The sequence below is a fragment of the Flavobacterium sp. genome, assembly GCF_043779715.1.
GTDB lineage: Bacteria > Bacteroidota > Bacteroidia > Flavobacteriales > Flavobacteriaceae > Flavobacterium.
In genome coordinates this window covers 1-57,671 of the sequence record NZ_JAYWDT010000240.1, presented here as the reverse complement: position 1 = coordinate 57,671, position 57,671 = coordinate 1, and the positions used below count along the sequence as shown (strand labels likewise).

Sequence of the window (57,671 nt, the reverse complement as noted above, 5' to 3'; positions counted from 1 at the left end):
CACGAATTAAATATTGCTCCGCCAATCGAAACACTATCGAATACTCCACAGAGGTTCCGGTATTGTTATTTTGTTTGTATTTATTAGCATGATACCAAGTGTTTGAACCATCGGTTACAGTCGCAATCCAATGACTTTTCCTAAGGTCATCATTGGCAAACGAATTATACAATTCTTCACGCAATCCAACAAACGATGGTGGTCCAGTCTGAAACACAAATACAGAACCTTCATCGGTATTATTACCTTCCAACTTTGGCGAAAATTGCCAAATTGTAGCGGTACAATCCTTCAAAAATATCTTATCAATATCGGTTTCCCAAACATACTCTGCATTATTCAAAACAGCAGAGGCAGCATTCGAAGCTTCAGCCCAATTGCCATTATACAAATACACTCTTGCTAATAATGCCGATGCAGTCGAACGATTAGGACGAACACGGTCAAGTGCAAAATAAGCTTCTGGCAATAAAGCAATCGCTTGTTGTAAATCGGCAATAATGTTGTTGTAAACTTCTGCCGCTGGCATTCTAGTCACCAAGCGGTTTACTTCATAATCAGTAGTAGTGATATACGGAACATCGCCATACAAATTCACTAAATAAAAATGAACCAAAGCCCTAACAAAAGTTGCCTCACCAATAAACTGATTTTTATCGGCAGTCGAAAGTCCAATAGAATTCTGGCAACCATAAATCACTGCATTAGCACAATAAATCTGTTGGTAACTTTCATTCCATAGTTGCGATGCTATCGATGTAGTCGCTAGCATCGTATTGTTAAAAATAAACGAAATGTTATCATCGGTATTTCCATAATAAGTCAGTTCATCAGCATACAAACCCAAACTTACACCAGAACCATTAGCGTTTCCTGCTATCAATCCTGTATCGCGTAGTTTAGAATAAATATCAATCATAGCCGCATTGGCTGTAGTTCTATCTTCAAAAACAGTTATGCCAGTCAGTTGCGAATTAGGCGTTTCAACATCCACAAAGCTATCACAACCCATCAAACTTAGTAACACAAATAAACTAAGTACTGTTATTTTAAAATTTTTCATAGTCATATAAATTAAGATTATAAAGTCAGTTTTACACCAGCCGAATACACTTTCAACGGCGACAAATAATTACTAAACTTAAATTCGGGATCGCCGTTAGAATAATTGGTAAAAGTCAACAAGTTCTGACCTTGCAAATACAATTGACATCGAACACCTTTACTCATTTTCAAGGGTAAATCATACGTCAATGATATGTTTTTCAAGCGCACATACGAAGCATCTTCAATATTACCTGTACTAAGTGCATAGCGGAAATACGCATTAATGATATCGCCATTAACACCACTCGTGAGTGGCTGTTGTCCATCAGCATTGCTAACACTCGCCACCTGATTAACCGCCGTTCCGGGAACACCTGGTGTTGGTCCAAAAGTTTCTTGCTTCACAAACTGAAACAGAAAATCCAATTGCAAGTTTTTATATTTAAAATTGTTCTGCAAACCGCCAAAGAAATCCGGACTCAAATCGGCAACATGTGTTCTGTCGCCTATCGAAGTAATCACACCATCACCATTCACATCTTCAAACTCATAAACACCTGTAGTTGGGTTCATGCCTGTATAACTATAAACTTTTATGATGTTTATTGGTTGACCAACTATGTAGCGGCTCGCATTCGTAGAACTTTCTAATCCGGGATAAGAAACCAATTTGTTTCTACTAGCAGAAATATTAAAATTGGTTGTCCATTCAAAATCCTTACGCTGAAAATTCACAGTTCGTAGTGTAAACTCCAAGCCGCTATTTTCAACGGTAGCATCAAGATTGGCATTCAACGAACCAAACCCAGTCGTTCCAGGCAACGGAATACCAACCAACTGATTAGACGAACGATTAAAATAATACGCAGTAGTTAAAAACAACCTATCTTTCAAAAAGCCTGTTTCCAAAGCCACTTCAAATTTCCTATTCGTTTCCCATCCAAACTCGGGATTAAACAAACGTATCGGTTGCAAGCCAATCAATCCTTGATAGGTATTGCCCGATGAAGCATAAGTATCAAGAAACTGATAATCGCCAATCTGATCATTACCAGTCGTTCCATAACTCGTACGTAATTTTCCAAAACTCAACACCGAATTATCCTTCAAGAAATTCTCATTCGAAAAAATCCAAGCCGCACCAACAGCGCCAAAAGTGGCAAACTGCTTGCCTGGTCCAAAGCGGCTCGAACCATCACGGCGACCAGTAACATTAATAATATAACGTTCATTCCAATTATAATTGATTCGGGCAAAAAAGGCTTGATATTTATATACGGTTTCATCACTCAAGTCAATAGTTTTAATCGATGCCGAAGCCAAATTGTGAATCAAACTATTACTCGAAAATCCAAATCCATTCATAAACAATCGGTTGGTTTTTTGTTGTTGAAACGTACTTCCAACCAAAGCTTCTACTTTTCCTTTACCAAGTTTAGTGTTCCAATTTAATTGCGGTTCAACAATCCAAGTGCTTCTATCGGTTTGGCTGACACTCAATCCCGAAAAGGCACTTCCCAATCCAAAAGCCGGATTATACATGGTATGCGGTTGGGTTCTGCTTTCCGTACTCTTCAAATCCGAATAACCAAAGCTCGATTTCACTTGTAGATTCTTCAAAATTTGATACGACAAAACCGTATTCGCAGTCAAATCCTTAATCCTAGAATCAAACTCCGACAGCATAGTAGCCAACGGATTATCCCAAGTGCTGTTCTCCCAATTCAAATTACCATCGGCATTATAAAGTGCAGGTGCATTGGGTGCAAGTGTTCGCGATACCGCAGTCAAATCTGTAGCAGGTTGATTATTCTTTTGGGCAGTATAATTAGCAGAAAACACCAACTTAAATTTGTCATCGTCCGAAGCATGATTCATGTTAAAATGAGCAGCACCTTTATTATACTTAAAATCACCAGGAAAAACAGTCGTTTCCGTTCTATAATTCCCACTCAATAAATACTGTGTTTTGGCACTTCCACCAGAAACCGAAACTTGCAAATTGTTAACTTCAGCAGTACCACCTATAAATTTCTTTTGCCAATCCGTATAGCGGTTAGCATCCCAAGTGCCATTTACATCATAAGCAAAATCGGGATAAACACTAATACCATCATTCGCAAATGCCTGTTGGCGCATCGCTAAATACTGTTGCGTATTCATCAATTTTGGAGTTCTTGTAATACTTCCAACACTCGTAGAACCATTAACGGTAAAAGTAGTTTTACCTGCCTTTCCTTTTTTGGTAGTAATCAATACCACACCATTAGCACCACGCGAACCATAAATCGCCGTAGCATCAGCATCCTTGAGCACTTCAATACTCTCAATATCCGATGGATTAATAGAATTCAACGGACTAGTCAAACTCGGTGCAGTGCCCGATGTAGCAATAGAACCAATCGTTTCCGAAGAATACGGCACACCATCAATAATATAAAGCGGTTGGTTACCATCAGCTCGCAAACTATTCGTGCCTCTAATTTTAATAGCAAAAGCACCACCCGGACTTCCGCTATCCTGCACTATATCCACACCAGCCATTCGTCCTTGCATAGCCGCAAGTACATTGGTTACAGGTTGCTTTTCTATATCCTTATTAGATATTTTAGAAATACTTCCAGTACGTTCTTTATCTTTTACAGTATAATACCCAGCATTCACAACCACTTCTTTTAAAGTTGTGGCATCTTCTTTCATGGTTATATTCAACGCATTCCCATTGAAGTTTGCCATTGTTATTGTCATTGATATTGAAGAATATCCAATAAAACTGAAAACAAGCACATCGCCTTCAGCAGCAGCTATTGTAAACTGTCCATTCTCGTTTGTTATAGTGCTAATTGGCTTACCTTTAATAGAAACGGTAACATCAGTCAATACACCATTGGCATCACGTACATTTCCTGTAATATTTTGTTGCTTGCTCTGAACTTGCTTGCTCTGAACTTGATTCAGGATCAGAGTCTTTTTGTCTTTTGTCATCCCGAGCGCAGTCGAGGGGCTTACTTTAAGACTTTCGACTTTCGACTTTACGACTGCACCAGAAAATTGAAAACAAAGACAGCACATCATAATAATGCATCGGTCCTTGTACAATGAAAATTTATTCATAATTTTGGTTGAGTTAAATGAAACATTAGTTTTGTTTGTCCAGTCCTCTATACTAGTTTTCCCGACGAGATAGAGGGCTTTTTTTGTGAATTTAGTTTAGTCTGTTATTCCATAGGCAATTGATTAATTTGTTTACCACCGTCACTTCGAGTGATTTTCTGTGCATAAAACGCTAGTTTTAGGGACAGAAAATTGACCCGAGGCGATTAGCCGAACTGAGCGTAGCTAATTGAGAACTACAAAGAAACAATTCGCAAAACCAATAAAAACAGAAACAGTGCTAAGAATCAGGAAGAGAAAACCTTAAGGTAAAAAAAAGGTATGGAACTCATCTTACTGCACTGGAGGTACTGGTATACCTGGAAACAATAAGTGAGCCCACACCCTAGAGCGTGAGCATCTTACTTATCATCTCGTTTCTTTAAAATTACCAGTTTTCCAGTGCGAGATTCTAAGCGAATGCTTCAATATTGTATTTGAAGAATCGCAAATTTAATTAATTCGGTGCTAATATAATAAAATATTTTAAAAACAGGATTATAGTCCTTAGTTTTTTAATCTTTTTTGAAGTCATTTTGTAACTATGCACGAATCACTTGATGACATAGAAAGATACTTAATAAAAAGAGTAAAAGAATTGAGAGAAAAGAAAGGTCTTAGCCAAGTTTCTCTGTCTTTAGCTTTAGGAAAAAGTACTACTTTCATATCTGATATTGAAGCTCCATCAAAAAAAGCAAAGTACAATGTCAAACATTTAAATGATATTGCAAAAATATTTGAATGTTCTCCTAAAGACTTCTGGCCAGAAAAGCCATTATAAAGAAATATTTGAAAGATGCCTGGGCATCTTTTTTTGTGCAATAAATTCATATTTGTAGTATTCAATTCCGGAATCACACACTATACTTCTTGCTTTAACAATACAAAATGCTGAGGTTTGCAACCAAATCAAGTAAATCAAATCTTGATTTTTTTAAACAGTATGGTATGGTACGAAATAGTAGGTCTTGTTATAATAGTAATAGTTGGTGCATTCCTAAGAGGTAAAATCTATGAGAATAAAAAGAACTTCTTTAAAAATGATTAGTTGGAAGGATAGAAAAAAGTAAAGAAAATAATTTATATTTGACATTTCACACTTCTTAATTACAGAAAATAAATTAGCTGCTAAAAATATAAAAATTAGTTATATATGGATAATAGAGTTTTTTATGGAGAGTATTCTCTAGAACATTGGATTGATTTAATTTTAAAACAAAACATTATTCTTCCAGATTATCAACGATATTTTGTTTGGAACGAAAGAAAAGTAGAAACCTTAATCAATACTTTCAAGAAAAAGCAATTTGTTCCTCCAGTAACAATTGGAGCTTTTAAAATTGGAAATGCTAACCAAAATTTACTTCTTGACGGACAGCAAAGGTTAACTAGCATATTACTGGCGTACTTAGGGCTATATCCCGATAAAACAATCTATAAATTGACTCAAGAAAGATTCGCCAGTGAAATAGATGAGGAAGATGAAGAGGACGATTCGCTTGACAATATCTTCGAATGGAAATTTAACTTATTGACTGAGAAAGGAAAAAATAGAGAACAAATACTCAGTAGAATAACCGAGGGCAATTATAAAAATATAAATTTAAACATTGACGAGGAGTTTCTAAAAACGACATTTCTCGGTTTTTCATATTTAGTTCCCGATATTGCAAACAGCGATCAAATCCAACAGAAATATTATTCATCAGTTTTTCGTAATATAAATGTTCAGGGACAAGTTCTCCTGCCGCAAGAAAGCCGAGCATCATTATACTTTCTAGATAAAAATTTAGGCGATTTTTTTGACCCAAAATTTGTCCGGTTTATTATTAGTAGAAGCGGTAGTGCTGAATCCAAGGCAGACTTTGTTCGATATCTTTCTTTATTATCACAGTATATAAAAGATGGCAACACGAATAAAGTGGCAAGAGGTTACAAACCTAAAATGGAAACTTATTATGAAGAATACATATATTCTGTAGTAGGCGAGAATGATTCATCATTATTTGTTGATTTTTCAACTATTTTTAATGACCGAAATTATAGTGAACGTTTTGAACATCTAAAGGAGAGTATTACTTCCTTGGAAACACCTACACAATACACATCTATTATCGATTTAGATTTGTATTTGTTTGGATTAATATATACTATCGTTTTTCAAAACAAGGTATTAGATATTACCAAAAAAGATCTTCTAAAAGAAAAACTTGACGAAAAAATAAGATTATTCAAAGCAGATCCATCACACACTAGAGCTCCAAACGCACTAAAGTATTTGAAGTCCCGCATTGATTCTTCAATTGATATTTATAAAACTTTTCTAAATGCATAATCACAGTCAATTCATTTTATCGCCAATTTCCGATATATTAAAAGATGTTGTTTCTGCTAGTGCTGGAATCGGCAGTGGTATTGAAACATTCCCAATGTGCGACTATGTTATGCAATCTGTTTTTCTAAAAATGACTGGTTCGCAAGAACAAAAAATGAAATGTATCTGCTGGGAAATGGCTACTAATGATTTCGAATATAGATATCATTTTACCAAAATGCCATTGGGCGAATGTTCGACTTTCAAAGACAAACAAACAATTTATAAAGATTTAATTAAGCAAATAAAAAAATACAATTCAAGCTTTAATGTCTTAACTGAAATCAATAAAGCGGAAATCTTATCCACTACAACTTCAGAACTGACAAATAGGTTTTTAAATACAAATTTGTCAATTTGGGCACAAAAGAGTTTTAACGAATACAGCACGATTTGGAACAGTATTTTAATTTCATCTTTCGCAAATGACGATAACACATTATTTGCAGCAGGAACTACTGACAATTCTTTGAAAAGAATATACGAAGAACATTTATACAAACGCAGGAATAAAATAGCACACAATACCCAATCATATCAGCAAAATTTGCCAACCTTAAAAACACTGCTTGGAGAAAATATTAAGTATGAGAATTATTTTGTTTATTTCGGAGTATTAATACTAATCGACAAAATCTTTGTGGAACTATATAAAAAATACTTAATAGTACTAGAAGATAATTAACTATAAAAAAAAGTTTATTTGGTGTTTATTCATTTAAGTAAACTATTTATGCTTTAAAAAATTATAATAACTATAAGCACCACCAAAGCGAAGTTTTTTTAATTCATCGGGAAAGGTAGCGTTATCGTTAGGTTTTTCAACTTTTCGCAGCTCTCTTCGAATTCTATTAATTTGAAGGTTTCTCCTTTTATCCAAATGTCTTATCTGTTTCTTACTTATTCTATTCTTTTCAAGTTTTTTAAATCCATTTGTCCAACAAAATCCCTGCTCTAATGGCTTTCTGTGATTATGGATGGTTACTCTTCCTACTGACATCGAAATTAATCGCTGTTGCATTCTAAAAACAATTTGGTCTTTGGATAATCTAGCATACTCATCTTCCACTTCCATGTGTCTGTGAAGTTTTCCTAGTGCCTTTATGACCTTTTGGGTTTCAAATATTTGTTTTTTAGTTTCCTTTTTCAAGGTAGACTTCCTTACTCTTATCCGCTTATGATAGTCAACTTGATACCCAACAAACGATACCCAAGGAACATTATTTTCATTAGAGTTTTTGTCTCCCCAAAAAAAAGGTTCTTTTGACTTTGATTCCCAAAAATCATGACTTGTCAAACGATTTTTATAATTTACAAATTTCTCCGGAGCATGAAATAAGAGATAATTATCATCAATACCCTTCATATATATTTTTAATGCTTCCAAACATTTTTTTTCATCAGGATGCATTAAAACCATATCGTCACAATATCGAATATAAAAAATTGAACTATCATATTGCTTAACGCTAACATCTACATCATGTAAAATTAGATTTGCTATAAAACAAGAGATAGCATTACCCTGTGGTACTCCAATTTTGTGTGTTTCTGTATAATTAGAGCCAAACTTTGCATTTAATTGGCTCTCAACCCACTTAAACTTTCCAAATGGTAAGTTTTTAGATTCAAACCAAGCTGCATCTAAACTTAAAATGCTTTGTTGAAAATTGAATGATTCGAGAAATAAATTAAAAATTTTTCTCGCTCGTATGTCAAATATAAACCCAGATTTTTTTTCAACCACCGTTGTATGCTTATCCAAAACCTTAAGTATATGATTGTGCTGTACTGTATCAAAAAATTTCTGAATATCACACTCTGACACCCACAAATCAGGATGTTGATTCTTGTAAACTAAAATTTCTTGTATACAATCATGATGGTCAGGAACCCTATCATCAGTATTTTTTGGTCTAAAGGCAAAAGAACAATTTAGTTTGGCAAAAAGGGGCTCAAAATAATTTACTAAATACCTTGAAGTTAAAGAACATATTATTTTGTCTTTGTATTCATATAAAGCAATAGGTCTGTATATTATATTATGGTGTTATGCTTTACCCCTTCTATAATCTCATGCTTTATTTCCTTTTTAATCCCCAGAATATCTGGTTTACTAAATATAAATGAAGATATTTCGATATTGTCAATATCATCTTTTATTTCATTCACAAAATCGATAAGTTGTTTATACCACTCAGCAGGAATACCTCCTCTTGTATCAACTTCCCTTTTTGCTGTTTCATATGATTTATAAAGACGCTTTCTATTAATACTTAAAGTATCTACATAGGTTTTCCTTTCAATTTCATTTAATTTTTTCCAATCTCTTCTTGAAGGAAATAACTTTTGTAGAAACTTGAAATTCTCTTGCTCATCGGTTATCAAAACTTTATTAGTAGATTTATGCAAACTAACATTTCTAATCATGTGTTTCGCATGTCGCTTATTAGCCTCATTTGCCCTATATTTACAGAGCAACTTAATAATATTTTCCTCTGTGAAATAAGAATTTAAATCTGTCATTAATTTGCAAATAAAAAGCGTAGCCGGAAATTAAATAATAGATGAATAAAGACTGTCTACCGATGAACTCAATACACAATCGAGCCAGAAAATAAAATAATCAGGACCCTTATGACCCGCGGATTTTTCGGTTGATTTCTCTTCCTAGGCCAAATAGCCCTCCTGTTTAAAATGATGTTATACATAACACCCTTAGCTACGCATTAAACAAATATAACTATTTTTGCATACTGTATGAAAAAACTTTCGGAAATCAGAATTACTCAGTTTCAAAATATGACTGCCAAACAAGGCGTTAGTATATTATTGTTTGATGAATTGAAAAATATTAAAACTGGTAAGTATAAAGATTTGATATTAAAATGCAGAGCGGCTCTAGCTGCTAATAATAAGGAATTGTATGTTGTGCTCAAAAGTAAATTACCAGCTGTAACTTTTTGTGCAGAATTCGCGAATGTTAGAAAAGCTTCAGAGTTAACAATATATAACAATCTTATGATTTTAGATATTGACAATTTATCTAGTAACGAACTAATAGATATCAAAACAATACTTTCTAATGATAAATATATTTTATCATTTTGGGATTCTCCTTCTGGCAACGGGCTAAAAGGGTTGATAAAAATTAATAGTAATTACGAAAAACATAAAGCTATTTTTAACTCCTTGAAAAATTACTTTATTGATAACTATGAAATCGAACTTGATGTTAGCGGTAAAGATATCTCAAGACTTTGCTTTTCCTCATGGGATGAAAACATATTCTTTAATTCTAATGCTGAAGTATATGTTGATTTTTTAGAAGAAAATAAAAAAAAGAGTTCAAAAAAATCAGAAGGTCTAATCAAAAGTATTTCCCTCTTAAAAAGTGCTTATGCCACTGAAGGTCTCAATAAAGTCGAAGATAGAAATACGATTAGACAAATTATAAAATATCTAACTAAAAGAAATTTATCAATAACAGAAACACATGATGATTGGCTTAAAGTTTCTTTTGCTATCGCATCAGCTTTTAGTTATGATGTAGGTGAGAAATATTTCTTATCACTTTGTCGCTTAGATCAAGTGAAACATAATGAAGAAAAATCAATTAACCTTTTAAAGTCTAGTTACAATAATCGAAAATTAGATATTGATAATGCAATTACTTTTGCAACAATAATATTTTTTGCAAAAAATAAAGGGTTTAAAATTTAATCTAAATTTTGACTTAACAGAAGTTATTTAGAAATTGCGTCAGATTATTTATCATTTTAAAACAGTTAAAATATGATAGGGCTAATTAATGGTTGTATTGGCAATAAACAACAATTGAGAAGACTTATGATTTGCAATCAGCACTTCTTTTGAAGTAAAAGAAAAAAACCTACCTTTCGAAACTTTTAATAATCAAAAAATGAAACGATATATTTTTCTCACAATAATAGTATTCACAGCTTTCCAATCTACAACTTCCTTTGCCTGGGGTAAAAAAGGACATTCATTAGTTGCAGAAGTAGCATTTAATTATTTAGATCCAGCTACAAGAAAAGTATTGTTAGAATATCTTGATGGAATGACCATTCAGGATGCCGCAAATTGGATGGATGATATTAAAAGCGACAAGGCTTACGATTATCTTAGAAAATTACATTACATAAATGCAGAGAGAGGTCAGAAAATAACCGCAAACAACGAAGAGAATATTATTGGTGCGTTAACTAAAACAATAGAAGAACTAAAAAATCACAAAACACTTTCTAAAGAAGAAGTAAAAACAAAACTATGCATTCTGTTTCATTTAGTAGGCGATTTACACCAACCATTACACGTAGGTTATGGAGAGGATAAAGGTGGAAACAACTACCAGATAAACTTTTATGGGCGGGGAACTAACCTCCACTCATTCTACGATTCTGGAATTATAGAGTATAAAACTTTGTCATTACCACAATGCCTAAAAGCAAAAACCTATTCAAAAGAAGAAGTAGCGCAGATTGAGAAAATCGATGTGATAGAATGGGCAAACCAATCGAGAAGTTATTTACCAATAATTTACAAAACTTACGGAGCCAAAATAAATGACTCATATGTTGATGCAAACTTTATAATTATTCAGGAACAGATCCAGAAAGCCGGCATAAGATTATCAAGCGTATTAAAAGATATTTTTAAATAATTTTGAAGTTTTGTTTTGGACGTGACTTCATACTTTGTAATTTAAAAATTCAATTTTAAACTGCCTTTTGAAATTGTTTGTTAACTCCAGTAGAGCTAATTCTAAAATTAACCATTTCCATGCTAGCATTATAATGACGTGCAATTTCAGCATTTGTCATTTTAGTCTTTTTAGCCCATAAAAGACATGGGCGTGATAATTGCATTGTCGCACCTAAATAAATTGCTTCATCCTCTTGATTTCTATCAAAATCACGCATCCCAAGGGGTAAAACAATTCCTTCTGGACGTGCTTTAATCTCGTGTTCACAAATAATATGCGCAATCTCATGCATAATATTGCTTTGCTGTCGAGCAGCTGTATGAAAATTGTTATGGATGATAATTCGATTGCCTGCCTTAGTGAGCATTGTTAAAGCACTCCAACCATACTCCTCACAAACTTTACCTTCTAATTTTTGCAATTCAAATTCGTCTGTTATAAACTCAGTAGCATTATAAACAGGAATACTCAAATATTTAGCAACCTTAAAGGCGCAAAGTGGTGCACAAGCATGCACTCCAAGTTTCTGACGATAATCGAGCGCTATGCGTTCGGCTTTGGATTTAAATCCGCGAATTAGGGTAGTTTTCGTTGCCAATAGATATACGCTTATTTAGTTTCATAAGCCATGTCAATCATCTTGATAAGCATATTGACGGTATCTTTACTTAATTCTTTTTCTGCTCTGAGATGAGCTACTACATGATCTTTGTTAGAAATAATTTTATTTTGGATTTCGCCAATAATAAAGGTGTCGGTTGTAACCTTGAGCCAACTACAGATACTTATAAAGGTGTCTACGTCTGGAATTTTCCCTTGCTCAATCCTTGATAATGTAGCTGCACTTACATTTCCAATTTCTTCAGCAATAGTTCGTAAACCTTTACCTTCTCTTTTACTTTTTAACATTCCTGCTAAAAGGTCTGTGTTAAGTGTTGATTGCATGTTGATAAGTTTTATGTATTAAACACTGTTTCATTAGTGCAACAATCAAAATTAATATTTATCTTTGTTGCAACAAAACAATTGTTTATCTTATATATGCAACAAAAGTATAACTAAATTATTAATAAAAATCATCATGAGCAAGAAAAATCAACATGTTGTTCCTAAAGGGGACAATTGGGAAGTAAAAGGAGCTGGTAATAGTAAAGCTACTAAAGTAGTTTCAACTCAGACTGAAGCAATAAAAATTGCAAGGAACATTGCAATCAATCAGAAATCCGAAATGTTTATTCATAGACCGAATGGGCAAATAAGAGAAAGGAATACATATGGAAAAGATAATTTTCCACCTAAAGGATAGACAAAATGAATGTAAAAGGAAAAATAAGTTTCATTATTGGTTTGACAGGACTGATATTTTGTAGTGTCTTCCTAACAGGTGAGGCACAAAGTACCGTTTTTAAGATTGCTTTAGGGCTTTTAATAGCAAGTATTATTGATTTTATAGTATTTCTTTATGATAATAAAAAACATTGGAAATTGCTTGTAACAAAAATATGGAAATCAAATGCTCCTGTAAGGGTAACTGTGGCATATCTTTTCAGAATAGAACATAACGGAAAATACATGCTGATAAAAAGGCATAAAGAAGATTTTATTGGATTTCAGCCTGTAGGTGGTGCTTACAAATATTTTAAAGAAGAGAACAGAGAAAATTTCGATAAACTTGGCATAATTCCATGCAATGAGGTTCCAAGAGATAGTGCTACAGAAAATGACTTGAGAATTAAAATAAATAAACGAAAGAATCTGATTGATTTTTTTAAATGGTTTAATAGTAGGAAAAATAGAGAAATTGACCCTTGGCGAGAATTTTTTGAGGAATTAATAGAACCTGGTTATTTACCTGCGGAACATTTTAAACATATAAAGTATGCTTTCCTATTTGACCATCAGGAAGGTATTCTTAGAAACGAGGATTATCCAATTGATCAATTCAGACATGCAGACATTTTTGAATTACGAATAGAAACTGATGCTCAAAGACAAGCGATAAAAGCTTTGGCTAATAATGATAATATAGCATTTGTTACTGCTGAAGAAATTAAAAAAGGAGCAACTGCTTCTGGAGTTAGAATATTACCACATACATTTAAAATATTACCAAGATGATACAATTTCAAGACAAAAATATCCAATTAGACGACCTACTTGATAGGATGGCTGAATCATTGCAATTGGATAAAACACGTTATGACTTAATGATTCAGCATTATGAAGCTATAAAAAAATGGATTGAAGCAGATGAACTGTTTTTCAAACCTTTTAAGTATGAATTATATCCACATGGCTCGGTTAGAATTCGAACTACTGTAAAACCAATCGGTAAAGATGAATTCGATTTAGATATTGCACTGCATCTTAAGGCTCAATGGAATAATCATACTCCAGAAAAAATCTATGCCGAACTAAAAAGAAGGTTGTCAGAACATTCTGTTTACAAGGAAAAAATGGAATTGAAAAACCGTTGTATTAGGTTAAATTATGCAGGAGATTTCCATATGGATATTTTACCAGGAATACAGGAAAACGAATGGGATGAAGATAAACTTCGTGTACCAGACCGTCAATTAGGATATTGGGTTAGTTCCAATCCAAGAGGTTATGCAAAATGGTTTCTCAACAAAGCAAACACTATAAAAGTAAGTTTGTTAGAAAAAGCACTTCGTGCCGAAAATTTACCTTCAAATGACTATGAAAACAAGAAGCCGCTACAAAGAGCAGTACAATTGATAAAGACGTATAGAGATATTTATTTTCAGAAAGATGACACCTATAAAACTTCAAGCATTGTTCTAACAACAATTGCTGGACAATACTATAATGGTGAAGATAGTATATTTTTAGCAGTAGAAAATATTGTCAATCAGATAAGAAGAAATACTTTCAATATTCCAGCTAGGATTAAAGTACTCAATCCAGTAAATGCCGAAGAAGATTTTACAGACAAATGGGAAAGTGAGCCAAAGTACTATGAAGCATTCAAAGCCTTTTGCGAACATCTTTATGTGCAATGGCAGGAACTTAAAAAAGAAAATGGAATTATAACTGAAGGTAGGATATTAAAAGACTTATTCGGTGATGATTTGTATATGAAGGCACAAATTTCGCAGACAGATGTGATTGATAAGGCAAGAAATAATAATCAATTAGGAATAGATAAAAAAACGGAAACATTAGGTGCATTGGGTGTGGCTTCAATAGCTCCCATAAAATCAAATACTTTTTTTGGAGATAATGAAGATTAAAAATTTGAACAGGGATAAAACGATAGTAGAGCAAGTAAATACTATCAAAGCAAAGTACTCTTCATGGAAAGTCAATTTTGACGCTTTGCAGCTTAAAGCTACTGGTATAATACAGCCAACAACTAGAAGTGAAAAGTATACTATTGAAATTAAGTTTCATCTTTTAAAACCTATTCAAGTTAGAGTAATTAATCCTATCTTAGTGGTAAATGAATCTGGTGAGAAAATACCTCACATGTATTCACAGGAAACATTGTGTCTTTATATGCCAAAGTATTCTGAATTTACTAGGAAAAATTATATTAGTACAACAATTATTCCGTGGACGTATTTATGGCTGTATTATTATGAACTATGGCATACAACTGGAAAATGGCTGGGCGGAGGCGAACATATAGAATAAAAGAGTAATTATGAGAAAACAAGATAAACACATTGTTACAGGAGTCATTGTGGCATTTGTATTAGCATCCATTTTGGATTATTATCAACAGAAAGAACGGTTAAAAAAACAGGGACAAAAGTTAACGTTGGATAATTATAACGGATTCCAAACAGTAAAAAAAGCAGCGATTTTAGGAATTGCAGGAGGTTTCATAGGAAATGAAATCTATAAATTCAATTTTCAGGAAGATGCTAAAAAACCATTTTCAAGTGATACTTTCCTTAAAAATATACTTGCAACGCAAAATGTAAATTCAAATCCAACGAAATTGCTGGAATTAAAATCAATTACTAAGGAAGTTAAAGCCACTTTATATGATGCGTTTGAGGACCAACTAGTCAATTATCCAGAGAGTGTAGGTTCTCTGACTAAAAAGACAGCGATTGCAGGCACTTTCGATTCTGATATTGTTTTACCGATAAAAAAAGAAAATCAGTTCGGAAATCTATCAAATTTATCAAATGAGATTCATAACAAAATCGAAGATTTATTTGGAGAAAAAGCGAAAGTAATAAAGCGAAGAAGAGTAACAAGTTTAATTTTTGAGGGAACTGATTGTAATCATAAACTAGATATCGCTTACGGTAAAGAAATTGATAATTATAAAATAGATCAAAAGTTAAACTTATATATTCGTCCAAACTATTTTTGGCAAAGTGGCAAGAGTTTTAAAACTAATGTTGCTATTCAAAAAAAACTACTAATTAATAAACCTAGAGTTAGGGATGTTATTAAAACATTAAAAGCATATAGGGATAGAAATAATTTAGACCTAAATAATATAGTAATTGAGCAGTTATGTCTTGAAGCATTATCTGTAAACAATTTTGGAAATGAATCTTCAATTAGTGAAAATTTGAAAAGGTGTATGGAGCATATTGCATTTAAATTTTCTAAAAATAGGATTTTAGACTATGCTAATTCCAATCATAATTTACTAAACAACATTGATTATTCTAGCAAGCAAAACATTTTGAGCGTTGTAGTCAATGATATTTCTAAAATCAAATCAAATCCACATTATACTAAAGAAATATTTCATCAATAATGAAACAAAAATTACTCTTTACTACTTTTATCTTTTTTCTACCAATACTTCAAAAATTAATTATCATCAATCCACTTGCAGGGATTCAATTTGATATTAAATTTTTCATAGCTAGTTTATTGGTTTTATTAGCTTTACTGATAATTACAGTAGTATATTTTTGTGTTGCTGTAATAAGTTGGATAAATTCCGGCTTCAAACTCCAAAAGCTGTTTCATTGTTTAATAAGCTTATTGGCTATTTTTTGCATTTATTATTCTATAAAATCAGTTGTCAAAAGCAAAACAATAAGACTTAAAAACACACTCCAAAATATTCCTAATCTACTTATCAGACGGAATACTGAGTTAGTTTAATTAACAAATAAATTGATAGCACGGTTGAAACAACCGTGCTATCGCGCATGCATTTTATTACTTTAAAAAAGTGTGGTAAAGTTAGTCTTTTTTTTCGAGAAAGTCAAGTCTATAAAATGAACTAAAGCAGTGTTTAACAAAGCTAAGTAAAATATTTTGTCAAGTATATTGCTTCGTTTACTTGACAAATAAAAAAAATAACATATCTTTGTAAAACAATTACGAAACATGACAATTTCAAGTAAAATAGAAAACAAAGTAAAAAAGCTGCCAATAGGCACTACATTCACCTATCAAACACTTGCTGTAAAATCAGAGGAATACGCTGCTACAGCTAAAACATTAGAGCGTTTAATAAAGAAAGGAATGTTAAAGCGCGCATCTACCGGAGTGTTTTACAAACCAAAACAAACTGTTTTTGGTGAATTAAAACCAAGAGAAGAAGAACTTTTAAAAAACTATCTATTCGAAAATGATAAAAGAATTGCATACATAACCGGACTAAGTTTATACAATCGACTGGGCTTAACAACACAAGTACCTAAAGTCATTAAAATTGCAAGCCGAGACAAACGAATTTTTGTTTCCATCGGAAATATAAAAGGAAAACCTGTAAAAAGTTACATCGATGTTTCTGATAAAAACTACTACATATTAGAAATTTTAGACGCACTAAAGGATTTTAAGCAAATTCCAGATATGAATAAAAGATCAGCAGTGCTACTTTTAGCAAACGAAATGAAAAAATGGAGTGAAAAAGATAAAAATCTGCTGGTAAAATACGCCTTAAAATACCCACCAAGAGTTCGTGCAATTTTAGGAGCAATAATTGAATATTTTGAAATAGCCAACGAAATAAAGCCTTTAAAAGAAAGTCTAAACCCACTTTCGCAATATGAATATAAAATTACCGAAGATATTTTACCGAATGCCAAAAACTGGAACATAGTATGACACTACACGAAAATAAAGAGCTATATAACGATGCAATTCTTGCAACAGCACAGCAAAAAGGAATTAAGGAAATTTATGTCGAAAAAGATTACTGGGTTACACTGGCATTACACCGAATTTTTACTTCGGATATTGGAAAGGAAGCTGTCTTTAAAGGCGGAACAGCATTATCAAAATGCTACAACATAATCGAACGATTTTCAGAAGATATTGATATGGTCATTCTCAGAAATGAGGCAGAAACTGGAAATCAGTTAAAAACCAAAATCAAGAAAATTTCAAATGTAGTTGCCGAAATTTTACCAGAAATTGAGGTGGAAGGAATTACAAATAAAATGGGAATGATTCGAAAAACAGCACACAGCTACACCAAAACCTTTGAAGGTCAATTTGGTCAAGTTCGTGATATTATCATTGTAGAATCTACTTGGTTAGGAAGCTTCGAACCATATACTAATGCAACAGTCACTTCCTTTGTCTCAGAAATGATGAAAGAAAACAACCAAGAAGAATTGATAAACCAATACAATTTAAATCCATTCGAAGTCCTTGTATTAAGTCTGGAGCGCACACTTTGTGAAAAAATAATGAGCTTAATGCGTTTTTCATTTACCGAAGATCCAATTACCGACTTAAACAACAAAATCAGACACATTTACGACATACATAAATTGTTGGAGAAAGAAGAAATTAAGACTTTTTTCCTATCAAATGAGTTTGACAGTTTATTGCTAATTGTTGCAAATGACGATGTAATAAGTTTTAAGAATAATAACGGTTGGCTCGACAATCATCCGGCAATAGCTATGATTTATGCCAACATTGAAAACACTTGGAATCAATTACGCAATACCTACAATACAACATTCAAAGAATTAGTATATGGAGAACTACCAACCGAAAAACAAATCTTGGCAACTCTTAATACGGTAAAGGAAAGACTAGAGAAAGTCGACTGGAAAGTCGATAGAGAAACTTTCTCTTAAAAGATATTAACCAACTCTACTATAAATAAAATCTGTGAAAATCCGTTTAATCTGTGTTCCAAAACTCTGAGCAAAGCGAAGAAAATGTGTTATTCAATTCGGGAATCAAACCTGTTCAATTCGGGAATACAACACCAAACCACTTGCAACAATAACACTACTCCAATAGATTTGCTTTCTATCAAACTAAAACAGTAGCGTATGAAATTGTTTTCCGAACAACTAATGTCTGAACTAGACAAACAACTACAAGGCATTCATTCCGAAACAGACAATACAGTTCAATACGCAGAATTAGCAATCAAAACGCTTATTCCAATTTTTGAAAACCTGAAAACAAAATTCCTAAAGCATACGTTTACAAACAAATCAGAGGAAATTAGTTTCTTTCGCGATACCAAACCGCAATTTGCGGCCAAACTAATTTACTACAACGAAATCTACAATATAGAAACCAATAAGCCATTCGGTTCCAAAAAAGCAATCCGAAAATACTTCAATCTCGAACTAGTCAAACTGCAAACGTTTTATAATGAGAATAAAGACTTCTACAAATATTACAGAACGGATAATAAAAGTTTAGATCACAAATATTTTCTACGAGGAAAGCACGATTTAAGGCATACATTGGACAGCTTCTACTTTCAAGCAGATAATAGATTTTCAACATCACACGATTATAAAGTAGCTAAAATTCTAGCAAACGAAAAGATAAAAAGCTACATAGATAATGAGATTTTAAAACTAGAACAAAAAGAAGAAACCATTACTAATGTCATAAACCCCAAAACTCAAAAATGGACTGGATCAAAAGTGGGACTAATCGAATTAATTTATGCACTGCACACCGAAGGTGTTTTTAATCACGGCACATCCGAACTAAAAGAAGTAACCACTTTTTTTGAAACTACTTTCAATATCAATTTAGGACAATTCAACCGTGCCTTTCTAGAAATCCGTACTAGAAAATCAGAAAGAACAAAATTCCTAAACACCTTAAAAGAAAAACTAATACTGCGCATGGAAGATGCTGACGAAAATTAATATGGGCTGTCAAAAATTGACAACCCATATTCTGAAATTGCGAGCTCGCGAAAAACCTTTTTCTATTTTCTTCTTAATCATTCTGAGCAATCCCAGTCACAAGAGCCATAGTTGCCGCTTCAGCCGAACCATATTCAGCACCTTCAGTGGAAGCAATAATATTTCCAATAAGTACAGTCCAATCTGGATCAGTATTCTTTTTTGGTTTTTTATTAGCTCTGTAAGCTGAATGTCTAGCTACCGATGTTGTGGTGAAAATAATACGCTTATCAGTCTGATTTAATGAAGAGTTAAGCAATACGCCATTCTCGTACGCTACAATTTTATCATAAATAACATCACAATCAGTCTCATTATCAAGAAAGATAATAAACGAATTAATAAAGTTTGATAAACTCGATTTGGCTGATGTTGACATACTCGACGCGGAGATAACATCATTGACACAAGTTGTTGGATGTTCAAGTAAATTCAATACTATAGCACTTGAAACGTTATGATAGGATGAACCTTTAATCGAATTAAAACTTGAACTAGCATCAGCTATAGTTTGTACTTTGGTTATAATTTGAGGAACCGTGCCACCCAAATTTCCATTGGTGTAATACGTATCAAACAATTCATTGTAAAGCCATCCGACTTCGTCATAAGGATTGGCATCATTTCCTGGTAAAGTTGTAATAAGTTTAGCGGAATGAGAATTGGCATTTTCAGAATTCGTAGTTTCATTATCAGAGCTACAAGATACAAATCCTGTACTCAACATAATAAAAAAGGCAATAATTGGCGTGCATGAGTGTATATTTTTCATGTGATTTAATGTGTTAGAATGTTACTGATTACTTTTTTTTCATCAGTTCATTTAGCCCGGGATAATTGAACTAGGATTTGGTTGTGCTCATAACAAAACCGATTGAATTCAAGACAAAACTAACTGCCTTATTCCCATCTCACAAGCCAACTGGTGCGCCATTCCCGAATGTAGAATGTGTCATTCGGGAATGAAACACTTAAAAACAAATAGAAAAACACAACCCTTCAATACATTACACTTAATAAAATACATTCTCAATTTGTCACTACATCTAATGCCTTTTTTAAATATTTTATTTACATTTATTCGCAAAAAAACACCAGATTAAACATATTTCTTTTACATTTTTAATTGATTAAGCCCCAAATCCTTAAAATGATTACAAAAAAACGCTTACTATTTCTAGTACTACTAATTTCGCATTATAGTAATGCACAAGACAACTATGGTAAAAATTCAGATAGTCTATCTTCCAAAAGTTATGATTATTTAAGTCAAGCGGCAGTCCGATATGGGAATGATACTGTCAAATCAAATAGGTATGCAAAAGCATGGTTAGAAAAAGCTAAGAAGCAGAATGACTATGAGCAAGTGACTTTAGCATACAAAACCATAATGTATCTAGTAGATAAGAAGTATCATTTGAATTATGCAGATAGCATAATTAGTGTTTCCATGAACACAAAAGATAACTTAATAATTGGCAATGCCTATCTCACTAAGGCAACAGTGTACTATGGTAAAAAAGAGCACAACAAAGCATTAGATAATTTTATTATTGCAGATACTTATATCTCTAAAACTAATGACGAGTATTCAATCTATAAACTAAAATACGGCATTGCACAAACCAAATCCTACCTTGGTTTCTATGATGAAGCCATCAGTTTATTTAGAGAATGTATTGATTATTTTAAGGAAGAAAACGACAGAGCATACCTCAACTCATTACATTCATTGGGTTTGTGTTACAATCGAATTGGAAATTATGCATGGTGTACCGTTACAAATCAAACTGGAATTGACGAAGGAAAAAGATTGAACAACCTCGAAATGCAACCGTATTTCATCCATTCTGAAGGTGTAAATCTTTGTGGTTTGAAAAAATATAATGAAGCTATTTCTAAATTAACTTTAGTTCTGCCAACAATACAAAGCAAGAAAGATTTTGCAAACGCATCAGTGGCATATTTCTATATCGGAAAATCATTTTGGGCTTTAAATCAAAAGGATAAAGCGATAATCTATTTTAAAAAAGTAGAGGAAATATTCAAAAAAGAAAAATACATCCGTCCAGACCTACGCGAAGGCTATGAAAAACTAATCGCTTATTACAAACAAAAAGGAAATACAAAATCGCAACTTTATTATATTGATCAACTTTTAAAAGTGGACAGTATTCTAGGTCAAAATTATAAATACCTATTAAAAAAAGTAGTCAAAGAATACGACACTAAAGAATTATTAAAGTCAAAACAAGAGATTGAAAATGCCATGACGTTCAGAACCATAATGGCTTTTGGTATCATCTGCATACTGATTTCAATTATTGCTTTTTTAATATACAAGCACTTCAAAAACAAACGACTTTTTAATGAAATAATGAAACGCGATACAAAATCACCAAGTGTTCCAAAAATTTCAAGCAAAGCGGTTACACAAGATATCAGTCAAGATATTGAAGATGCAATAATTAAAAAGTTAGAAAAATTAGAAAGCGAAAATAAGTTTTTAGAAAAAGACATGAACCTAGCAAGAATGGCTACTCTATTAAGTACAAATACAAAATACGTTACCAGAGTTATTGCCAAACACAGAGGAAAAGGTACTATTGAATACATTACAGATTTAAAAATAAATTACATTATAGAAAAACTCAAAACAGAAAGTAGATACCGAAATTATACTAACAAAGCCTTGAGCGACGAGGCTGGTTTTGGTTCCACTCAAAATTTCACTCGTGCCTTCAAAGAACGAAACGGAATTTCACCAACTTATTTCATTTATAAATTAAAGAAGTCAATAAATACAGGCAATTAGAAATTAATTGCCTCTTTTTCTTTCACAACTTGTGATTGACTTGTGAAATAAATAATCTCAAATCATACAATTTTGTGCCATAACAATGTAAAACATATATTATGGCAATTGAAATCCTTACTAAACAAGACTTAAATGATTTCCGTACGTTACTACTAGACGACATTCGAGAAATCTTCCAAAGCAAAACAGAGCAAACCAAACAATGGTTAAAATCATCCGAAGTTAGAAAGCTACTCAACATTTCTCCAGGAACACTGCAAACATTACGCATCAACAAAACCTTATCCTATACCAAGATTGGAGGTATTATCTATTATCCATACAAGGATATTGAAAAACTATTAGACCAAAACAAAGTCAGCTCCGAACGCACATTATTCAACTCTAAGTAATTCATACTATGAATTATATAAAACACCTAACTGGATTTTTCGACAGAGTAGCAAAAGATAAATTGCTCAATCCAACACATGTAAGTTTATACATGTCGCTATTTCAATTCTGGAATTGCAATCGGTTCAGAAATCCAATCAGTATTTCTCGTGATGAAATAATGCGAATAAGCAAAATCAGCTCAAAAGCAACCTATCATAAATGTCTCAAAGCATTGCATGCGCAAGGGTATATAAAATACGAACCATCCTACAATCCATTCAAAGGCAGTCATGTTTTTTTATTCAATTTCTCCGATGATTTAAAGCCTTTACCAAAAAGTGCCAGTTCAAATTTTAAACCAGTTATTGAACAAGTAGTGAACAAGTCCTGTACTAGTGATGAAACAAGTAGTGAACAGGTTAATGAACAAGTCGTAGTACCTTATATAAACAATACAAACATTACAAACGATTTAAACAATTCAAACGGCTTAAACTTGGGCGAGCAATCAAAAAAAATTGAAGAAAATGTCATTGCGAAGAACGAAGCAATCTTATCAACCGAAGCCGGAGAAGAGAAAGAAAAAAAGTTGCGCGAAAAAAAGAAAGATAAAAAACCAACAATCGAAAATGTTAAATCCTATTTCCTCGAACAAAACTTCCCAGAACTCGAAGCCCAAAAATTCTTCAATTACTTCTCCAGTATCGGCTGGTTAGTTGGTGGCAAAACACCAATGGTCGATTGGCAAGCAGCAGCACAAAACTGGATATTAAACGCACCAAAATTCATCCCAAATGCAGAACCAAACCGACCAAAACAACTCAACACCACAACCGAAAAAGACTACACTGAACCATTATAGTAACTCATTTGTCACACTGAGCTTGTCGAAGTGCTTTGTGGTTTTTAAAAATCTGTGTAAATCCATTTAATCCGCGTCATCTGTGTCCCAAAAACATTCGCTTTAGCGAATAAATCGATGTCAATGTAATGTTAAAATAATTATGGAAAACGAAATAAAAACCCACTACAACTACCAAGAAATAATCACTTGGATAGAAAAAAAAGGCATTGAACTACACGGCAATCATTTCAAAATTCTTGAAACCGATTACCCAATCATATTCAAACTAATCGCCTATTTTCTCAAAGACGAGGTAACCTGTTTTCAATACAATATCAACTTAAACAAAGGAATTCTACTTTCAGGTCCAATCGGCTGTGGCAAAACTTCAATAATGAACATAATGAAATACTTAACACCAACCGAACACAAATTTTTCGTAAAACCATGCCGAGACATAAGTTTTGAATTCATTCAAGACGGTTACCAAATCATACACAAATACAGCAAAGGAAAACTCTATGAATTCGAACCTAAAACAATATGCTTCGACGACTTAGGTACAGAAAGCAACCTAAAATACTACGGTAACGAATGCAATGTAATGGCAGAAATCCTATTAAGCAGATACGATGTGTACATCGCAAAACGAATACAAACCCACATCACAACTAACCTTTCCGCAAGCGAAATAGAATCACAATACGGCAACCGTGTCCGAAGCCGAATGCGTGAACTCTTTAATCTAATAGCTTACGACAACACTTCAAAAGACAAAAGATAATTATTCTCTAACATTGCTAATCACTTTTTTCTAATCACTTACAATCATGAAAAATACAACACTATTCTGGAATTGGATCCAATACAACATTTGAAATTAAAAGGAGGACTGCCAGTGGCAGTCAGGTATTTTCTAAAAATAATAATTTAAAAACAACAAGATGAAAAATATAAAATTATTCTGGGACTGGATACAGTTCAATGAAAAAGCTTTAAGAAACCTTCAAAATGAAAAACCAAAAATCCAAAAACTTTTTCTTTTCTGGCTCGACAAAAACCTGCATTACTATTCCGAAGGATTAGATTGCATTTTAATTTTCCCAAAGAGAAACACCCAACCAATACAACTAATAATTTCAGCTAATGGCAATCCCAATTATTTTAAAGAAGTAACAAATTTGGTAGACAATGCTCCAAAACTAAAAAACTGGAACTTCATGGCTTTCATCCAACCATCCGAAGATATCGAAGAAATGGAAGCAGGATTAGACAAACCGTATGTATTTAAAGACATTAACATTAAGGCAAGTGAAATAAAATTTGAACCGTTACAATATGAGAACTGTAAAAAAATAGACATGATTGTGTATTTTTAAAACTATACCGTTCATTGCAATAATAAAAACCTCCTCCAAGTCATTTATATAATCATTCAAAATATTATAGTAGAAAAAGCACTTTTTGAAAACATCAATTTTGTTGAACTAAGTCAAATGCTAAATGAAGAAAACATCGAGCTAATTTATCTGTATGATTTACAATATTACCTTGATGAAATAAATTCAAAATAACGTCATATATACTTTTTGTTTTCAAAATTTAAAATAAAATTCAACTTTTATTCAAAATTCATTTCTTACTTTGCATCATGAAAATACTTATAATTGAAGATGAACTGGAAATACAAGAAAGTATCAATAGTTATCTAAAAACCAACGAAATTCAATGTGAGAGCGCAAATAATTTTGAAACAGCGCACGAAAAGATAACATTGTACAATTACGACTGTATTTTGCTCGACTTAATGTTGCCAGATGGTGATGGATTTTCAATTTTAAAAGAATTAAAAAAGCTCAATAAATCTGATGGCGTAATAATAATCTCAGCCAAAGAAACCTTAGAAACTAAAATTGAAGGATTTACATTGGGTGCTGATGATTACCTCACCAAACCATTTCACTTATCCGAATTACTGGTTAGAATTCAGGCATTGGTAAGAAGAAAACAATTTAATGGAAGCAACACTGTTAAGTTCAATGAAATTGAGATAGATACCATCAATAAATCAGTAAAAGTTAAGGGTACAAAAATCGATCTCACCAAAACAGAAATGGATTTATTACTCTTTTTAATTGGCAACAAAAATAAAGTCTTGTCCAAAGGTGCCATTGCAGAACACTTGTCTGGAGATATGGCTGACATGTTAGACAACCACGACTTTATTTATGCGCACATCAAAAATTTAAAAAAGAAGTTGAAAGAAATGGGTACTTTTGATTATTTAAAATCAGTTTATGGAACAGGCTACAAATGGGAAGATGAATAAAAAATTACTTCAAAAAACACTAAACTATTATTTCATTTATGCTGTTGTTATACTAATAACCGTTGCTCCGTTATTTTATGTAGTTTCAAATGTTTTATATGAAGACGATGCCAACGAAGATTTGTATGCAATAAAAAAACAGTTTGACACTTTCACAAAGGATGAATTAACTCTAAAGGACATTGCACTTTGGAACAAATTCAATAAAGACGTAAACCTGCAAAAGTTCAACGGAATTGCAAAGGACAGTTTATTTGATCACAGCTATTACGATAGTCTTAATAAAGAAAATGAACCATACAGAGTACTTAATGCTCCGGTAAAAATTGAAGGCAAAACATTCACTTTTTCAGCAAGAATTAATATGGTTGAAAAAGAAAACTTAATTGGAAGTACAGTGGTACTTTTCATTTCACTTTTAGTGCTTTTAATTCTTGGCTTCCTTTTTATTACCAAATACATTTCATCAAAATTATGGTTGCCGTTTTATGTCGCACTCGACAAGCTCGAACAATTTGAAATTGACAAAACAACTTCAGTTAATTTAATAGAAAATACCACCGAAGAATTTGATCGATTAAATAATGTAACAGTGAAACTCATTCACAAAAACAGTAGTATTTATAATAGTCAGCGAGAATTTATTGAAAATGCAGCTCATGAACTTCAAACACCAATTGCAATCTTTAAAGGAAAAATCGAAAACATTCTACAACGAAAAGACCTTAATCAAGAGCAGTTTCAATTAATTGATGATTTAAACAATACCACTTCTCGATTAGTCAAGCTAAATAAAAATTTATTGGTTCTTTCTAAAATTGAAAGTAATTCATTCTATGAAAAACAACAAGTAAACATTAGTGAAATTATAAATCATCAAATAGCATTTTTCAACGAACAGGCAAAATCTAAAGATATTGAAATCAATATAGAGAGTAGTGAAAAAGTAATTGTTAGTGCCAATCCATTTCTAGTTGAAATACTAATAAATAATTTATTCATAAATACAATCAATCACAACGTAAATGATGGTCAAATCAATGTCAGCGTGACGTCCAAAGGAATACTATTCTCAAACACTGGTGCTTTAATACCTTTAAAAACAGAAAAAATGTTCGAGCGCTTTTCTAAATCCAATCCAAGTTCTAAAGGAAATGGTTTGGGTTTATCGATAATTAAAAAGATTGTTGATGCAAACAGTTGGTCTATCCATTATAGTTTTAAAGATAGATTTCATAATTTTGAAATATCATTTTAAAAATTCAAAATTTCTACAAATTCCATTGCGATTTTTGTCATTGAAAAATTATAAAGAAAAGAAACAATGCGAATTAAAACATTATTAATTGTTCTCATATCATTATTTGGGACAAAATTACTGGCTCAAGAAAAATCAGTAACGGTATCGGGCACTACAAAAGACAAAATTACAAAAGCAGCTTTACCTTTTGTAAATGTAGTTTTAAAGACTTCAAAAGACGCTTCTATAATTGCTGGTACAGTAACCAACGAAGAAGGAAGATTTTCAATTGCTAACATAAAATCGGGAAATTACGTTTTAGAATTTTCATTTATTAGCTACAAAACCAAAACACAATCGGTTTATGTAGGTTCACTATCAGAATTTTTGGATCAGGGTAGTATTGAATTAGAGGAAGATGCCACAACTCTACAAGAAGTAGTAGTAGTTTCTAAACAAAATACCATCGGCGATAAAATGGATAAAAAAACGTTTTCTATGGCGGATAACATCAGTCAAAGTGGCGGCTCTGTTTTACAATCAATGCAAAATTTACCAGGAGTAACAGTCCAAGATGGCAAAGTACAAATTAGAGGTAATGATAAAGTCACCGTATTAATTGATGGTAAACAAACGGCTTTAACAGGTTTTGGAAGTCAATCGGGTTTAGATAATATTCCGGCTTCAGCTATAGATAAAATCGAAATCATTAACAATCCGTCAGCAAAATATGATGCCAATGGTAACGCAGGTATTATCAATATCATTTACAAGAAAAACAAAAAAGAAGGCTTCAATGGTAAAGTCGGTTTTACTTCTGGATTAGGTGCTTTGTGGGAACGAAAAGAAAACCTGCCTACAATTAGACGGCAATATTCACTAACGCCAAAAGTTAATCCTACACTATCACTTAATTACCGCAAAAACAAAATCAATGTGTTTTTTCAAGGCGATTATTTATATACAGAAACACTGAATAAAAATGAATTTGTGACGCGTACCTACAATGACGGAACAATCATTAACCAACAATTAAAAAGAAACCGAAATACACATTTCACTACTATTAAATCGGGAATTGATTGGAATATCAATGACCATAATACACTTACTGTTTTGGGCTTGTTTGGCTCAGAAAAAATTATTGATAACGGAGACCAGCCATTTTTTAATGCCGATTATTCCGAGCGATTGCGACTTTGGACATTTTTAGAAGATGAATTAAAGACAACATATATGGCAACAGCTTCATATCAACATAAATTCAAGGAAGCTGGTCATTTAATGAACATTGGTTTAAATTATACCTTTCATCGTGAAGATGAAAAATACTTTTTCGATAATATTTTGCCAAGCTCAACAAGCAAAGATTCCTTCAAATTACTATCGGATGAAAGTGTAATCGACTTCAATATAGATTACATAAAACCATTAAAATATGGTCGATTTGAAACAGGATTTAAGTTTCGTAACCGAATTATTCCAACAAACATGCAATTCTTTCCGGGTACAAGTTCGCCTTTAGATGCAAGCGCAGGCGGCAAAGCAACGTATGAAGAAATCATTCCGGCAGTGTATGGAAACTACGTTTATGAGACCAATAAAATCGAAGCAGAAATTGGATTGCGCTTGGAATACTTAGATTTAGAATACGAAGTAAATCCAAACCATCCAACCTACAGAACCGATGGCTATTCTTATTTCGAACCGTTTCCGAATTTCCGCTTTGCCTATAAAATCAATGATGACAACAAAATATCGTTGTTTTATAATCGAAGAATTGACAGACCAAACGAAGTTGATATTCGAATATTTCCAAAATATGACGATGCCGAAATTATTAAAGTCGGTAATCCTGCATTACGACCACAATTTACCAATTTAGTTGAATTAGGTTTCAAGAGAAATTTAAAAAAAGGATATTTATATTCAGCTTTCTACCATCGTTTTGCAAATGCAACCATTACACGAATTGCTTCTACTGTACCCAATAGCAATCTAATTTATGCCATATTTCAAAACGTGAATAAAAGTTCCAACACAGGAATAGAAATGGTTCTTTCACAAGATATTGTAAAATGGTATTCCTCCAATCTTAATCTAAATGCCTACTACAATCAGATTGGTGCGTTTACAGTTCAAAATCTATATCCACAACCCAACACATTTACAGCAGCAAAACAAGATGTTTTCTCAGGAAATGTAAAGTGGAACAATACGTTGCATTTGTCTAAAAAAGTGGATGCGCAGATAACAGCACTATATTTAGCTCCAGATATAATTCCGCAAGGCAAAATAAAATCACGTTTCTCAATTGATTTAGGATTAAAAAAATCGGTTCAAAATGGAAAAGGAGAATTCTTTCTTAATGCAACCGACATTCTGAACACTCTTGTAATCAAAAAAGAAATTCAAGGTCAGGAATTTAGATATACTAGCAATGATTACTACGAAACTCAAGTGGTACGATTAGGGTATAATTATAAATTTTAAAGAATAACTAAATTTATTTTTGCTTTAATTCAAAATTCAATATTTCTACAAAATTGGTTTGCAACTTTGACTATTATTAATTCAAAAAATATAATAGCAATGAGAAAATCAGTAATTATTGTAGTGGCTTTAGTGTTATCTACAATCGCTTTTGCTCAAAAAGTAAAAGCAACAAAAGTACCGGAGATTGTTTCTAAATCTCTATTATCAAAATATCCCAATGCAAAAAAAGTCAAGTGGGATAAAGAAGAAAACAATTTTGAAGCCAGTTTTGAAAGCAATAAAATAGAAAACTCTGTTTTATTCAATGCGAATGGTAAAATCATCGAAACAGAAGTTGAAATTACCACAGCACAATTACCAAAATCAATTCTTAATTACATAGGTAAAAACTATAAAGATCAAAAAGTAAAAGAAGCGGCAAAGATAATTTCAGATAAAGGTATTGTTACCTACGAGGCTGAAATTAAAGGAAAAGATTTGCTTTTTGATGAAAATGGAAAGTTACTGTCAGTTAGTTAATTTTTTCATGTTTGGGCATTCACATCATTTGGTGTGAGTGCTTTTTTTTTTATAGTAACCCAATAATATACCTATGTCCAATAGAATAAAAATTTCCAATCGTTACAGTTTACTACTTGCATTTATCTCATGGTTTATAACATTTTCTTTCTTCCTAAGAATAATATTTACAATTTTACAATACGATGAAGTTTCCTTCAACGTATTCTCAATTATAGGAACTTTTCTAACAGGACTCTTTTATGATATCGGAACCATAAGTTTAATAATTATTCCGTCGGTCCTCTATTATTTTGTATTCCCGAACAGATGGATTGGCTCATGGATTGATAAAATTCTACTTTGGTTTTTCACATCACTTACCATTTTTATATTGGTATTTACATTCTTTGCAGAGATTACATTTTGGGATGAATTTAAAACACGCTTTAATTTTATTGCAGTTGATTATCTAATTTATACCCATGAAGTTGTTGCCAACATCCAACAATCGTATCCGTTACCATTTCTTGTATCGGGAGTTCTTTTAATTACAGGAATTATAATTTTTACTTTTTACAAATTAAATGTTTTCAAGGAAACATTTACCACAACAGTCAATCTAAAAGACCGAACCATTGTTTTAGGGACAACAGTAATAACAGCAGCGCTTTTCTCCATTTTTATTACTAATAATCAAGCAGAATGGTCATCCAACCGCTACAATGCTGAAATTTCAAAATCGGGAATTTATTCCTTTTTTGCAGCGTTCAGAAACAATCAAATGGCATATAATGAATTTTATACGTCAGTTAAAAATGAAGAAGCGTTTCAAATAGTTAGAAATAAACTGCAAGATAAAAACAGTAAATACCAATCAAATAAACAATCAATCCACAGAACAATTACAGATACTACCAAAAGTCAACCCATCAAGAAAAATGTAGTTTTTATTCTGGTTGAAAGTTTAAGTGCCAGTTTTATGAAAGAGTTCGGCAATGAGCAAAACATTACCCCATTTTTAGACAGTTTAGCGCAAAAAAGCATCTTTTTTGATAACCTATATGCCACCGGAACTAGAACAGTTCGTGGTATGGAAGCCATGACACTTTGCATTCCGCCAACACCTGGGCAAAGTATTGTAAAAAGACCCGAAAATCAAAATCTATACACCATTTCAAATGTTTTCAAAAGCAAAGGATATAATTCCAATTTCTTTTATGGTGGCGATGGTTACTTTGATAATATGAACGCCTATTTTGGAGGAAACGGATTTACAATTTATGACCGTGGTCGCGGAAGTGTTTTGAGCGATAAAATTAAAACCACTAGAAATAATATTAGTGATGATGAAGTAACTTTTGAAAACGCTTGGGGAATATGCGATGCAGATATTTATTCTAAAATGACAAAAGTAGCGGATGAACATTATAAATCAAAAAAGCCATTTTTCAATTTTGTAATGACAACCTCCAATCACAGACCATATACCTATCCTGATAATGCAATTGATATTCCATCGGGTAAAGATCGTGAAGGTGCAGTGAAATATACCGATTACGCATTAAAAAATATGTTTGAAAAAGTAAAATCAAAACCTTGGTTTAAGAATACAGTTTTCATAATCATTGCCGACCATTGTGCCAGCAGCGCCGGAAAAGATGAAATTGACGTTGCAAATTATCATATTCCTGCATTCATCGTCAATCTTCCGGAATATCAAAATCAAAAAATTAAAAAGCAATGTTCTCAAATAGATATTTTTCCAACATTCTTTTCATTACTTCACTGGAACTACGAAAGCAACTTTTTTGGTAAAAACATTCTGGCATCCAATTTTGAAGAACGAGCTTTAGTCGGAACATACCGAAAATTGGTATTGATGAAAAATGATAAAGCCATGATTTTATCCGATCAAAAAAGACAAAATTTTTACCAATGGAACAAAGCCGATAATAGTTTGAATGCTATTCCAATGGATAAAAATTTCTTAAACGAAACCATTTCATGGTACCAAACAGCCGATTACCTTTTCACTCATAAGTTGCTCAAATAATGAAACACATCCATTTTATAATTAATCCAATATCAGGTGATGGCAAACACAATCTAAGCAGAACAGTTTTGGAAAAATATTTTTCTGAAAAAGAATTCAAAATTGCTGTAGATTATTCAAATCATAAACACCATGCAATTATGTTGACCAATAATGCCGTGGCTAAAAATCCAGATTATATCGTTGCCTGTGGTGGCGATGGTACCATAAATGAAGTGGCATCTTGTTTAGTTAACACCCAAATTAAATTGGGCATAATTCCTATTGGTTCGGGCAATGGTTTAGCTTCAAACCTTAAAATTCCTAAACTATTAGAAGAAGCAACACAAGTTATTAGAAATGGGAAAACGCAATTCATCGACATTGGAAAAGTAAACCAACAATACTTTTTTAGCAATATGGGAATTGGGATCGATGCGTTGATAATTAAAAAATACGAGTGTTATAAAAAAAGAACATTAACCTCATATATAAAAGCGTCATTACAAGCCAGCTTACAGTACAAACCAATCAAAGCGATACTATTGTTCAATAATCAAATTATAAACAGCAATTCTTTTATGCTTTTTGTTTCAAATTCAAACGAAATGGGATATGGTATGAGTTTAACACCAAATGCAAGTCTTATTGATGGGAAGCTAAATTTAGTGCTAATTCCAAAAATAAGTTTAATCAATCAAATCAAGTTGGGACTTCATGTGGTTTCAAAAAAAGCAGAAGTTTTTAAAATGGCGCAGTACAGTTTAATTGAAAACATTGCGATTGAATTACCTGAGAAAATTTTTGTTGACATTCAGTTAGATGGCGAATACCACAACTTAAAAACCAATAAAATTGAAGTTTCAGTTATCAAAAACGGACTTGAAATAGTGTCATAGCGAGCCAAAAATAATTTAATAACTCAAAATACATAAATTTAAAATGAAAATAGTAGAAACAAAATTAGTAAACAAAATTGCTGAAATAACTGTATTGTTTTGGGTTATGAAAATTGTAGCAACCACGCTCGGCGAAACTTTGGGAGACTTTATTTCAATGACTTTAAATTTGGGGTATTTAACAGGAATAGCAATAACTGTTGTCTTTTTCATTGTACTGCTCTACAATCAACTTAAAACAAAAGAATACCAACCACTTCCATTTTGGTTGGTTATCATAGCAACTACAACATTAGGTACTGAAATTTCTGATTTCATTGACCGCAGCTTACACTTAGGTTATACAATAGGTAGTTTGGTCTTGTTGTCAGGTTTACTTTTTACACTCTATTTATGGTATTCAAAATATAAAAACTTGAATGTTAATCCAATAACAGAAAACAAGAAAGAAACATACTTTTGGATTGCTGTTTTATTTTCAAACAGCCTCGGAACTGCATTTGGCGATTACTTGGGTGATGTCATCGGACTAAGCTATATTCAAGGTGCTTTAATAACTGCATCAATAATAATAGCGGTGGTTTTACTACACTATTACACTAAGCTTAACGAGGTGTTTTTATTTTGGTTGGCTTTTGTATTTACAAGACCATTTGGTGCCACTTTTGGAGACTTTTTAACCAAACCACTCGCTAAAGGAGGATTAGACTTAGGTACATTACAGGCATCACTAGTCTCAATTGTAATAATGTCGTTGTTGATCTATTACTCTCAAAAAAAAATGCTTCACAAATTTAATTAATCCTTAATCTTAAAAAATCCAGCTTATGCAAAAAAAATACTTTTATTAATTCTAAATCTTAAAGTATGTATTTAAAAGTGTTTTTATTTTTTATGATTGGTTCAGTCGGTTTTGCACAGCAAGTAACAGATACAATAACTATAAATGAGCCAAAAGAGAACAACAAAAAGTTTAAGTTCAAACAACTCATCATTCCAACAGTCTTAATTGGTTATGGTGTTATTGGCATTGAAAGTGATGGATTGAAATTCGTTAATTCAGGAATAAAGGAAGAAGTAAACGAAAATATCGACGAAAAAATAACAATTGACGATTTCTCGCAATACCTTCCTGCAGCATCGGTTTATGGTCTTAATGCAATTGGTATAAAAGGCAAACACAATTTTAAAGACAGAACTATTATTTTGGGAACTTCCTATTTGTTAATGTCAGCTACTGTACTAAGTTTAAAATCCATAACAAAAGTAGAACGACCAGATGGTTCTGGGTTTAATTCCTTTCCTTCCGGACATACTGCAACAGCATTTGCAGGAGCAGAATTTCTTTGGCAAGAATACAAAGATGTTTCTGTTTGGTATGGCATTTCTGGATATATTGTGGCTGCTGGCACAGGAGCATTCAGAATTTACAACGACAAACACTGGTTGACTGATGTAGTAGCAGGTGCTGGAATTGGTATTTTAAGTACCAAAGTTGCCTATTGGATAAATCCTTTCATGCAGGAGAAAATTTTTAAATCAAAAGAGAAAAAAACAGCATCAATTATGGCTCCTTTTTATAATGGTAAGCAATATGGAATAGGTTTCATAAAAACGTTTTAGTGTTTTTATATTCAATAAATTAAAATATGCTATATTTACACTCTTGAAAAAAATAGTCTCCATATTATTTCTATTTACATTCCTGTGTGCTAACACAGAAATAGGTCAATTGTTGAAATTACCCAACCTAATTGAACATTTTATAGAACACCATGACCACAAAGACGAAAAGAGTATTTCTTTTTTAGATTTTGTAAAAAGTCATTACAATGACAATCAGAAGCACACAGATACCGACAAACACGACGAACATCAAAACTTACCATTCAAGACGATAAGCGGTTCGGCAAGCAATATAATTGCTTTCGAAAATCAAACAGAAATTATATTTCACAATCCTGTTAGTATTTCTATTAACATTGTTACACCTTTCAGCAAACAATTCTACACTTCAGATGTTTTTGCTTGTATATGGCTTCCACCCAAGTTGAGTTAATGTTTTTTTTTAAAATAACTAGTTAGAAATATTAAAACTATTTCTGATTAGGTATTAAAATGCTATTTACTATTTTTTTAGTGAATGGTACTTTTATCAATTCATTAATTTAAAATTATGCTAAATAAAATCATAGAATTTTCAATAAAAAACAAACTCATTATTGGATTATTTGTAATTGCACTTATTGGTTATGGTAGTTATGAATTTACCAAACTACCAATCGATGCAGTTCCTGATATTACTGATAATCAAGTGCAAGTTATTACTTCTGCACCATCATTGGGTGCTACCGATATTGAGCGATTAATAACATTCCCTATTGAACAAGCAAATAGTAATATTCCGGGATTAAAAGAAATTCGTAGTTTCTCACGTTTTGGGTTGTCTGTAGTAACTATTGTTTTTGATGATGCAACTGATGTCTATTGGGCTAGACAGCAAGTAACCGAAAGACTAAGTGCTGTAAAAGACCAAATTCCAAAAGGTATCGGGCAGCCTTTTCTAGCACCAGTAACCACAGGATTGGGAGAAATTTATCAATATGTTATCAGAGCAAAAATTGGTTACGAAAAAAAATATAACATAACTGAACTGAGAACAATTCAAGATTGGATCGTACGCCGTCAATTATTAGGTGTTGAAGGCGTTGCCGAGGTCAGCAGTTTTGGTGGTAAACTAAAACAATTTGAAATCGCAATCGACCCAAATAAATTGCAATCCCACAATATTACGGTTGCTGATGTTTTTACAGCTTTAGAAAAAAACAATCAAAATACAGGTGGTGCATATATCGAAAAAGGTCCAACTGTTTTATATATTCGAAGTGAAGGATTAATCAGTACTCTCGAAAACATAAAGGACATTTCCATTAAAAATACTACTAACGGAAGTCCATTGTTTATTCGTGATGTGGCTGATGTTCGTATAGGAAGTGCAATTCGTTACGGTGCAATGACCTACAACGGAAAAGGAGAAGTTTCGGGCGCAGTTGTGATGATGCTAAAAGGAGCAAATAGTAATGTAGTTATTAAAAATATTAAAGAAAGAATTGCACAAATTCAGAAAACATTACCCGAAGGAGTTATTGTTGAACCATTTTTAGACCGAACTAAAATGGTTAATAATTCTATTTCTACCGTTGGAAAAAACCTGCTTGAAGGAGCAATCATTGTACTTTTAGTATTAATCTTCTTTTTAGGAAATGTACGAGCAGGTTTAATTGTAGCTTCAGTTATTCCGTTGGCGATGTTGTTTGCAGTAATACTAATGAATGTATTTGGCGTAAGCGGAAATTTAATGAGCTTAGGTGCATTAGATTTTGGGCTTATAGTTGATGGTGCTGTTATTATTGTCGAAGCGTGTTTGTTTAGTTTACACAGTCGAAAGCAAGGTGAAATTTCGCAAAACGAAATGGATAAAACCGTTTTGGAAACTTCGGTAAGAATGCGAAATGTTGCCGTTTTTGGCGAGTTAATTATTCTTATTGTTTACATTCCAATTTTCACATTACGTGGCATTGAAGGAAAAATGTTTTTACCAATGGCACAAACGATAGCTTTTGCTTTGTTTGGCGCTTTTGTTTTGTCTTTGACTTATGTTCCTATGATGACCGCTTTATTCTTGAATAAATCAATAACGCACAAGCAAAATTTTTCAGATAGAATGATGACGAGATTAGAAAATTTCTATCAGCCAATTTTAGAAAAAGCATTAGCAATTCCTAGAATTATCATCGGAACTACATTAGCATTATTTGTTTTAGCAATTGTGACACTCTCGTTTATGGGTGGCGAATTTATGCCCTCTTTAGAAGAAGGCGATTTTGCAGTTGAAACCCGAGTTTTACCAGGAAGTAATTTAGAAACATCTATGACTGCCATTTCTCAAGGGGCAAAAATATTATTAACCAAATTTCCAGAAGTTGAAAAAGTAGTAGGAAAAACAGGAAGTTCCGAAGTTCCAACGGACCCAATGCCAATTGATGCTAGTGATATGATGGTTATTCTAAAAGATAAATCCGAATGGACATCTGCATCAACATTTGATGAATTATCTGAAAAAATGGCAAAAGAACTCGAAGCCGTTCCGGGTGTTTCTTATGGTTTTCAATATCCTGTTCAAATGCGTTTCAACGAGTTAATGACAGGTGCTAGGCAGGATGTAGTTTGTAAAATATTTGGCGAAAATCTCGACACATTAGCATTATATGCCAACAAATTAGGAAAAATTGTAAGCACTGTAAAAGGAACTTCCGATATTTATGTAGAAAGTGTTACAGGAATGCCTCAAATTGTAATAAATTATAACCGTCCAATGATTGCTCAATACAACTTGAATATCGAAGACATCAACCGAATAGTTAATACGGCATTTGCGGGACAAAGCACAGGATTAATATATGAAGACGAAAAACGATTTGATCTGGTTGTTCGTTTAGCAGGAGAAAAAAGAAAAGATGTTACAGATGTTCAAAATCTGTTAATCCCAACACCAAATGGTTCTCAAATTCCGTTAGCACAATTGGCAAAAGTAGAAATTACTGAAGGTCCAAATCAAATACAACGTGAAGATGCCAAACGCAGGATAGTAGTTGGGTTCAATGTTCGAGGGCGCGATGTGCAAAGTATTGTGAAAGAATTGCAAGATAAAGTAAGTGCAAAAATCAAATTTCCAGCAGGTTACTATCCAACTTATGGAGGAGCCTTTGAGAATTTAGAACAAGCAAAAAACAGATTGCTAATTGCAGTTCCAATATCGTTGCTACTAATTCTGGTCTTATTGTATTTTGCTTTCAAATCGATAAAACAAGGATTATTAATTTATTCTGCTATTCCTTTATCTATGATTGGCGGAATTTTCTTTTTAGCAATGCGTGGAATGCCTTTCAGCATTAGTGCTGGAGTTGGATTTATAGCCTTGTTTGGTGTAGCAGTTTTAAATGGTTTGGTATTAATAGCCGAATTCAACCGCATAAAGAAATCTGGCGAAACCGATTTAAAAGCAATTGTTCTTCAAGGCACAAAGATACGGCTACGTCCGGTATTAATGACAGCACTTGTAGCTTCATTAGGTTTTTTACCTATGGCATTAAGCAACGGTTCAGGTGCAGAAGTACAAAAACCATTAGCTACAGTTGTAATCGGTGGATTAATTATCGCTACATTCTTAACCTTATTTGTTTTACCAATCCTATACATAATGTTCGAAAAAGGAATTAAATTAAAACCAAGAAAGCAAAATTCAATAATAACCATTATTGTATTGGGATTGTTATTCTCGTTTCAAAACGCCAATGCGCAAGAAAAAATTAATTTAGACAAAGCACTTGAAACGGCATTACAAAACAATTTGAATGTTAAGAACCAAAAACTCAATTCGACTTACTTACAACAAATGACTAAAACGGGTTATGACATTCCAAATACAGGAATAATTTCCGAATATGGGCAATTTAACAGTAATATAAATGATCTAAAAATTGGTATCTCGCAAAGCATAAAATTTCCAACAGTTTACAAAAGACAAAAACAATTTTTAGTAGAACAAGCCAAAACAGGCGAATGGAACGAGGCTTTACAAAGAAAAGAATTGTCCAAGCAAGTTACAACAGTGTTTTATGAACTTATTTATCTAAAAGAAAAGGAAAAATTATTGCTTAAAAGTGATAGTATTTACTATGAATTTTTAAGAAAATCAACACTGCGTTTTGACAAAGGCGAAAGCAATGTTTTAGAAAAAGCTACTGCTGAAAATCAATCGGGACAAATAAAAATCCAATTACAGGAAGTGCAAAGCGATTATAAAGTAGTCCTGTCTCAGTTTAAAATGTTACTCAATACCGACAAAGATTTTGTTCCTTATTCAGAAAAAATTAAGATAGACTTTGATGACGAGAAGATAGAAAATGCAACAACAAATCATCCAAGTATTAAATTATTTGAGCAAGATGTAACTACCAATAATGCAGAAATTTCACTTGAAAAATCTAAAAGATTACCTGAATTTATTGGTGGTGTTTATTGGCAAACTTTTAAAACTAATAGTACTAGTCAAAATGGATATAATGGAGTTTACGGTCAGTTTGGAGTGGCATTACCGCTATTCAATTCATCGTTCAGCAACAGAAATAAAGCGTTGAAAACCAAAACCCAAATCGCTGAAAACAGTTTGAATTTTGAAAAATTGAAACTACAAAACCAATATCAAAATTTGTTGCAAGAGTATCAAAAGAATAAAACGGCAACTGAATATTATGAATTTAAAGCGTTAAAAAATGTTGATTTAGTAACTAATACTGCTAATAAAAAATTTATTGGTGGAGACATCAATTATTTAGAATGGGTAATCCTTATCAATCAGAACACCGAAATTCAAAGCAATTATATTGAAGCGGTTAGAAAGTTAAACATTAGCATAATTGAACTTAACTCATTAACCAAATAATTGTAGTGAAATGAATTCAAAAATTTATCAAATATTCATAGAACCATTCAAAGCTTTGCAAAATAAAACCTTTGCAAAACTTTATTTAGCACAAACCATCAGTCTTTTGGGCGATGCGTTTTCGTGGGTTGGTCTAGCATTATTAGCCTATCAAATTGACAAAGAAAATTCGCCTGTAATTCTTGCAACGGCATTAACGTTGCGAGTTACAGCATTCATAGTTTTTTCACCATTTGCTGGTATATTAGCCGACAAAGTAGAACGAAAAAAAATTCTATATGTTACTCATTTTATCCGAATGGGTATTATTTGCTGTCTTCCATTTATCACATCAGAATGGCAAATTTATGTATTGGTATTTTTCTTAAATGTATTCAATGCGTTTTTCACGCCAACCTATCGTGCTATAATTCCACAGGTTGTTGAAGGAAAATATTATCGTGAAGCCATTGGATTATCAACGGCAACATTTCAATTATTAGGAGTTCTAGGTCCAGCATTAGCAGGAATAATTGCAGTTTGGTTGGGTGCAAGAGAAATATTTTTTTTAGATGGAATATCGTTTGTTTTGGCAGGAATTTTAATTCTGTCTATTCCAAGTAAAGAACTTCAAAAAGGTGTAACTGATGAAGCCAAACAATCTCAAAGTACTTGGAGCGATGTTATAAAAGGTATTCGATTACTATTTGGAAACAACACTTTACGTTTTGCTTTGGCAATCGAATTTGTTTCTGCAATTGCAGGTGCGATGATATTGGTTAATACCATTAGCCATATCAAAAATAGTTTATTGCTTGATGATAAATATTACGGCTGGGCAATGGCGATTTTCGGTATTGGAGCAGCAATAGCGGCTTTCCTTTTAGGAAGTTTAGACAGATCAAAAACTAGAAGTACTTCATTAATAAGTGGTGCTTTTTTATTAGGTATTTCAATTTGTATGGTTAACTATGTTGGTTATCCTGTATTATTAGTTTTGTGGCTGTTTGCAGGATTAGGTCAGAGTCTTGCCGAAATGCCCTCAGAAACATTAATAGCCGAAACAATTGCATCTGAAAATCAAGGAAAAGTTTATGGTTCACACTTCGCTTTTTCGCATTTGTGGTGGGCGATAGCTTATCCAATTGCAGGATATTTAGGTTCACAATTTCCAAAATCAGAATTTTTATATGGTGGTATTCTTACAATAATATTAGGAATTATTGCCATCATCATTTTCAAACCATCATTTAATTTTCAAAATAAATAAACAAATAATATGAAATCGAAGATTCACGAACACCAAAACCCAAATATTAAAGCTGTGAGTAAAAATATAGTATTCACAATTACAGCCGTTTTATTACTTACCTCTTGCGGAAACAAAAAATCCGAGGAACAAGCTACCGAAACACCAACTATCGAAAATAGAACAACGCTTACCGATGCACAAATAAAAAATGCAGGGATTGAAACAGGAAAGATAGAGCAAAAAGAAATTTCGGCAACCTTAAAATTAAACGGGAAAATAGATGTACCACCACAAAATTTAGTTTCTATAAGTGTTCCAATGGGTGGATATTTAAAAAGCACTAAATTGTTAGAGGGAATGTTTGTAACAAAAGGACAAGTTTTGTGCATTGTAGAAGACCAACAATACATTCAATTACAAGAAGATTACCTTTTGGCCAAAGCAAAAATAGGATACGCCAAAGCCGAATTTGAACGCCAAAAAGAACTCAACCAAAGTAAAGCTAGCAGCGACAAAGTGTATCAACAAGCTCAAGCCGAATACAATTCACTTTCAGTAATGGTGCAATCGTATGGCGAGAAACTCAAATTCGCAGGAATAAATCCCAATAATGTATCGGCAAAAAGCATTTCAAAAAGTATCAATGTATATTCGCCTATTAGTGGTTATATAACTAAAGTCAATGTAAACACCGGAAAATATGTAAATCCGAGTGATATTTTATTTGAAATCGTAAATCCTTCCGACATTCACTTAGCATTGACCGTTTTTGAAAAAGATATTAATAAATTAGCAATTGGTCAATCGCTTTTGGCTTATACCAATACCAATCCTGAAAAAAAATATCCTTGTAAAATCATTTTGATTGGTAAAGATTTTTCAGAAGACAGAAGTACGGTAATACACTGTCATTTTAACAACTATGACAAAGCACTTTTGCCAGGAATGTATATGAATTCCGAAATTGAAGTAAAAAGCCAAAAATCAAATGTATTGCCATCAGACGCAATAGTAAGTTATGAAAACAAAGATTATGTATTTATTGCAAAAGCAGACAAACAATTTGAAATGACAGAAGTCACCGTGGGAAATTCTGAAAATGAATTTACAGAAATTCTTTCAAACAATATGAATGAAACAAGCATCGTTATTAAAGGGGCTTACGCACTTTTGATGAAAATAAAGAATACTGAAGAGTAATTAATTTAAATAATAATTAGCACTAAAGAAATCTTTAAAATTAAAAAAATGATAACAATCGATAATTATTTAGATAATCATTACATACACCGCAGTAATTGGTTAAGAGCTGCGGTTTTGGGTGCAAACGATGGAATAATTTCAGTTTCGAGTCTTGCTATCGGTATAGCTGCTGCTAGTACAACCAGAGAACCAATTGTTTTGGCAACTGTTGCAGGATTGGTTGCAGGAGCATTATCTATGGCGGCAGGAGAATATGTATCAGTAAGTTCACAAACCGACACAGAAAAAGCAGACATTAAAAGAGAGATACAAGAACTCAAAGAAATGCCAGAAAATGAATTAAATATTTTGGCACAAATTTATGAGAGAAGAGGTTTAAAGAAAGAAACTGCAATGAAAGTAGCAATAGAACTGTCTGAGAAAGATGCATTAGCGGCACATATTAGGGACGAATTGGGTATAAACGAGATTAATCAAGCAAATCCTATCCAAGCTGCAATAGCATCAGGAACAGCATTTACGGCAGGAGGTCTATTGCCACTTATAGTAATACTTTTTGCACCTGTTATCGGAATTGAATATTGGCTGTATAACTTCACTATAATTTCGCTAATTACTTTAGGAATTGTTGCAGCAAAAACAGGTGGTTCAAGTATAAAAAAAGCAATTTTGCGTATTACTGTTTGGGGAACAATAGCAATGTTACTATCTGCTTTAGTAGGCTATATCTTTGGAGTGAAAATATAATTAAAATTTAAAATTTAAAATTAAGAATTATGAACGATGCACATTTTCATTTAGTGGTAAATCATTTACCTATTATTTTTCCTTTGATTGGAATTATTGTTTTGATAACAGGATTAATTTTTAAATCTGATGCAGTCAAGCGAACTGCATTTATGATTTTTATTTTAGGATCCTTATCTGCAATAATTGCTATGTCAACTGGCGAAGATGCCGAAGTATTTCTAGAAACGATTAATGATATTTCTGAAAAGTTTATCAAAAATCATGAAGAAACCGCAGAAACATTTGCGTTAATGTCATATTTACTCGGTGGACTTTCTCTAGTAGGACTTTGGTCAAATTTTAAGCAAAAATCATTTTCAAATACTATTTCAATTACGGTTATGGTCTTTGCAATTGTGGTTTTATACTTTGCTCAAAAGACTGGGACATCGGGAGGAGAAATCAGACATACGGAAATTAGAAATGAAAATTTAAATAAATAATAACCAACTAAAACTCAACATAATATTTTATCATATTCCTAATTCAAAAACGCATCTTTAAAATTCAACCAGAACATGAAAACTTAATCAAAATGAAAAGTAAAATTTTAATTTTTTCACTGCTATTTATTGCTCTATTCCTCTGTGGCAATGCTTTTGCTCATGGAGTTGATGGCGACACCAAAGCTTTTTTAGTAGACAATAAAGGTGCGGCTTTCATGCCTTTTTTATACATTGGAGCTAAACACATGATTACAGGTTATGATCATTTGTTATTTTTAGTTGGAGTTATTTTCTTTCTCTATAAACCCAAAGAAGTGCTTTTGTATGTGAGTTTTTTTACAATCGGACACAGTATAACGTTGCTCTTGGGCGTATTGTTGAACTTACAGGTAAATGCCTATTTAATAGATGCCATTATTGCACTATCCATTGTTTATAAAGGGTTTGACAATTTAGGTGGTTTTCAAAAAGTGTTTCACTTTCAACCCAATACTAAAATAGCAGTTTTGGTTTTCGGACTATTTCACGGTCTGGGTTTAGCCACCAAATTGCAGGAATTTAATTTTGGGAAAGAAAGTCTTTTCGGCAATCTTATTGGGTTTAATATTGGTGTCGAAATCGGTCAGTTTGTAGCATTGCTATTTGTTTTAATTTTGATAAGTGTTTGGCGAAAATACAATTCGTTTACACGCTTTTCAGTCATTACAAATACACTTCTTATGACAGCTGGTTTTGTACTTATAATTTTTCAACTTAGTGGCTATTTTAATTCTTAACATAAAAAAAATGACAACTAATAATTCACAACCCAATCTTACGTCTTCACAAATTATAAAGGCGACTGTAATTGCCTTACTAACTGCTTCAATATTGGCAATTGTTGCGGTTTTGCCCGCAGAATACGGCAAAGATTACACTGGTTTGGGTAAAGTTCTGGGATTTTCAAAACTACACCAGAGCGAAGATAAATCAAAAGAAACCGAGATTGTAACGCCTAGTTTTAAAGAATTAACGCTTAACAACGTAGGTTCAGCTCCAGAAGTTCCAATGCCAATAGAAGGCAAAAATTCAGCTCCATCAAAACAGTATGTAGCAAGAAAAGACAGTATTACCATTACTATCCCGGCAGGAAAAGGTTTAGAGTATAAAATTGCTGTTTTAAAATACGGTCAGGTAAAATATGCATGGAAAACAAATAAGGGAATTCTATTTGTAGATATGCACGGAGATGTAAAAACTGCCGACACAAAATCGGGCTATTTCGAAAGTTATACGGTGGCAAATTCCAATAACATGGCAGGTTCCTTTATTGCACCGTATGAAGGAAAACACGGTTGGTATTTTAAAAACAAATACAGTACCGACATACAGGTAACATTAAATTTAACAGGTGAATATCAATTAATAAATAAATAATCAATGAAAAAAGTAATTCTAATGATGGCATTTGCCATCGCAACAGTAACAGTAGTTTCGTGTGATAAAAAAGCGAAGACGGAAACAACAACAGAACACGAAGGACACAATCACAATGCAGATGATACAAAACAATTAGCTTACGTATGCTCGATGGATTGTGAAAAAGGAAAAATCTATGATAAGGCAGGAAAATGCCCAGTTTGCAAAATGGATTTAGTAGAGCAAAAACACGCTGAAAGTGATGGACACGACTATTCTGAAACTAAAGAATTAACTCCAGAAGAAAAGGAACACGGTCATTCACATGGTGAAGATGCACATAGTCATTAACTAAACCTTTTTAAACTAGTAAAATTAAATCAAATGAAAAATTCAATAGTAAAATCAATCTTTTTTCTAGCCGTATTATTTTTTGCAAGTAATAGTGTTTCGGCTCAAAAATCTAACCAAAAATCTGTTATCAAAACAACTTTACACTGTGACCATTGTAAAGAGTGTGAAACTTGTGGTTTAAAATTTAAAACCGAAATGCTCAAAATTAAAGGAGTAAAAATGTATGAACTAGACGATAAGAAAATGACGTTTACCGTTTATTACAACGCAAAGAAAACAACCTTGCAGACTATTAAAGAAGGTATTTCAAAATTAGGATACGATGCCGATGAAGTAAAAGCAACAAGCGAAGGAATAGCTTCTTTAGATGGTTGTTGTAAAATTTAAATCAAATGGAAAATCAAAAATCACATTGGGAAAATGTATTTGCAACCAAAAGCCCGAATGAAGTTAGTTGGACACAAAAATATCCCAAAACTTCAATGGAGTATATCGAAAACTTGAAACTATCAAAAACCGCCAATATTATTGATGTTGGCGGTGGCGATAGCAATTTAGTAGATGTACTGTTAGAAAAAGGATATGAGAATATTTGGGTTTTAGACATATCTGAATTTGCTTTAGAAAGAGTCAAAAAACGTTTAGGAAATAAAGCAGATAAAGTACATTGGGTTGTTTCAGATATTACTGAGTTTGATCCCGATGTAACATTCGATTTTTGGCACGATAGAGCCGTTTTTCATTTCTTAACAAATCAAGAAAGCATCAATAAATATGTTGATACTATTGGAAACGCAATCAATCAAAATGGTCATTTTCTATTGGGTACGTTCTCAGAAAACGGACCTTTAAAATGTAGCGGATTGGAAATAAAACAATATTCTGAAAATGAAATGAAAAATACATTTAGCGAAAATTTTGTGGCAATACAATGTTTTACTGAAAACCATACAACTCCATTCAATACAACTCAAAACTTTCAATTTTGTGAGTTTAGAAAGAATAACAGTCAACAGTAACTAAGTAATTCGGACAAGTGAGACAAAACAATAATTGTAGATCTAAAACATATAATACAAACGATGGACTCAATCACACACGGATTATTAGGAGCTTCAGTCTCTCAACTAGTTTTAGGAAAAAAAAGCACTAAAAAAACAATTTTGTTTGGAGCGTTAATTGCTAACCTACCTGATATTGATGTCGTTTTTTTACCTTTTTTCAATGAATTTCAAAAGATTGGAGTTCATAGGGGATTCACACATTCCATTTTATTTTGTACATTAAGTAGTGTTTTGTTAGCAGTAATTTTTAGGCGTCAATCGTGGGCAAAAGAAATACCATTTTTAAGACTACTCACTTTTACGCTACTTTCTTTAATGTCACATTTAATGTTAGATATTTTCACACCTTATGGAACACAATTATTTTTGCCTTTCAACAACACACGAGTAGCACTAAACAATATAACAATAGTTGATTTGGTTTATTCAATACCACTTCTAATAGGTGTTCTATCCATACTTAATATCTTTAAAACAAAAACTTACAGAAATCTAATTTTTAAGTTATGTTTTGCATTTTCAACTAGTTACTTATTGTTTACTTTAATTCATAAACAAAGTATAAATAAACAATTTGAAAGCGCCTTTGCCAAAAAAGGTATAAAACCTATCGCTATAATGACAGTTCCTGTAACAAACGGAAACGGAAAATGGTATGGTTTAGGAAAAACAGATACATTCATTTATATGGGAGAACTAAATAGTTACAAAGCAAACGATACAATTAACTTTCAAAAATTTAGAATTAATGACAATTTATTAAACAAAATTGATGCTGAATTGGCTAACAAAATGCGATGGTTTGCAAAGAATTTTTATGTAGTTAATGAATATAAAGGTAAAATTTTATTTTACAATTTGCAATGTGATATGCAGGGCATAAAAAAATATCCTAATTATATTGCACCAACAGCATTTTATTTTGAGTTTGATGAAAAATCAATAAATCCAAAAGAATTTAAAACAGATTTTCATCGATAAAACGCATACAGTTTAAATGAAGATAAAGTTATAGAAGAATAAACTGACTAGTGAAAAACACATATTTAACAACAATTTTAACATAAGGCAATAAATTTTAATTAGTTTTGTACTGTTTTAATATATAAATGAAAAAATACCACATCATACTTGTAGTTTTATTAGGCATGTTAATTATGCCTAACATTGCTATGGCTTGTGGTAAAGGATCAGAAAAGAGTTCTTGTAAAAAAGAAGTTTCCTCTACTAAAAAGGAAAAAAAGAGTTGTTGTGATAACGACAATTCAAAAGATAACGACAACAAAGATTGCAAAGGCAATTGCGGTCACTCAAAATGTGGATGTTCTTCAACATGTCCTTCTTCTTCAGTAAGCTTTTTATCTGAAATTATTTTTAAAAATTATATGTTCAGCTATTCTTCAATCGAGAAAGTTAAATTTTTATACACAATACCATCTATCTCAGATGGTTTTTATTCCATTTGGCTAATTCCTAAAATAAGCTAAATCCAAATTTTGACAGCCATAAGTGTGTCAAATTCATAGCGTTTTGCTATTCAATTTAACAGTTTAATATTATTTTTAATACCATTATTGGTATCGAAATTAAATTCTTTCTCAACTGTTTTTTATTCAAATTTATTTTATCAATCAATCAAGGTAAACCACTTTGATTACAATTTTATGTATAATGAAAAATTCATTTATGAAAATAATGATGGCAATTTGTCTATTGCTATCAACTACAAGTAATGCGCAAATAAAAAATGCCAAAACCGAAAGTGTAAAAATTTACGGTAACTGTGGCATGTGCGAAACCAAAATCGAAAAAGCCGGAAATCTTAAAAAAGTCGCCAATGTCGATTGGAATAAAGATACTCAAATGGCAACACTAACCTATGATGCTAAAAAGACCAATCAAGACGAAATTCTAAAAAGAATTGCACTAGTTGGTTACGATAGTGATAAATTTCTCGCTCCAGATGATGTATACAGCAATCTTCACGGATGTTGTCAATATGAGCGTACAGCTAAAGTAGCTGTAAAAGAAGTACCAAAAGCTGTTACAGAAACCAACAATCACGACAATCATGCTAATCATTCAGATATGCCACAAATGACTTCTCAAAAAGAAAATCAATTAAAATTAGTTTTTGATAGTTACTTTTTGATAAAAGATGCGTTGATTGCTTCTAATGGAGATAACACAGCCTTAGCTTCAAAAGAACTAGTAACAGCTATCAATAATGTAAAAATGGACAAACTCGATATGGACGTTCACATGGTATGGATGAAAGTTCTAAATACGATAAAAGAAGATGCGGAACACATTGCCGATACAAAAGATGTGAAACACCAACGCGATCATTTTACAACGTTATCCAAAGATATTTACACATTGATGAAAGTTTCTAAATATGAAACTCCAGTGTACTATCAATATTGTCCTATGTTTAACGATGGTAAAGGTGCCAATTGGTTAAGTAAAGAAAATGCAGTCAAAAATCCATACTACGGCTCAATGATGTTAAGTTGTGGTAAAACTGTTGAAACTATCAAATAAATAAGATGAAGAAAATCGTAATAGTGTTTTTTTTAATCGCTACAGTCACAAACTCCAAAGCTCAAATTAAAATCGACGATGCTATACCATCAATTACATTAAAAAATACTACAAATAATGTAGTTGATATCACATCGTTTAAAGGTAAATATGTACTTGTCGATTTTTGGGCTTCGTGGTGTGCACCGTGCAGATTGGGAAATAAAAAGTTAATACAACTTCACAACGAAGCGAGTTCAAATACCATCGAAATTATTGGAATATCAATTGATACCGATAGGAATAAATGGTTAAAAGCGATAGAAAAAGATAAAATCAAATTTACACAACTAATAGACCCAAAAGGTTTTGATGCCAACACAGCTATCCAATTTGGGGTTGATGAATTACCATCCAAATACCTCTTTAATCCTGAAGGCATTCTAATAGCAAAAAATCCGTCCGAGGAAGAAATATTGAAATTAATAAAATAATAAAATGAAAAAAGTATATATAATGATAGCATCAATGGTTTTGATGTTCTCAATAAAAAGTAATGCACAAATCGTAAAAGCCGAAATTAGAGCAACAGGTTTAACATGTTCAATGTGCTCTAACGCCATTAACAAGCAACTGAAAAGCATGTCAGAAGTGGCTAATGTAGAAACCGATTTAAACACCAATACATTTACTGTAACACTAAAAGAAGATAATATTTTAACTCCAAAAGTGTTTAAAGAAAAAGTAGAGAAAGCAGGTTTCTTTATCGGTTCATTGGTGCTAACAACCAAAGCTGAAACCATAAAACAAGAGGGTTATATTCTACTTAATAAAACATCTAATACAAATTCAGAGGTCCAAATTCAAATTTTAGACAAAGGTTATGTTACAGAAAAAGAATATAAGAAATTATCAAAATCGCTCAAGAATTTGGTAACCTATAGTTTAAACAACGAAGATGATTTTCATTTTAAATATGTTAACTAATGAGAAAGGTTTGCATTTTGTTATTCGTGTTTGCATTTCAAAAAAATTATAGTCAGGAATTATTTGTAGTTACCGATCCTGCCAGTAATGTTCCAGCAAATACATTAAGTGTTCGGCTCTCACAATCCTTGTTTAAAGAAGAATTTGTATCGGGTTATAATTATCATTTAATGCCAGAGCTTACGTATGGATTGAATAAAGATTTAATGTTTAGGGCTTCGGCTTTTGTGAGTAATCGTAGTAACCAATTGGTAACTGAAGGCGGAAGTTTCTACACCAAGTACCGTTTTTATTCAACCGATGATTTAAACAGTCATTTTCGTTTGGCAGCATTCGGAAGATACAGCTTCAATAATGCCGATATCCATCAGGAACAAATTGAAATTATGGGACATAATACTGGTTTTGAAACAGGATTTGTGGCAACTAAATTGATAAAAAAACTAGCTATAAGTTCATCCGTTAGCTTTGAAAAAGCATTCGACAACAAACCCAATTATCCTTTTCCAGATGATTTGGGAGATAATGCGACGAACTACACTTTGTCTTTTGGTAAATTGATGTACCCAAAAAAGTACACCAGCTTCAAGCAAACCAATATCAATTTGATGGTTGAATTTGTCGGGCAAACAATAAACGAAGACGGTAAGTCCTATCTTGATATAGTTCCTGCAATTCAGTTTATTATTAATAGTCAGGCACGAATAGATATAGCATACCGACAAGAGTTGGTAAGTTCAATGTTAAGAACTGCTCCAAATGGTTTTTATTTTAATCTCGAATACAACTTTTTTAATGCATTCAAATAATTAGTATGAATTATGCAATTTAAATAGTACAGATTGTAACGTACTAAAAAACAATATTTTGTATAATTATAATGCAGAAATTAATCTGCAATTTAAATCAAATAAAAAAATGAAAAAAGTAATCTTTTCAGCTGTAATAATGGCTTTCGTATTGGTTTCTTGTAACCAAAAAAACAAAGAGGAAAACACGGTGACAACAGTAGAAACTGACACCGTAATGCACACAGATTCCACCACGATGGATCATTCTAAAATGGAGAATCACGAAAAAATGTATGCATGTTCAATGCATCCTGAAGTACAAGGTAAGCTAAATGACAAATGCTCAAAATGTGGTATGGATTTGACTGAGCCTGTTCCAGAGAAAGAGGAATAAAAATAAATAAATTTTAAATTAACCTTGTTATAGTGCTAGCAGGGTTAGTTTGCATTTTTTAATTAAATCGATATATATGAAACTTTACATCAAGAATATGGTATGCAGTCGCTGTAAATTAGTAGTCAAGTCTGTGTTTGAAAGTGAAGGAATTAATCCTATTTACGTGGAATTAGGCGAAGTTGAATTACACAATGAAATTAACGAAAATCAAAAAAGTGAACTAGTAAAAAAACTTCGTGCCGTTGGCTTTGATTTAATCGATGACAGAAAAAGTAAAACCATCGATAAGATTAAAACATTGATTATTGATTTGGTTCAGAACAAGAGCAATGATTTGAAAATTAATTTATCCAACTACCTTTCACAAGAACTGCATCAAGACTATAATACCCTGAGCAATTTATTCTCCGAAGTCGAAAATACTACTATCGAAAAGTATTTCATCAATCAGAAAATTGAAAAAGTAAAAGAGTTAATTATGTATGATGAACTCTCATTAAGTGAAATTGCTTATTCTTTAAATTACAGTACGGTTTCACATTTGAGCAATCAATTCAAAAAAGTAACTGGCTTTTCGCCAACCTACTTCAAGAATATAAAAACCATTAAAAGAAAGCAAATAGAAGATTTATAAATTTTGCATATCAAACCCAAAATTATGCAAATGCAAAAATCGGTTATGATAGAAATTTGTATTAAAATTATAAAAGATGATACATACTTACAACATTACCGGAATGACTTGCGATGGTTGTCGCGCTAAAGTCGAAAAAACGTTGAATACTATTGAAGGTATTGAAGCAAAAGTTTCATTAAATCCACCATTAGCAACAATAACTATGGAAAAGCACATTCCAACAGAAAAGCTACAGGAAGCTTTGACAGCAGTGGGAAAATACACCATAGAAATGAGCAACGGTAAAACCAAGGAGCATAGTACAACGAATGAAACTTCGGAAAAATCATGTTGCTCCATGCATTCCAACGATCATAAAAAAGAAACTGTTATTCCAACCAATACCCAAGGGAAGTATTATTGCCCAATGCATTGCGAAGGCGAAAAAGTGTACGACAAGGCAGGCGATTGTCCTGTGTGTGGAATGGATTTAGTTAAAGCACCAGAGTTAATGGTGAGTAAAACGTTATATACGTGTCCAATGCATCCCGAAGTAATTCAAGAAGGTTCTGGTTCATGTCCTATTTGCGGAATGGATTTAGTTCCAATGGAACCAAGCGAAAGCGAAGACCAGAAAACGTATAAAAATTTGGTTAAAAAAATGAAAATTGCGGTCGTATTTACCGTTCCCATTTTTACAATTGCAATGATAGAAATGGCACACAATAATCCTTTACTAAAACTAATGGATGCTTCAAAATGGAATTGGGTACAATTAATTCTTTCACTACCTGTTGTTTTTTATGCTTGTTGGATATTTTTTGTACGGGCCTGGAAGTCAATAATTACATGGAATTTGAATATGTTCACTCTTATCGGAATTGGTACAGGAGTGGCGTTTCTCTTTAGCTTGGTCGGAATGTTTTTTCCGGATATTTTTCCAAGTGAATTCAAGACGGAACACGGCACAGTACTATTATACTTCGAAGCGACAACAGTTATCCTGACTTTAGTTTTATTGGGACAATTGTTAGAAGCCAGGGCACACAGTCAAACTAGCGGTGCTATAAAAGAATTATTAAAACTAGCACCTACAGAAGCGACTTTGGTAATTGGCGGAAGCGATAAAGTAATCTCAATCCACGACATCAAAAAAGGTGACTTACTACGAGTAAAACCCGGAGATAAAATTCCTGTAGATGGAAAAATAACCGATGGCGAAAGTAGTATTGATGAAGCCATGATTACAGGCGAGCCGATACCAGTTGACAAAAAGAAAGACGATAGTGTAATTGCCGGAACAATAAATGGAAACAAATCATTTGTGATGATAGCTGAAAAAGTAGGTTCTGAAACATTGCTTTCTCAAATTGTTCAAATGGTAAATGATGCTTCTCGTTCGAGAGCGCCAATTCAAAAATTAGCCGATAGTATCGCAAAATACTTTGTGCCAATTGTTGTGATTATTTCGATAATTACCTTTTTCATTTGGGCAAAGTTTGGCCCCGAACCGGCTTTAGTCTATGGTTTTATAAATGCTATCGCAGTACTAATCATAGCGTGCCCTTGTGCTTTGGGCTTGGCAACGCCTATGTCAGTAATGGTAGGCGTTGGTAAAGGGGCACAATCCGGGGTTTTAATAAAAAATGCCGAAGCTTTAGAGAATATGAACAAGGTCAATGTGTTAATTACTGATAAAACAGGGACCATTACCGAAGGAAGACCATCTGTAGAGAAAGTTTATTCATCCAATAACAACGAGGATGATTTATTACAAAGCATTGCTTCTATAAACCAATACAGTGAACATCCATTAGCACAAGCAGTAGTAAATTATGCCAAAACAAAATCTATTGCTCTAATAGAAGTAAAAGATTTTGAAGCCATTACAGGAAAAGGGGTTACAGGAACTGTGACCAATAAAAAAGTAACATTAGGGAATAAAAAGCTAATGGAACAAGTCAAAGCAACAGTTTCTGACGATTTAGAAAACAAGATTATTGCCGAACAAAAACTAGGAAAAACAGTTTCCTATATAGCAGTAGATGGCATTGCAGTAGGATTTGTATCAATTACTGATGCAATTAAAACATCGAGTGCAGCAGCTATAAAAGAACTAATGCGTCAAGGTGTAGAAGTAATTATGCTAACCGGTGATAATGTCAATACAGCCAAAGCAGTTGCAGATGAATTGGGTTTATCATCATATAAAGCAGGATGCCTACCCGAAGACAAATTAAATGAAATTAAACGTTTACAATCCGAAGGAAAAATTGTAGCGATGGCAGGCGATGGTATAAATGATGCGCCTGCGTTAGCACAAGCCGATATTGGAATAGCAATGGGAACTGGAACAGATGTAGCCATAGAAAGTGCAAAAATCACTTTAGTAAAAGGAGATTTACAAGGCATCGTAAAAGCTAAGAATTTAAGCCATGCTGTGATGAGAAACATCAAGCAAAATCTGTTTTTTGCCTTTTTCTATAATGTATTGGGTGTGCCAATCGCAGCTGGAGTATTATATCCTTTTTTCGGAATTTTATTATCACCGATGATTGCAGCTTTAGCAATGTCTTTTAGCTCAGTATCAGTTATTGTAAATGCGTTACGATTGCGAAATTTAAAACTTTAAATAAAATATAATGAAAAAAATAGTTCTTATAATAATCATCTTTTCAATCGGATTTTTTGCAAATTCACAAGTAAAAAAAGAAATACAACAAACTTTTTATACCTGTGTCATGCATCCGGAAATTCATTCACCAAAACCTGGAAAATGTCCAAAATGTGGGATGGGATTAGTGAAAGAAAAAGCTAAACCGATTAAAAAAGCGGTTGTAAAAAAACCAGTTGCTACAAAAAAAGTGATTTCTGAAACAAAAAAAGAAGTTTCAGAACCAATAAAAGAAACTCCAAAAATTGTTGAAGTTCCAAAAGAGAAACCTATATCTGAAATCAAAAATGTAGTTAAAACAATAGCTAAAACGGTTCGATATGATTTATACGTTCGAGATACTTTAGTAACTATTGGTAATAAACCTACTAGAGCAATTGCAGTAAACGGTCAAATTCCAATGCCTACGCTAACATTTACGGAAGGCGATACAGCCGAAATCTATGTTCATAACGAATTAAAGGAAAGCACATCATTACATTGGCACGGATTATTTCTACCCAATAAGGAAGATGGTGTACCTTATCTAACGCAGATGCCAATAGAGCCAGGAACAACGCACAAATATACGTTTCCAATTATACAACACGGAACCCATTGGTACCATAGTCATTCGGGGTTACAGGAGCAAATCGGAATGTACGGTTCAATGATTTTAAATAAAAAACTCGAAGACGAAACCTTCAGGAAAGGTATTGACGACTTGCCAACAGTTCCGGTAATTTTAAGCGAATGGACCGATGTAAATCCTAATAATGTACATAGAATGTTACACAACGCTACCGATTGGTTTGCCATTCAAAAAGGAACTACCCAAAGTTATGCAGAAGCCATACAACAAGGTCACTTTAAAACTAAAATAGCGAACGAATGGAAACGAATGAATGCTATGGATGTTAGCGATGTGTACTATGATAAGTTCCTAATCAATGGTAAAAGTAACAGTCTGTTATCCCAATTCAAAGGTGGCGATAAAGTGCGTTTACGTATTTCAAATGGTGGTGCATCAACCTATTTTTGGTTAACCTATGCAGGTGGCAAAATTACAGTTGTAGCCAATGATGGTAACGATGTTGAGCCTGTAGAAGTAGATCGATTATTAATTGCCGTTTCTGAAACCTATGATGTGATTGTTACTATTCCTTCTGATAATACAGCGTTTGAATTCCTTGTAACACCAGAAGACAGAACTAAATCGGCATCACTTTATATTGGCGATGGAGTCAAGCAATTAATATCACCATTACCAAAATTAAAATATTTTGATGGAATGAAAATGATGAACGGAATGATGAAAATGAATGGTGATTTAGACGACATGGGAATGCAGATGTCTTACAATCAAATGGACATGAACGTAGTAATGTACCCAGAAATTACAGGAAAAGCAACATCAAAAAAAGCTGACAAAATGGAAAATATGAAAATGTCTGAACAAGATTACAACAGTAACGAACTTTCAGATATTACGACTTTAAATTATGCCATGCTAAAGTCGCCTACAAAAACAACTCTGCCAAATGATGCACCAGTTAAGGAATTACGTTTTGAATTATCAGGAAATATGAACCGCTATGTTTGGAGCTTGGACAATAAAGTAGTTTCTGAAACAGATAAAATTTTGATTAAAAAAGGTGAAAATGTTAGAATTACATTGTACAACGGATCAATGATGCGACATCCAATGCACCTACACGGACATGATTTTCGTATTTTAAATGGTCAAGGAGACTACGCACCATTAAAAAACATCATCGACATCATGCCAATGGAAATTGATGTTATCGAATTCAATGCAAATGTAGAAGGCGATTGGTTCTTTCACTGCCATATTTTGTACCACATGATGGCAGGAATGGGACGTGTTTTTACCTATGAAAACCAAGAACCAAATCCGTTAATTCTGAATCCAAAATTAGCACAACGAAAACTATTTGGAGAGGATCGTAAATTTCACTTCATGGCAGAAAATGATTTTGCTACTAACGGAAATGATGGTATGGCAATGTTCAGTAACACACGCTGGAGTATTGGTGCTGAATGGAGATTGGGCTACAATGATCATCACGGTTATGAAACAGAAACACATATTGGTCGATATATTGGCAAAATGCAATGGTTAATGCCGTTCATTGGCTTTGATTGGAGGTACAGAGAAATGGAAGATGGGAAAACAGAAGAAAATTTTTTCAATCAGTCCAATACCAAAGATAATCGTTCCGTTTTTAGTGCAGGTCTTGAATATACATTACCCATGCTTATCAAAGCACAAGCAGAGGTGTTCACCGATGGTAATTTCAGATTTCAATTAGAACGAATGGATATTCCTGTTTCGAAAAGAGTTCGTATGGATTTGATGTGGAATACCGATAAAGAATACATGGCAGGATTGCGCTACATCATCAAAAGAAATTTAAGTGCTAGAACTCATTATGATAGTGATATGGGATTTGGCGTAGGTGTAAATTTAAATTATTAAGATTAGCACATAAAATTTCAAGATCATTATCTCATTCAACTGCACAAAAACCGCCTTTAGTCCAAGTATTCCTAAAGTCGGTTCTTTGTTTCATTTCACTAATTACTTTTCCAATAATGAAACCACTTTCTTCCTTTAGTGGAAAAAAAGACGCTTTACATTACGGTTGCCACTCCTTTCCCAACGCTCCTAAAAAAATTACTGGCACAGTTTTTAGAAAAAACACGTATGCTTAGCAACTTGCGCCAGTAATTTTTTTCCCCAAGCTGTGTTACATAATTGAGTATTATAATTCATCACAAAGCGAGTTTAGTGTTTATTGGTTTTTGCAATGAAGTTATAATATCATTTATGTAAAACAGCCGCTTCACCCAACGCGCTTGCCAGTGGCTCCAGGACAACATTTTTTGTAGCTAGTGCGATGGGTTGTCATCCTGAGCTTGCCGAAGGAAAGCTACAAAAAAAACCGTCCTTCGCCACTGTCTTTAACAACGTTCACTATTCCATCTGAAACATTACGGTTATAATTGCCTTTATGAACGTTTTAGGTAACTGTTTTTAGCAACTTTACGCTTAAATCGGTAGTGCTTACATTGCTTTTGTAAGTAATAAAATGGCTTTAAATTTCAGTTGATTTGCCTATGGTAAAAGCCATTTTATTACCCACAAAACCAAAAGAGCCAGCAAGAGTATCTTTTTTATTTGCCAGAAACAACTAGGTAAATTGCTTTTCCATCAGCTCGATGCCTAGCGGTTTCATAAGATTATTCACTTTATCATTCAGAGTAATCTTTCAATTGGAAGAATTGGCATCAAGCCGATAGTAAAATCAATCAGAAACATCACGGTAAGCAAATAAAAAAAATACACTTGCTTTGAGCTGCTGCCAACGCACTAGGTAAGTGTTTTCATTGTTTTTTTGAAGATGCTTCCCATTTTCATAAGATAATTTTCTGCTATCTTAAAACTGCTACTGTCAACTGACTTATAGGCATCCTCAAAAAAACAAATAGATTAAGAAAGAGTATAAATTTCCAAAACAGAAAAATAATTGGAATGCCATTTTATTTATTTTTTCTGTTTTGAAAATTTATACCCTTTCCGAAGAAAACCATCTATCTCATCAACATTTTAAAATTCTGACTTCAACAGAAATTTCTCGATTTAGAAGAAAATAAAAAAATAATAAATAAAAGAAAGTAAAGTTAAGTTCCGGTTTCAAGAAAAACAAGTTCAAGCCCTGCGGGTTTTAGA

At 32.7% G+C, this 57,671-nt stretch carries 54 protein-coding genes (1 of these 54 running past the window's edge); 47 read left to right on the top strand and 7 right to left on the bottom strand.

Annotated features, from left to right (window positions below):
* Both ACH2BG_RS11705 and ACH2BG_RS11700 read right to left on the bottom strand, forming a co-directional pair.
* Positions 1-1,063: the 5' portion of a RagB/SusD family nutrient uptake outer membrane protein gene (locus ACH2BG_RS11705; RefSeq protein WP_395047875.1), read on the bottom strand. 311 nt of this gene lie to the left of the window's left edge; only the first 1,063 of its 1,374 coding nucleotides appear in the window; its start codon is at positions 1,061-1,063; its stop codon lies beyond the left edge, outside the window.
* Between the two features lie 17 nt (positions 1,064-1,080).
* On the bottom strand, positions 1,081-4,161 hold the full coding sequence (locus tag ACH2BG_RS11700; protein ID WP_395047874.1) for a SusC/RagA family TonB-linked outer membrane protein: 3,081 nt from the start codon (positions 4,159-4,161) through the stop codon (positions 1,081-1,083).
* A 583-nt stretch (positions 4,162-4,744) separates the two neighbouring features.
* On the opposite strand from ACH2BG_RS11700, the gene ACH2BG_RS11695 reads away from it, so the two are divergent.
* The 3 genes from ACH2BG_RS11695 (at position 4,745) to ACH2BG_RS11685 (ending at position 7,259) form a co-directional block, all read left to right on the top strand.
* Positions 4,745-4,981 carry a helix-turn-helix domain-containing protein gene (locus ACH2BG_RS11695; RefSeq protein ID WP_395047873.1) on the top strand — a complete coding sequence of 79 codons (237 nt, stop codon included), beginning with the start codon at positions 4,745-4,747 and terminating at the stop codon, positions 4,979-4,981.
* 372 nt (positions 4,982-5,353) lie between these two features.
* On the top strand, positions 5,354-6,535 hold the full coding sequence (locus ACH2BG_RS11690; RefSeq protein ID WP_395047872.1) for a DUF262 domain-containing protein: 1,182 nt from the start codon (positions 5,354-5,356) through the stop codon (positions 6,533-6,535).
* Entirely contained in the window at positions 6,528-7,259 is a 732-nt protein-coding gene (locus ACH2BG_RS11685) for a hypothetical protein (RefSeq protein WP_395047871.1), read from the top strand. Before ACH2BG_RS11690 ends, ACH2BG_RS11685 begins: the two co-directional genes overlap by 8 nt.
* Positions 7,260-7,301: 42 nt before the next feature.
* On the opposite strand, the gene ACH2BG_RS11680 is transcribed toward ACH2BG_RS11685, so the two are convergent.
* Entirely contained in the window at positions 7,302-8,600 is a 1,299-nt protein-coding gene (locus ACH2BG_RS11680) for a reverse transcriptase domain-containing protein (protein WP_395047882.1), read from the bottom strand.
* A gap of 11 nt (positions 8,601-8,611) precedes the next feature.
* Entirely contained in the window at positions 8,612-9,100 is a 489-nt protein-coding gene (locus ACH2BG_RS11675; protein WP_395047870.1) for a hypothetical protein, read from the bottom strand.
* A 234-nt stretch (positions 9,101-9,334) separates the two neighbouring features.
* On the opposite strand from ACH2BG_RS11675, the gene ACH2BG_RS11670 reads away from it, so the two are divergent.
* Together ACH2BG_RS11670 and ACH2BG_RS11665 are read left to right on the top strand one after the other, a co-directional pair.
* The gene (locus ACH2BG_RS11670; RefSeq protein WP_395047869.1) at positions 9,335-10,297 is read left to right on the top strand and encodes a BT4734/BF3469 family protein; all 963 of its coding nucleotides are present in this window, start codon (positions 9,335-9,337) and stop codon (positions 10,295-10,297) included.
* A gap of 199 nt (positions 10,298-10,496) precedes the next feature.
* Complete coding sequence (locus ACH2BG_RS11665) at positions 10,497-11,258, top strand: S1/P1 nuclease (RefSeq protein WP_395047868.1); 762 nt, start codon at positions 10,497-10,499, stop codon at positions 11,256-11,258.
* Positions 11,259-11,313: 55 nt separating this feature from the next.
* Here ACH2BG_RS11665 and ACH2BG_RS11660 read toward each other — a convergent pair whose 3' ends face one another.
* On the bottom strand, positions 11,314-11,898 hold the full coding sequence (locus ACH2BG_RS11660; protein ID WP_395047867.1) for an ImmA/IrrE family metallo-endopeptidase: 585 nt from the start codon (positions 11,896-11,898) through the stop codon (positions 11,314-11,316).
* 11 nt (positions 11,899-11,909) lie between these two features.
* On the bottom strand, positions 11,910-12,245 hold the full coding sequence (locus ACH2BG_RS11655; protein ID WP_395047866.1) for a helix-turn-helix domain-containing protein: 336 nt from the start codon (positions 12,243-12,245) through the stop codon (positions 11,910-11,912).
* Positions 12,246-12,381: 136 nt separating this feature from the next.
* Here ACH2BG_RS11655 and ACH2BG_RS11650 point away from each other — a divergent pair, with 136 nt between their 5' ends.
* The 8 genes from ACH2BG_RS11650 (at position 12,382) to ACH2BG_RS11615 (ending at position 19,387) form a co-directional block, all read left to right on the top strand.
* Positions 12,382-12,606 carry a DUF2188 domain-containing protein gene (locus tag ACH2BG_RS11650; protein ID WP_395047865.1) on the top strand — a complete coding sequence of 75 codons (225 nt, stop codon included), beginning with the start codon at positions 12,382-12,384 and terminating at the stop codon, positions 12,604-12,606.
* 5 nt (positions 12,607-12,611) lie between these two features.
* Complete coding sequence (locus ACH2BG_RS11645) at positions 12,612-13,418, top strand: hypothetical protein (RefSeq protein ID WP_395047864.1); 807 nt, start codon at positions 12,612-12,614, stop codon at positions 13,416-13,418.
* Positions 13,415-14,554, top strand: coding sequence for a cyclic GMP-AMP synthase DncV-like nucleotidyltransferase (locus ACH2BG_RS11640; protein WP_395047863.1), 1,140 nt, complete (start codon positions 13,415-13,417; stop codon positions 14,552-14,554). Before ACH2BG_RS11645 ends, ACH2BG_RS11640 begins: the two co-directional genes overlap by 4 nt.
* A gap of 4 nt (positions 14,555-14,558) precedes the next feature.
* Positions 14,559-14,957, top strand: coding sequence for a hypothetical protein (locus ACH2BG_RS11635; RefSeq protein ID WP_395047862.1), 399 nt, complete (start codon positions 14,559-14,561; stop codon positions 14,955-14,957).
* Positions 14,958-14,967: 10 nt separating this feature from the next.
* Positions 14,968-16,047 carry a hypothetical protein gene (locus ACH2BG_RS11630; protein WP_395047861.1) on the top strand — a complete coding sequence of 360 codons (1,080 nt, stop codon included), beginning with the start codon at positions 14,968-14,970 and terminating at the stop codon, positions 16,045-16,047.
* 584 nt (positions 16,048-16,631) lie between these two features.
* Positions 16,632-17,357: a DUF6088 family protein gene (locus tag ACH2BG_RS11625; RefSeq protein WP_395047860.1), complete on the top strand. Its 726-nt coding sequence runs from the start codon at positions 16,632-16,634 to the stop codon at positions 17,355-17,357.
* Positions 17,354-18,343, top strand: coding sequence for a nucleotidyl transferase AbiEii/AbiGii toxin family protein (locus ACH2BG_RS11620; protein ID WP_395047859.1), 990 nt, complete (start codon positions 17,354-17,356; stop codon positions 18,341-18,343). Before ACH2BG_RS11625 ends, ACH2BG_RS11620 begins: the two co-directional genes overlap by 4 nt.
* A 201-nt stretch (positions 18,344-18,544) precedes the next feature.
* Complete coding sequence (locus ACH2BG_RS11615; RefSeq protein ID WP_395047858.1) at positions 18,545-19,387, top strand: RteC domain-containing protein; 843 nt, start codon at positions 18,545-18,547, stop codon at positions 19,385-19,387.
* 73 nt (positions 19,388-19,460) lie between these two features.
* On the opposite strand, the gene ACH2BG_RS11610 is transcribed toward ACH2BG_RS11615, so the two are convergent.
* The gene (locus ACH2BG_RS11610; protein WP_395047857.1) at positions 19,461-20,198 is read right to left on the bottom strand and encodes a hypothetical protein; all 738 of its coding nucleotides are present in this window, start codon (positions 20,196-20,198) and stop codon (positions 19,461-19,463) included.
* 378 nt (positions 20,199-20,576) lie between these two features.
* On the opposite strand from ACH2BG_RS11610, the gene ACH2BG_RS11605 reads away from it, so the two are divergent.
* The 34 genes from ACH2BG_RS11605 to ACH2BG_RS11440 all read left to right on the top strand — a co-directional run bounded on the left by ACH2BG_RS11605 (position 20,577) and on the right by ACH2BG_RS11440 (position 56,417).
* Positions 20,577-22,241: a helix-turn-helix domain-containing protein gene (locus tag ACH2BG_RS11605; protein ID WP_395047856.1), complete on the top strand. Its 1,665-nt coding sequence runs from the start codon at positions 20,577-20,579 to the stop codon at positions 22,239-22,241.
* A 101-nt stretch (positions 22,242-22,342) separates the two neighbouring features.
* Positions 22,343-22,636, top strand: coding sequence for a helix-turn-helix domain-containing protein (locus ACH2BG_RS11600; RefSeq protein WP_395047855.1), 294 nt, complete (start codon positions 22,343-22,345; stop codon positions 22,634-22,636).
* Positions 22,637-22,644: 8 nt separating this feature from the next.
* The gene (locus ACH2BG_RS11595) at positions 22,645-23,481 is read left to right on the top strand and encodes a transcriptional regulator (RefSeq protein WP_395047854.1); all 837 of its coding nucleotides are present in this window, start codon (positions 22,645-22,647) and stop codon (positions 23,479-23,481) included.
* Positions 23,482-23,623: 142 nt separating this feature from the next.
* Positions 23,624-24,247: an ATPase gene (locus tag ACH2BG_RS11590; protein ID WP_395047853.1), complete on the top strand. Its 624-nt coding sequence runs from the start codon at positions 23,624-23,626 to the stop codon at positions 24,245-24,247.
* 160 nt (positions 24,248-24,407) lie between these two features.
* Complete coding sequence (locus tag ACH2BG_RS11585; protein WP_395047852.1) at positions 24,408-24,842, top strand: hypothetical protein; 435 nt, start codon at positions 24,408-24,410, stop codon at positions 24,840-24,842.
* 272 nt (positions 24,843-25,114) lie between these two features.
* Entirely contained in the window at positions 25,115-25,792 is a 678-nt protein-coding gene (locus ACH2BG_RS11580) for a response regulator transcription factor (protein WP_395047851.1), read from the top strand.
* Positions 25,761-27,050 (top strand): sensor histidine kinase, encoded by a 1,290-nt coding sequence (locus ACH2BG_RS11575; RefSeq protein WP_395047850.1) that lies wholly within the window; start codon positions 25,761-25,763, stop codon positions 27,048-27,050. Before ACH2BG_RS11580 ends, ACH2BG_RS11575 begins: the two co-directional genes overlap by 32 nt.
* A gap of 66 nt (positions 27,051-27,116) precedes the next feature.
* Positions 27,117-29,525 carry an outer membrane beta-barrel protein gene (locus ACH2BG_RS11570; RefSeq protein WP_395047849.1) on the top strand — a complete coding sequence of 803 codons (2,409 nt, stop codon included), beginning with the start codon at positions 27,117-27,119 and terminating at the stop codon, positions 29,523-29,525.
* A 99-nt stretch (positions 29,526-29,624) separates the two neighbouring features.
* Positions 29,625-30,047 carry a PepSY-like domain-containing protein gene (locus ACH2BG_RS11565; RefSeq protein ID WP_395047848.1) on the top strand — a complete coding sequence of 141 codons (423 nt, stop codon included), beginning with the start codon at positions 29,625-29,627 and terminating at the stop codon, positions 30,045-30,047.
* A gap of 73 nt (positions 30,048-30,120) precedes the next feature.
* Positions 30,121-32,082 (top strand): LTA synthase family protein, encoded by a 1,962-nt coding sequence (locus tag ACH2BG_RS11560; protein ID WP_395047847.1) that lies wholly within the window; start codon positions 30,121-30,123, stop codon positions 32,080-32,082.
* A complete protein-coding gene (locus tag ACH2BG_RS11555) occupies positions 32,082-32,960 on the top strand; it encodes a diacylglycerol/lipid kinase family protein (RefSeq protein ID WP_395047846.1) in 879 nt (292 codons plus the stop codon). Before ACH2BG_RS11560 ends, ACH2BG_RS11555 begins: the two co-directional genes overlap by 1 nt.
* Positions 32,961-33,003: 43 nt before the next feature.
* Entirely contained in the window at positions 33,004-33,762 is a 759-nt protein-coding gene (locus tag ACH2BG_RS11550) for a hypothetical protein (protein ID WP_395047845.1), read from the top strand.
* Positions 33,763-33,854: 92 nt separating this feature from the next.
* Positions 33,855-34,583: a phosphatase PAP2 family protein gene (locus ACH2BG_RS11545; protein ID WP_395047844.1), complete on the top strand. Its 729-nt coding sequence runs from the start codon at positions 33,855-33,857 to the stop codon at positions 34,581-34,583.
* A gap of 43 nt (positions 34,584-34,626) precedes the next feature.
* Positions 34,627-35,019: a hypothetical protein gene (locus tag ACH2BG_RS11540; protein WP_395047843.1), complete on the top strand. Its 393-nt coding sequence runs from the start codon at positions 34,627-34,629 to the stop codon at positions 35,017-35,019.
* Between the two features lie 117 nt (positions 35,020-35,136).
* Positions 35,137-39,465, top strand: a complete 4,329-nt coding sequence (locus ACH2BG_RS11535) for a CusA/CzcA family heavy metal efflux RND transporter (protein WP_395047842.1) — start codon at positions 35,137-35,139, stop codon at positions 39,463-39,465.
* A gap of 10 nt (positions 39,466-39,475) precedes the next feature.
* Positions 39,476-40,714: an MFS transporter gene (locus ACH2BG_RS11530; RefSeq protein WP_395047841.1), complete on the top strand. Its 1,239-nt coding sequence runs from the start codon at positions 39,476-39,478 to the stop codon at positions 40,712-40,714.
* Between the two features lie 9 nt (positions 40,715-40,723).
* Positions 40,724-41,896: an efflux RND transporter periplasmic adaptor subunit gene (locus tag ACH2BG_RS11525; protein WP_395047840.1), complete on the top strand. Its 1,173-nt coding sequence runs from the start codon at positions 40,724-40,726 to the stop codon at positions 41,894-41,896.
* 48 nt (positions 41,897-41,944) lie between these two features.
* Positions 41,945-42,646, top strand: coding sequence for a VIT family protein (locus ACH2BG_RS11520; RefSeq protein WP_395047839.1), 702 nt, complete (start codon positions 41,945-41,947; stop codon positions 42,644-42,646).
* Between the two features lie 29 nt (positions 42,647-42,675).
* Positions 42,676-43,131, top strand: a complete 456-nt coding sequence (locus tag ACH2BG_RS11515) for a hypothetical protein (protein WP_395047838.1) — start codon at positions 42,676-42,678, stop codon at positions 43,129-43,131.
* 92 nt (positions 43,132-43,223) lie between these two features.
* Positions 43,224-43,910, top strand: coding sequence for a HupE/UreJ family protein (locus ACH2BG_RS11510; RefSeq protein WP_395047837.1), 687 nt, complete (start codon positions 43,224-43,226; stop codon positions 43,908-43,910).
* Positions 43,911-43,920: 10 nt separating this feature from the next.
* Positions 43,921-44,550, top strand: a complete 630-nt coding sequence (locus ACH2BG_RS11505) for a hypothetical protein (RefSeq protein WP_395047836.1) — start codon at positions 43,921-43,923, stop codon at positions 44,548-44,550.
* A 3-nt stretch (positions 44,551-44,553) separates the two neighbouring features.
* A complete protein-coding gene (locus ACH2BG_RS11500) occupies positions 44,554-44,883 on the top strand; it encodes a heavy metal-binding domain-containing protein (protein WP_395047835.1) in 330 nt (109 codons plus the stop codon).
* Between the two features lie 33 nt (positions 44,884-44,916).
* Positions 44,917-45,273 (top strand): hypothetical protein, encoded by a 357-nt coding sequence (locus ACH2BG_RS11495; protein WP_395047834.1) that lies wholly within the window; start codon positions 44,917-44,919, stop codon positions 45,271-45,273.
* Positions 45,274-45,278: 5 nt separating this feature from the next.
* On the top strand, positions 45,279-45,905 hold the full coding sequence (locus ACH2BG_RS11490; protein ID WP_395047833.1) for a class I SAM-dependent methyltransferase: 627 nt from the start codon (positions 45,279-45,281) through the stop codon (positions 45,903-45,905).
* 63 nt (positions 45,906-45,968) lie between these two features.
* Positions 45,969-46,931, top strand: a complete 963-nt coding sequence (locus tag ACH2BG_RS11485; RefSeq protein WP_395047832.1) for a metal-dependent hydrolase — start codon at positions 45,969-45,971, stop codon at positions 46,929-46,931.
* A 128-nt stretch (positions 46,932-47,059) separates the two neighbouring features.
* The gene (locus tag ACH2BG_RS11480) at positions 47,060-47,437 is read left to right on the top strand and encodes a hypothetical protein (protein WP_395047831.1); all 378 of its coding nucleotides are present in this window, start codon (positions 47,060-47,062) and stop codon (positions 47,435-47,437) included.
* 184 nt (positions 47,438-47,621) lie between these two features.
* The gene (locus tag ACH2BG_RS11475; RefSeq protein WP_395047830.1) at positions 47,622-48,494 is read left to right on the top strand and encodes a DUF3347 domain-containing protein; all 873 of its coding nucleotides are present in this window, start codon (positions 47,622-47,624) and stop codon (positions 48,492-48,494) included.
* Between the two features lie 5 nt (positions 48,495-48,499).
* The gene (locus tag ACH2BG_RS11470) at positions 48,500-48,967 is read left to right on the top strand and encodes a TlpA family protein disulfide reductase (protein ID WP_395047829.1); all 468 of its coding nucleotides are present in this window, start codon (positions 48,500-48,502) and stop codon (positions 48,965-48,967) included.
* A gap of 4 nt (positions 48,968-48,971) precedes the next feature.
* Entirely contained in the window at positions 48,972-49,460 is a 489-nt protein-coding gene (locus ACH2BG_RS11465; RefSeq protein WP_395047828.1) for a heavy-metal-associated domain-containing protein, read from the top strand.
* On the top strand, positions 49,460-50,269 hold the full coding sequence (locus ACH2BG_RS11460; protein ID WP_395047827.1) for a hypothetical protein: 810 nt from the start codon (positions 49,460-49,462) through the stop codon (positions 50,267-50,269). The genes ACH2BG_RS11465 and ACH2BG_RS11460 overlap by 1 nt, the downstream gene beginning before the upstream one ends.
* A gap of 139 nt (positions 50,270-50,408) precedes the next feature.
* Positions 50,409-50,645: a heavy metal-binding domain-containing protein gene (locus ACH2BG_RS11455; protein WP_395047826.1), complete on the top strand. Its 237-nt coding sequence runs from the start codon at positions 50,409-50,411 to the stop codon at positions 50,643-50,645.
* A gap of 76 nt (positions 50,646-50,721) precedes the next feature.
* The gene (locus ACH2BG_RS11450) at positions 50,722-51,282 is read left to right on the top strand and encodes a helix-turn-helix domain-containing protein (protein WP_395047825.1); all 561 of its coding nucleotides are present in this window, start codon (positions 50,722-50,724) and stop codon (positions 51,280-51,282) included.
* Positions 51,283-51,358: 76 nt separating this feature from the next.
* Positions 51,359-53,896 (top strand): heavy metal translocating P-type ATPase, encoded by a 2,538-nt coding sequence (locus ACH2BG_RS11445; RefSeq protein ID WP_395047824.1) that lies wholly within the window; start codon positions 51,359-51,361, stop codon positions 53,894-53,896.
* 10 nt (positions 53,897-53,906) lie between these two features.
* Complete coding sequence (locus ACH2BG_RS11440) at positions 53,907-56,417, top strand: multicopper oxidase domain-containing protein (RefSeq protein ID WP_395047823.1); 2,511 nt, start codon at positions 53,907-53,909, stop codon at positions 56,415-56,417.
* The last annotated feature ends 1,254 nt before the right edge of the window (positions 56,418-57,671 follow it).

What these genes read in the sequence shown, in the direction of transcription:
- ACH2BG_RS11455 (WP_395047826.1), top strand. Translation starts at nt 50,409, where the DNA reads ATGGCTTTCGTATTGGTTTCTTGTAACCAAAAAAACAAAGAGGAAAAC.
- ACH2BG_RS11695 (WP_395047873.1), top strand. Translation starts at nt 4,745, where the DNA reads ATGCACGAATCACTTGATGACATAGAAAGATACTTAATAAAAAGAGTA.
- ACH2BG_RS11595 (WP_395047854.1), top strand. Translation starts at nt 22,645, where the DNA reads ATGAATTATATAAAACACCTAACTGGATTTTTCGACAGAGTAGCAAAA.
- ACH2BG_RS11650 (WP_395047865.1), top strand. Translation starts at nt 12,382, where the DNA reads ATGAGCAAGAAAAATCAACATGTTGTTCCTAAAGGGGACAATTGGGAA.
- ACH2BG_RS11585 (WP_395047852.1), top strand. Translation starts at nt 24,408, where the DNA reads ATGAAAAATATAAAATTATTCTGGGACTGGATACAGTTCAATGAAAAA.
- ACH2BG_RS11520 (WP_395047839.1), top strand. Translation starts at nt 41,945, where the DNA reads ATGATAACAATCGATAATTATTTAGATAATCATTACATACACCGCAGT.
- ACH2BG_RS11645 (WP_395047864.1), top strand. Translation starts at nt 12,612, where the DNA reads ATGAATGTAAAAGGAAAAATAAGTTTCATTATTGGTTTGACAGGACTG.
- ACH2BG_RS11535 (WP_395047842.1), top strand. Translation starts at nt 35,137, where the DNA reads ATGCTAAATAAAATCATAGAATTTTCAATAAAAAACAAACTCATTATT.
- ACH2BG_RS11605 (WP_395047856.1), top strand. Translation starts at nt 20,577, where the DNA reads ATGATTACAAAAAAACGCTTACTATTTCTAGTACTACTAATTTCGCAT.
- ACH2BG_RS11670 (WP_395047869.1), top strand. Translation starts at nt 9,335, where the DNA reads ATGAAAAAACTTTCGGAAATCAGAATTACTCAGTTTCAAAATATGACT.
- ACH2BG_RS11655 (WP_395047866.1), bottom strand. Translation starts at nt 12,245, where the DNA reads ATGCAATCAACACTTAACACAGACCTTTTAGCAGGAATGTTAAAAAGT.
- ACH2BG_RS11555 (WP_395047846.1), top strand. Translation starts at nt 32,082, where the DNA reads ATGAAACACATCCATTTTATAATTAATCCAATATCAGGTGATGGCAAA.
- ACH2BG_RS11445 (WP_395047824.1), top strand. Translation starts at nt 51,359, where the DNA reads ATGATACATACTTACAACATTACCGGAATGACTTGCGATGGTTGTCGC.
- ACH2BG_RS11465 (WP_395047828.1), top strand. Translation starts at nt 48,972, where the DNA reads ATGAAAAAAGTATATATAATGATAGCATCAATGGTTTTGATGTTCTCA.
- ACH2BG_RS11440 (WP_395047823.1), top strand. Translation starts at nt 53,907, where the DNA reads ATGAAAAAAATAGTTCTTATAATAATCATCTTTTCAATCGGATTTTTT.
- ACH2BG_RS11640 (WP_395047863.1), top strand. Translation starts at nt 13,415, where the DNA reads ATGATACAATTTCAAGACAAAAATATCCAATTAGACGACCTACTTGAT.
- ACH2BG_RS11480 (WP_395047831.1), top strand. Translation starts at nt 47,060, where the DNA reads ATGAAAAAATACCACATCATACTTGTAGTTTTATTAGGCATGTTAATT.
- ACH2BG_RS11545 (WP_395047844.1), top strand. Translation starts at nt 33,855, where the DNA reads ATGATTGGTTCAGTCGGTTTTGCACAGCAAGTAACAGATACAATAACT.
- ACH2BG_RS11485 (WP_395047832.1), top strand. Translation starts at nt 45,969, where the DNA reads ATGGACTCAATCACACACGGATTATTAGGAGCTTCAGTCTCTCAACTA.
- ACH2BG_RS11510 (WP_395047837.1), top strand. Translation starts at nt 43,224, where the DNA reads ATGAAAAGTAAAATTTTAATTTTTTCACTGCTATTTATTGCTCTATTC.
- ACH2BG_RS11525 (WP_395047840.1), top strand. Translation starts at nt 40,724, where the DNA reads ATGAAATCGAAGATTCACGAACACCAAAACCCAAATATTAAAGCTGTG.
- ACH2BG_RS11565 (WP_395047848.1), top strand. Translation starts at nt 29,625, where the DNA reads ATGAGAAAATCAGTAATTATTGTAGTGGCTTTAGTGTTATCTACAATC.
- ACH2BG_RS11610 (WP_395047857.1), bottom strand. Translation starts at nt 20,198, where the DNA reads ATGAAAAATATACACTCATGCACGCCAATTATTGCCTTTTTTATTATG.
- ACH2BG_RS11615 (WP_395047858.1), top strand. Translation starts at nt 18,545, where the DNA reads ATGAAATTGTTTTCCGAACAACTAATGTCTGAACTAGACAAACAACTA.
- ACH2BG_RS11490 (WP_395047833.1), top strand. Translation starts at nt 45,279, where the DNA reads ATGGAAAATCAAAAATCACATTGGGAAAATGTATTTGCAACCAAAAGC.
- ACH2BG_RS11500 (WP_395047835.1), top strand. Translation starts at nt 44,554, where the DNA reads ATGAAAAAAGTAATTCTAATGATGGCATTTGCCATCGCAACAGTAACA.
- ACH2BG_RS11665 (WP_395047868.1), top strand. Translation starts at nt 10,497, where the DNA reads ATGAAACGATATATTTTTCTCACAATAATAGTATTCACAGCTTTCCAA.
- ACH2BG_RS11580 (WP_395047851.1), top strand. Translation starts at nt 25,115, where the DNA reads ATGAAAATACTTATAATTGAAGATGAACTGGAAATACAAGAAAGTATC.
- ACH2BG_RS11530 (WP_395047841.1), top strand. Translation starts at nt 39,476, where the DNA reads ATGAATTCAAAAATTTATCAAATATTCATAGAACCATTCAAAGCTTTG.
- ACH2BG_RS11590 (WP_395047853.1), top strand. Translation starts at nt 23,624, where the DNA reads ATGGAAAACGAAATAAAAACCCACTACAACTACCAAGAAATAATCACT.
- ACH2BG_RS11450 (WP_395047825.1), top strand. Translation starts at nt 50,722, where the DNA reads ATGAAACTTTACATCAAGAATATGGTATGCAGTCGCTGTAAATTAGTA.
- ACH2BG_RS11620 (WP_395047859.1), top strand. Translation starts at nt 17,354, where the DNA reads ATGACACTACACGAAAATAAAGAGCTATATAACGATGCAATTCTTGCA.
- ACH2BG_RS11600 (WP_395047855.1), top strand. Translation starts at nt 22,343, where the DNA reads ATGGCAATTGAAATCCTTACTAAACAAGACTTAAATGATTTCCGTACG.
- ACH2BG_RS11685 (WP_395047871.1), top strand. Translation starts at nt 6,528, where the DNA reads ATGCATAATCACAGTCAATTCATTTTATCGCCAATTTCCGATATATTA.
- ACH2BG_RS11470 (WP_395047829.1), top strand. Translation starts at nt 48,500, where the DNA reads ATGAAGAAAATCGTAATAGTGTTTTTTTTAATCGCTACAGTCACAAAC.
- ACH2BG_RS11575 (WP_395047850.1), top strand. Translation starts at nt 25,761, where the DNA reads ATGGAACAGGCTACAAATGGGAAGATGAATAAAAAATTACTTCAAAAA.
- ACH2BG_RS11675 (WP_395047870.1), bottom strand. Translation starts at nt 9,100, where the DNA reads ATGACAGATTTAAATTCTTATTTCACAGAGGAAAATATTATTAAGTTG.
- ACH2BG_RS11460 (WP_395047827.1), top strand. Translation starts at nt 49,460, where the DNA reads ATGAGAAAGGTTTGCATTTTGTTATTCGTGTTTGCATTTCAAAAAAAT.
- ACH2BG_RS11505 (WP_395047836.1), top strand. Translation starts at nt 43,921, where the DNA reads ATGACAACTAATAATTCACAACCCAATCTTACGTCTTCACAAATTATA.
- ACH2BG_RS11690 (WP_395047872.1), top strand. Translation starts at nt 5,354, where the DNA reads ATGGATAATAGAGTTTTTTATGGAGAGTATTCTCTAGAACATTGGATT.
- ACH2BG_RS11700 (WP_395047874.1), bottom strand. Translation starts at nt 4,161, where the DNA reads ATGAATAAATTTTCATTGTACAAGGACCGATGCATTATTATGATGTGC.
- ACH2BG_RS11630 (WP_395047861.1), top strand. Translation starts at nt 14,968, where the DNA reads ATGAGAAAACAAGATAAACACATTGTTACAGGAGTCATTGTGGCATTT.
- ACH2BG_RS11625 (WP_395047860.1), top strand. Translation starts at nt 16,632, where the DNA reads ATGACAATTTCAAGTAAAATAGAAAACAAAGTAAAAAAGCTGCCAATA.
- ACH2BG_RS11560 (WP_395047847.1), top strand. Translation starts at nt 30,121, where the DNA reads ATGTCCAATAGAATAAAAATTTCCAATCGTTACAGTTTACTACTTGCA.
- ACH2BG_RS11515 (WP_395047838.1), top strand. Translation starts at nt 42,676, where the DNA reads ATGAACGATGCACATTTTCATTTAGTGGTAAATCATTTACCTATTATT.
- ACH2BG_RS11570 (WP_395047849.1), top strand. Translation starts at nt 27,117, where the DNA reads ATGCGAATTAAAACATTATTAATTGTTCTCATATCATTATTTGGGACA.
- ACH2BG_RS11550 (WP_395047845.1), top strand. Translation starts at nt 33,004, where the DNA reads ATGAAAATAGTAGAAACAAAATTAGTAAACAAAATTGCTGAAATAACT.
- ACH2BG_RS11475 (WP_395047830.1), top strand. Translation starts at nt 47,622, where the DNA reads ATGAAAAATTCATTTATGAAAATAATGATGGCAATTTGTCTATTGCTA.
- ACH2BG_RS11495 (WP_395047834.1), top strand. Translation starts at nt 44,917, where the DNA reads ATGAAAAATTCAATAGTAAAATCAATCTTTTTTCTAGCCGTATTATTT.